48 protein-coding genes and 1 riboswitch (1 of these 49 only partly in view) are annotated in these 57,407 nt (G+C 63.5%); of the genes, 15 read left to right on the forward strand and 33 right to left on the reverse strand.

The features are described 5' to 3' along the window. A protein-coding gene (locus NKH19_RS04395; protein ID WP_352864775.1) for an SDR family oxidoreductase crosses the window boundary here: on the forward strand, window positions 1-449 show its end. Its footprint begins 511 nt before the window's first position; only the last 449 of its 960 coding nucleotides appear in the window; its start codon lies off the left edge, out of view; the stop codon is at window positions 447-449. Between the two features lie 67 nt (window positions 450-516). Here NKH19_RS04395 and NKH19_RS04400 read toward each other — a convergent pair whose 3' ends face one another. From NKH19_RS04400 to NKH19_RS04425, 6 genes are all read right to left on the reverse strand, one after another. Further along, on the reverse strand, window positions 517-675 hold the full coding sequence (locus tag NKH19_RS04400; protein WP_032908138.1) for a DUF3309 family protein: 159 nt from the start codon (window positions 673-675) through the stop codon (window positions 517-519). 96 nt (window positions 676-771) lie between these two features. Next, on the reverse strand, window positions 772-3,951 hold the full coding sequence (locus NKH19_RS04405) for an efflux RND transporter permease subunit (RefSeq protein ID WP_352864778.1): 3,180 nt from the start codon (window positions 3,949-3,951) through the stop codon (window positions 772-774). 76 nt (window positions 3,952-4,027) lie between these two features. Further along, complete coding sequence (locus NKH19_RS04410; protein WP_352864780.1) at window positions 4,028-5,203, reverse strand: efflux RND transporter periplasmic adaptor subunit; 1,176 nt, start codon at window positions 5,201-5,203, stop codon at window positions 4,028-4,030. A 155-nt stretch (window positions 5,204-5,358) separates the two neighbouring features. Continuing rightward, window positions 5,359-5,967 carry a hypothetical protein gene (locus NKH19_RS04415; RefSeq protein ID WP_352864783.1) on the reverse strand — a complete coding sequence of 203 codons (609 nt, stop codon included), beginning with the start codon at window positions 5,965-5,967 and terminating at the stop codon, window positions 5,359-5,361. Further along, a complete protein-coding gene (locus tag NKH19_RS04420) occupies window positions 5,964-8,237 on the reverse strand; it encodes a xanthine dehydrogenase family protein molybdopterin-binding subunit (RefSeq protein ID WP_352864786.1) in 2,274 nt (757 codons plus the stop codon). Before NKH19_RS04420 ends, NKH19_RS04415 begins: the two co-directional genes overlap by 4 nt. A 2-nt stretch (window positions 8,238-8,239) precedes the next feature. Continuing rightward, complete coding sequence (locus NKH19_RS04425; protein WP_352864788.1) at window positions 8,240-8,701, reverse strand: (2Fe-2S)-binding protein; 462 nt, start codon at window positions 8,699-8,701, stop codon at window positions 8,240-8,242. A gap of 115 nt (window positions 8,702-8,816) precedes the next feature. Between NKH19_RS04425 and NKH19_RS04430 the strand changes: the two genes are divergently transcribed. After that, complete coding sequence (locus NKH19_RS04430) at window positions 8,817-9,413, forward strand: helix-turn-helix domain-containing protein (protein ID WP_352864791.1); 597 nt, start codon at window positions 8,817-8,819, stop codon at window positions 9,411-9,413. A gap of 33 nt (window positions 9,414-9,446) precedes the next feature. Here the strand turns inward: NKH19_RS04430 and NKH19_RS04435 are convergent, their stop codons facing one another. From NKH19_RS04435 to NKH19_RS04445, 3 genes are all read right to left on the reverse strand, one after another. Beyond that, window positions 9,447-10,577 carry a patatin-like phospholipase family protein gene (locus NKH19_RS04435; RefSeq protein WP_352864794.1) on the reverse strand — a complete coding sequence of 377 codons (1,131 nt, stop codon included), beginning with the start codon at window positions 10,575-10,577 and terminating at the stop codon, window positions 9,447-9,449. 49 nt (window positions 10,578-10,626) lie between these two features. Beyond that, window positions 10,627-11,409: a 3-hydroxybutyrate dehydrogenase gene (locus NKH19_RS04440; protein WP_502910879.1), complete on the reverse strand. Its 783-nt coding sequence runs from the start codon at window positions 11,407-11,409 to the stop codon at window positions 10,627-10,629. A gap of 216 nt (window positions 11,410-11,625) precedes the next feature. Then, on the reverse strand, window positions 11,626-12,714 hold the full coding sequence (locus NKH19_RS04445) for a citrate synthase/methylcitrate synthase (RefSeq protein WP_352864797.1): 1,089 nt from the start codon (window positions 12,712-12,714) through the stop codon (window positions 11,626-11,628). 92 nt (window positions 12,715-12,806) lie between these two features. Between NKH19_RS04445 and NKH19_RS04450 the strand changes: the two genes are divergently transcribed. Then, on the forward strand, window positions 12,807-13,946 hold the full coding sequence (locus NKH19_RS04450) for a citrate/2-methylcitrate synthase (protein WP_352864799.1): 1,140 nt from the start codon (window positions 12,807-12,809) through the stop codon (window positions 13,944-13,946). Between the two features lie 88 nt (window positions 13,947-14,034). Here NKH19_RS04450 and phaR read toward each other — a convergent pair whose 3' ends face one another. Then, complete coding sequence (phaR, locus tag NKH19_RS04455) at window positions 14,035-14,646, reverse strand: polyhydroxyalkanoate synthesis repressor PhaR (protein ID WP_352864801.1); 612 nt, start codon at window positions 14,644-14,646, stop codon at window positions 14,035-14,037. Between the two features lie 309 nt (window positions 14,647-14,955). On the opposite strand from phaR, the gene NKH19_RS04460 reads away from it, so the two are divergent. From NKH19_RS04460 to NKH19_RS04485, 6 genes are all read left to right on the forward strand, one after another. Next, entirely contained in the window at window positions 14,956-16,140 is a 1,185-nt protein-coding gene (locus NKH19_RS04460) for an acetyl-CoA C-acetyltransferase (RefSeq protein ID WP_352864803.1), read from the forward strand. 116 nt (window positions 16,141-16,256) lie between these two features. Next, a complete protein-coding gene (phbB, locus tag NKH19_RS04465) occupies window positions 16,257-16,982 on the forward strand; it encodes an acetoacetyl-CoA reductase (protein ID WP_352864805.1) in 726 nt (241 codons plus the stop codon). A 721-nt stretch (window positions 16,983-17,703) separates the two neighbouring features. Continuing rightward, a complete protein-coding gene (locus NKH19_RS04470; protein ID WP_352864807.1) occupies window positions 17,704-21,138 on the forward strand; it encodes a helicase-related protein in 3,435 nt (1,144 codons plus the stop codon). 15 nt (window positions 21,139-21,153) lie between these two features. Then, entirely contained in the window at window positions 21,154-21,540 is a 387-nt protein-coding gene (locus tag NKH19_RS04475) for an RNA-binding S4 domain-containing protein (RefSeq protein WP_352864810.1), read from the forward strand. Between the two features lie 234 nt (window positions 21,541-21,774). Further along, complete coding sequence (gene fdxA / locus NKH19_RS04480) at window positions 21,775-22,113, forward strand: ferredoxin FdxA (protein WP_352864812.1); 339 nt, start codon at window positions 21,775-21,777, stop codon at window positions 22,111-22,113. Between the two features lie 365 nt (window positions 22,114-22,478). Next, window positions 22,479-23,060 carry a CarD family transcriptional regulator gene (locus tag NKH19_RS04485; protein ID WP_013529179.1) on the forward strand — a complete coding sequence of 194 codons (582 nt, stop codon included), beginning with the start codon at window positions 22,479-22,481 and terminating at the stop codon, window positions 23,058-23,060. Between the two features lie 87 nt (window positions 23,061-23,147). Here NKH19_RS04485 and NKH19_RS04490 read toward each other — a convergent pair whose 3' ends face one another. From NKH19_RS04490 to NKH19_RS04500, 3 genes are all read right to left on the reverse strand, one after another. Beyond that, entirely contained in the window at window positions 23,148-23,921 is a 774-nt protein-coding gene (locus tag NKH19_RS04490; protein ID WP_352864815.1) for an amino acid ABC transporter ATP-binding protein, read from the reverse strand. Continuing rightward, the gene (locus NKH19_RS04495; RefSeq protein WP_352864818.1) at window positions 23,918-24,598 is read right to left on the reverse strand and encodes an amino acid ABC transporter permease; all 681 of its coding nucleotides are present in this window, start codon (window positions 24,596-24,598) and stop codon (window positions 23,918-23,920) included. Before NKH19_RS04495 ends, NKH19_RS04490 begins: the two co-directional genes overlap by 4 nt. A gap of 138 nt (window positions 24,599-24,736) precedes the next feature. Next, on the reverse strand, window positions 24,737-25,510 hold the full coding sequence (locus tag NKH19_RS04500; protein WP_352864821.1) for an amino acid ABC transporter substrate-binding protein: 774 nt from the start codon (window positions 25,508-25,510) through the stop codon (window positions 24,737-24,739). 324 nt (window positions 25,511-25,834) lie between these two features. Between NKH19_RS04500 and NKH19_RS04505 the strand changes: the two genes are divergently transcribed. After that, entirely contained in the window at window positions 25,835-26,698 is an 864-nt protein-coding gene (locus NKH19_RS04505) for an RNA polymerase factor sigma-32 (protein ID WP_352864824.1), read from the forward strand. A 40-nt stretch (window positions 26,699-26,738) separates the two neighbouring features. Here the strand turns inward: NKH19_RS04505 and NKH19_RS04510 are convergent, their stop codons facing one another. The 4 genes from NKH19_RS04510 to thiB form a co-directional block, all read right to left on the reverse strand. Further along, window positions 26,739-28,208 carry a M48 family metalloprotease gene (locus NKH19_RS04510; protein ID WP_352878381.1) on the reverse strand — a complete coding sequence of 490 codons (1,470 nt, stop codon included), beginning with the start codon at window positions 28,206-28,208 and terminating at the stop codon, window positions 26,739-26,741. Between the two features lie 260 nt (window positions 28,209-28,468). Continuing rightward, a complete protein-coding gene (thiQ, locus tag NKH19_RS04515) occupies window positions 28,469-29,245 on the reverse strand; it encodes a thiamine ABC transporter ATP-binding protein (RefSeq protein WP_352864830.1) in 777 nt (258 codons plus the stop codon). Continuing rightward, entirely contained in the window at window positions 29,238-30,857 is a 1,620-nt protein-coding gene (gene thiP / locus NKH19_RS04520; protein ID WP_352864832.1) for a thiamine/thiamine pyrophosphate ABC transporter permease, read from the reverse strand. The genes thiQ and thiP overlap by 8 nt, the downstream gene beginning before the upstream one ends. 240 nt (window positions 30,858-31,097) lie before the next feature. After that, window positions 31,098-32,096, reverse strand: coding sequence for a thiamine ABC transporter substrate binding subunit (gene thiB, locus NKH19_RS04525; RefSeq protein WP_352864834.1), 999 nt, complete (start codon window positions 32,094-32,096; stop codon window positions 31,098-31,100). 42 nt (window positions 32,097-32,138) lie between these two features. After that, a riboswitch (TPP riboswitch) is annotated at window positions 32,139-32,253 on the reverse strand. Between the two features lie 87 nt (window positions 32,254-32,340). Here thiB and NKH19_RS04530 point away from each other — a divergent pair. From NKH19_RS04530 to NKH19_RS04540, 3 genes are read left to right on the forward strand one after another with little or no spacing between them, the layout of a single operon-like run. Further along, on the forward strand, window positions 32,341-32,985 hold the full coding sequence (locus NKH19_RS04530; RefSeq protein ID WP_352864835.1) for a thiamine diphosphokinase: 645 nt from the start codon (window positions 32,341-32,343) through the stop codon (window positions 32,983-32,985). Window position 32,986: 1 nt separating this feature from the next. Beyond that, window positions 32,987-34,807 carry an ABC-F family ATP-binding cassette domain-containing protein gene (locus NKH19_RS04535; protein ID WP_352864837.1) on the forward strand — a complete coding sequence of 607 codons (1,821 nt, stop codon included), beginning with the start codon at window positions 32,987-32,989 and terminating at the stop codon, window positions 34,805-34,807. Window positions 34,808-34,862: 55 nt separating this feature from the next. Beyond that, the gene (locus NKH19_RS04540; protein WP_352864839.1) at window positions 34,863-35,105 is read left to right on the forward strand and encodes a type II toxin-antitoxin system CcdA family antitoxin; all 243 of its coding nucleotides are present in this window, start codon (window positions 34,863-34,865) and stop codon (window positions 35,103-35,105) included. 64 nt (window positions 35,106-35,169) lie between these two features. Here NKH19_RS04540 and NKH19_RS04545 read toward each other — a convergent pair whose 3' ends face one another. Both NKH19_RS04545 and NKH19_RS04550 read right to left on the reverse strand, forming a co-directional pair. Further along, window positions 35,170-36,819, reverse strand: coding sequence for a hypothetical protein (locus NKH19_RS04545; protein ID WP_352981885.1), 1,650 nt, complete (start codon window positions 36,817-36,819; stop codon window positions 35,170-35,172). Window positions 36,820-36,894: 75 nt separating this feature from the next. Next, window positions 36,895-38,193, reverse strand: a complete 1,299-nt coding sequence (locus NKH19_RS04550; RefSeq protein ID WP_352864843.1) for an adenylosuccinate synthase — start codon at window positions 38,191-38,193, stop codon at window positions 36,895-36,897. Between the two features lie 206 nt (window positions 38,194-38,399). On the opposite strand from NKH19_RS04550, the gene NKH19_RS04555 reads away from it, so the two are divergent. Continuing rightward, a complete protein-coding gene (locus tag NKH19_RS04555) occupies window positions 38,400-39,311 on the forward strand; it encodes a DMT family transporter (RefSeq protein ID WP_352864845.1) in 912 nt (303 codons plus the stop codon). Window positions 39,312-39,366: 55 nt separating this feature from the next. On the opposite strand, the gene serA is transcribed toward NKH19_RS04555, so the two are convergent. The 5 genes from serA to glmM form a co-directional block, all read right to left on the reverse strand. After that, window positions 39,367-40,968: a phosphoglycerate dehydrogenase gene (gene serA / locus NKH19_RS04560; protein WP_352864848.1), complete on the reverse strand. Its 1,602-nt coding sequence runs from the start codon at window positions 40,966-40,968 to the stop codon at window positions 39,367-39,369. Between the two features lie 59 nt (window positions 40,969-41,027). Further along, window positions 41,028-42,203, reverse strand: a complete 1,176-nt coding sequence (locus tag NKH19_RS04565) for a phosphoserine transaminase (protein WP_352864850.1) — start codon at window positions 42,201-42,203, stop codon at window positions 41,028-41,030. A gap of 200 nt (window positions 42,204-42,403) precedes the next feature. Further along, complete coding sequence (locus NKH19_RS04570) at window positions 42,404-43,168, reverse strand: outer membrane protein (protein ID WP_352864852.1); 765 nt, start codon at window positions 43,166-43,168, stop codon at window positions 42,404-42,406. Between the two features lie 208 nt (window positions 43,169-43,376). Further along, on the reverse strand, window positions 43,377-44,213 hold the full coding sequence (locus NKH19_RS04575; protein WP_352864854.1) for an outer membrane protein: 837 nt from the start codon (window positions 44,211-44,213) through the stop codon (window positions 43,377-43,379). Between the two features lie 254 nt (window positions 44,214-44,467). After that, the gene (glmM, locus tag NKH19_RS04580; RefSeq protein ID WP_352864855.1) at window positions 44,468-45,820 is read right to left on the reverse strand and encodes a phosphoglucosamine mutase; all 1,353 of its coding nucleotides are present in this window, start codon (window positions 45,818-45,820) and stop codon (window positions 44,468-44,470) included. Window positions 45,821-46,187: 367 nt separating this feature from the next. Here glmM and NKH19_RS04585 point away from each other — a divergent pair, with 367 nt between their 5' ends. Continuing rightward, window positions 46,188-47,081: a hypothetical protein gene (locus NKH19_RS04585; RefSeq protein ID WP_352864857.1), complete on the forward strand. Its 894-nt coding sequence runs from the start codon at window positions 46,188-46,190 to the stop codon at window positions 47,079-47,081. 453 nt (window positions 47,082-47,534) lie between these two features. Here NKH19_RS04585 and ftsH read toward each other — a convergent pair whose 3' ends face one another. From ftsH to tolQ, 9 genes are all read right to left on the reverse strand, one after another. Then, window positions 47,535-49,463, reverse strand: coding sequence for an ATP-dependent zinc metalloprotease FtsH (gene ftsH / locus NKH19_RS04590; protein WP_352864859.1), 1,929 nt, complete (start codon window positions 49,461-49,463; stop codon window positions 47,535-47,537). A 124-nt stretch (window positions 49,464-49,587) separates the two neighbouring features. Then, entirely contained in the window at window positions 49,588-50,961 is a 1,374-nt protein-coding gene (gene tilS / locus NKH19_RS04595; RefSeq protein WP_352864862.1) for a tRNA lysidine(34) synthetase TilS, read from the reverse strand. A 52-nt stretch (window positions 50,962-51,013) separates the two neighbouring features. Continuing rightward, a complete protein-coding gene (gene ybgF / locus NKH19_RS04600) occupies window positions 51,014-52,120 on the reverse strand; it encodes a tol-pal system protein YbgF (RefSeq protein ID WP_352864864.1) in 1,107 nt (368 codons plus the stop codon). A gap of 223 nt (window positions 52,121-52,343) precedes the next feature. Next, a complete protein-coding gene (gene pal, locus NKH19_RS04605; protein WP_056586484.1) occupies window positions 52,344-52,850 on the reverse strand; it encodes a peptidoglycan-associated lipoprotein Pal in 507 nt (168 codons plus the stop codon). Window positions 52,851-53,105: 255 nt separating this feature from the next. Continuing rightward, a complete protein-coding gene (locus NKH19_RS04610; RefSeq protein WP_352864867.1) occupies window positions 53,106-53,483 on the reverse strand; it encodes a four helix bundle protein in 378 nt (125 codons plus the stop codon). A 32-nt stretch (window positions 53,484-53,515) separates the two neighbouring features. After that, complete coding sequence (tolB, locus tag NKH19_RS04615; protein WP_352864870.1) at window positions 53,516-54,826, reverse strand: Tol-Pal system beta propeller repeat protein TolB; 1,311 nt, start codon at window positions 54,824-54,826, stop codon at window positions 53,516-53,518. Window positions 54,827-54,866: 40 nt separating this feature from the next. Further along, the gene (gene tolA, locus NKH19_RS04620) at window positions 54,867-56,024 is read right to left on the reverse strand and encodes a cell envelope integrity protein TolA (RefSeq protein WP_352864872.1); all 1,158 of its coding nucleotides are present in this window, start codon (window positions 56,022-56,024) and stop codon (window positions 54,867-54,869) included. An 8-nt stretch (window positions 56,025-56,032) separates the two neighbouring features. Continuing rightward, window positions 56,033-56,485, reverse strand: a complete 453-nt coding sequence (gene tolR / locus NKH19_RS04625) for a protein TolR (RefSeq protein WP_352864875.1) — start codon at window positions 56,483-56,485, stop codon at window positions 56,033-56,035. Window positions 56,486-56,495: 10 nt separating this feature from the next. Next, complete coding sequence (gene tolQ, locus NKH19_RS04630; protein ID WP_352864877.1) at window positions 56,496-57,206, reverse strand: protein TolQ; 711 nt, start codon at window positions 57,204-57,206, stop codon at window positions 56,496-56,498. Window positions 57,207-57,407 lie beyond the last annotated feature (201 nt).

Below are 57,407 nucleotides of genomic sequence, written 5' to 3' on the forward strand. Positions count from 1 at the left end.
TCGTCGCCGCCAAGATGGCCAAGGGCATCTACACCGCACCTGGTCCAGTCGATCTGGTGCATGAATGGGCCTACCTGCCGGACTTCGCCAAGGCCTTCGTCGGCCTGGCGGAAAACCTCGATAAGCTCGGCACCTATGAAGCTCTGAACCTTCCCGGCCATGCAATCACCGACCGGCAACTCAAGGCCGCGGCAGAGAAGGCACTCGGTCGCCCGCTCAAACTGACCTCCATGCCGTGGTGGGTGCTGCGCGCCGGCAGCCCGTTCGTGGCGATGTGGCGCGAGATCGTGTCGATGTCCTATCTGCGCTTCGAGCCGCATCAACTGGTTTCGACGCGGCTGGAAGGCATCATCGGTGCGATCCCCCACATGCCGCTGGATCAGGCGGTCACTGAAGCTCTTGAGGACATCGGCATCGCCACCGTGAATGGCGTTGCGAAAGCTGCCTGACAGGCCCGGCGGGCAGCCATGGCGGCCTGCCGATCTCTTTACATCGATAGGTCTCCTGGAAGGGCGGCTAGACCCGCCCCATCAACACCAGCACCAGGAGCACTACCAGCACCACCCCGACAATGCCCGACGGCCCATAGCCCCAGGAGCGCGAATGCGGCCAGGCTGGCACGGCGCCAATGAGGACGAGGACCAGAACGATGATGATAATGGTGGTGATCGGCATGGGAAACTCCCTGCACGGCATTGCTCTTGGAGAGAACAATGCGAAAGGCCGCCCGGTTGTTCCGGGCGGCCTTTGCCGGTCAAATCGGCATTGGGTCTATTCGGCGGCTTTTGGAAAGGCGATCTCCGGCTCCGCTCCGACATCCTGTCCCGGCGCATCGGTCGAAGAAATCTCGCCCTTGCCGCGCCGGAACAGCCGGCTGAACCAGCCGCGCCGCGTGCCGGGCTTGACCTTGGCGCGGGTGAACACCATCAACATCGACGGCGTCACCACCAGCGTCAGCACGGTGGCGAAGGACAGGCCGAAGACGATCGCCGACGACAGCGAAATCCACCATTGCGTCGACGGTGCGTTGATCGTCGTCTCGTGATGGAAGATTTCGAGGCCGAGGCCGAAGGCGATCGGCAGCACGCCGAGAATGGCCGACACCGCCGTCAGCACCACCGGGCGGGCGCGTTCGCGGCAGGTCTGCAGCACCGCCTCGACCTTGTCCCAACCCTCTTCGCGCAGCCTGTCATAGGTGTCGATCAGCACGATGTTGTTGTTCACCACCACGCCGGCCAGCGCGATGACGCCGATGCCCGACATGACGATGCCGAACGTCTCGCCTGTTATCAGCAGTCCGAGGAACACACCGATCGTCGCCATGACCACGCAGGACAGCACCAGCCAGACGCTGGTGAACTTGTTGAACTGCGCCAAAAGCACGAGGAAGATCAGGAAGATCGCCGCTCCGAAGGCCTTGCTGAGAAAGGCGCTGGCTTCGGCGCTGTCCTCGTTCGAGCCAGCCAGCTTCCAGCGGATGCCGCTGCCCAGATCCATATCGGAGACGGCCTTGCTGACCTGCTCCTGCACTGCCGCGACCTGGGCGCCGGCGGCAACGTTGGCCTGGACGACCACCGTACGGGCGCCGTCGATGCGGTTGAGGATACCGACCGTCGGTTCAGGCTTGCGCACGACAAAGTTCGAGATCGGTACCGAGCCTTGCGAGGTCTGCACCCGCAATTCGTCGAGCGTCGACAGCGTGCGCCGGTCTTCGGGCAGGCGAAGCCGGATGTCGACGGCGTCATCGGCGCCGGCCGGACGGTATTCCGAAAGTTTCAACCCGTTGGTCACCAGTTGCACCACGGTGCCGACCGAGGTCGGGCTGATGCCGTACTGCGCCGCCTTGGCGCGGTCGACCTCGAGCGCCCAGTCGACGCCGGGCGGAGGCAAACCATCGGAGATATCTATGACGCCAGGAACCTTGCCGATGCGCGCCGCGACCGCACGGGCTTTGTCGTCGAGCCCCTTGGGGTCGACGGCCGAAAGCCTGATCTGGATCGGCTTGCCGGTCGGTGGGCCGGCCTCCGGCACGCGCACCTCGACATCGACGCCGGGAATGCCGGCCATGACGCCGCGCAAATCGTCCAGGATATGGTTCGCCGACTTGCGCTCGCGCCAGTCGATGAACTCGTACTGGATGACGCCGACGACGTCTTCGGGAATGTCCTGGCCGCCGCCTTGCGTCTTGCCGACGCGGGTGTAGACCGACTTCACACCCGGCCAGCCGAGCAGCCTGTCTTCCGCGATCTTGGTCGCCGTATCCATTTCGGCCAGCGAAAGATTGCCGCGCGCGTGCACGTAAAGCAGGCCGTAATCCGGCTCGACATTCGGGAAGAACTCGACGCCGGCGCCGTATTTCGAATAGGCAAAACCGACGCCGAACAGCAGCGCGACGGTCAGCACCAGCACGGTGATCGGGAAGCGCACCGCTTGCTTGACGATCGCCATGTACCAGCCGTCGCGATTGTCATCCTCGTGATGCGGCGGCGCCTTGGCGAAGATCGCACCCAGCGTCGGCGCGAAGACCAGCGCGTAGAGCATCGAGGCCGACAGCGTGACGATCAGGGTGATCGGCATGTACTTCATGAAGTCGCCGATGATGCCGGGCCAGAACAGCAGCGGCGAGAAGGCGGCGATACGCGTCATCGTCGCCGCGATGACCGGACCGGCCATGCGCTTGGCGGCGAGCGCGAAGGCTTCCTCCTTCGGCATGCCTTCGCTCATCCGTCGCTCGGCGAACTCGGTGACGATGATGGCATCGTCGACCAGCATGCCGACGGCCAGGATGAGGCTGAACAGCACGATCATGTTGATCGTGTAGCCCATCATCGCCAGCAGCAGGATGCCGATCAGGAAGGACGACGGAATGGCCAGGCCAATGAGCAGCGAGGCACGGCCGGACAGCGCATAGAGGATGACGATGAACACCAGGATGACGGCGATCATGACGTGGTTCTGCAGATCGCCCAGCAACTGGTTGACAAAGACGGACTTGTCCTGCGTGTAGGTGACGTTCATGCCCGCGGGCATGGATTTGACGAACTCGTCGGACACCGTCCGCACCTTGGCGATGGTATCGATCAGGTTGGAGCCTATGCGCTTCTTGACTTCGATGGCGATGGCCGGCTTGCCGTTGAGGCGTGTCACCGTTTCCGCATCCTTGAAGGTCGAGCGAATCGTGGCGATGTCCTTGGCCTGCACCACGGCATTGGGGCCGGCGACCACCGGCAGTGCCGCCACATCCTCCGGCGTCTCGATCAGCGAAGGCACTTTGACGGCGTACTTGCCTTCCGAGCCTTCGATGTTGCCGGCGGCGACCAGACTGTTGGAGTTGCCGACCGCACCAATCAGCTGATCGAGCTGCAGCCCGTAGGAAGACAGCTTCATCGGGTCGATGACGACCTCGACCAGGTCGTCGCGCGCACCTTGCAGCGAGCCTTCGAGAACGCCGGGCACTTCTTCGATGCGGTCGCGCAGTTCGCGTGCCGCGGCGGTCAGCACGCGTTCGGGCAATTCGCCCGACAGCGTGACGACGAGCACCGGAAACTCGGAAATGTTGACTTCGTTGACTGTCGGTTCCTCGGCCGCCTGTGGCAGGTCGGCCTTGGCGTCCTGTACCTTGCTGCGCGTGTCCTGCAGCGCGGTGGCCAGATTGGTCTGCGGCTGGAATTCGACCAGCACGTAGCCGCCGCCCTGGAAGGCGGCCGAACGCATTTCCTTGAGGCCCTTCAAGCTTTTCAGCTTGCTTTCCATCGGCCGCAGCAGAAGCCGCTCCGAATCCTCAGGCGAAATGCCCTGATAGATCAGGCTGATATACATCATCGGAATCGGAACGTCGGGCTCCGCTTCCTTCGGCGTCGACTGATAGGCGACCGCCCCGGCAAGGATCAGGAAGACCAGGACCGAGATGGTCAGCCGGGCATTGTTGATTGCGAGTCTGACGATATCCATGGCTAACGCCTGTTTTTGAATTTCAGGAGCTGCGTCGCAGCCGATTGTCCCCGTCCAGGGCTAGTCCATCGCGATATTACTGCGTGCCGGCCGTTGCCTCGCCCAGCAGCTTCTTGATGGTCGCCTGGTCGGCCTCGACCGGATTGACCAGATCGCCTTCCTTCACCAGTTCCTGGCCGGCGACGATGATGCGCGCATCGGCCGGAATGCCGCCGAGCACGAGGCCGGTCGGCGTATCGTCGACGAGGTCGATCGGGAAGAACGCCACCTTGTTGTCCTTGCCGACGGCACGGATGCCGAGGTCGCCCTTGTCGCCCAGCGTCACCACCGAGCGCGGCAGCAGGACCGCGTCGGTCGGTTGTGCGTTGAGCGCGATTTCGGCCGTCATGCCAGCCGGCACGGAGCCGTCGCCGTTGGGGATCGCCACCTCGACGCGGAAGGTGCGGGTCGCCGACGATGCGTCGCGGCTGATGTAGCGCACGGTGCCTTCGACGGTCTGACCGCTGACCAGTCGCACATTGGCCTTGTCGCCCAGCTTGAGGTAGCCGAGGTCGCGCTCGCTGATTTCGCCGCGGGCAATCACCGGATCGAGCTTGAGGATGGTTGCCACCTCGCCGCCCTGCATGATGGAACTGCCGAGCTCCACCGGCACCCGGTCGATGACGCCGTCGAAAGGCGCTTTCACCTCATTGCGGTCGAGTTCGGCCTGTGCGGTTTCCAGCAGCGACTGCGCCGAGGTCAGGTTCGAGCGCGCGGTGTCGAGCTGCAGCTTCGGCAGATTGCCAGTCTTCATCAGCCGCAAACCCGCGTCCAATTCGGCCTGGCGCTGCACCACGAGCTGCCTGGCGTTGTCGACCATGGAGATCTTTTCTTCCGCCGCAAGCATCAGCACCAGATCGCCGGTCTTGACGTGCTGGCCCTGCTTGACCGGCAGCTTGTCGATGACGCCGGCGACGCGCGTCGCCAGCACCGCCCGCTTGTCGGCTTCGGTCAGCCCGGAAACGCGGATGGCGCGTGCATAGGTCTTGCGCGGCGGCGTCACCACCGCCACGGTGCGCAGCGGTGCCTTCGGCTCGGCTTCCGCCGCTCTGGGCTTGTTGGCGTCCGGCGCCTTGGCCTGCTCGACTTCGGCTGCCTTGGCCTTGTTGGCGGCCACGCTGCCGACGGACGAAAACTCGCCTGTCGCCATCCAGGCCGCGAAACCAATGAGCACAACAATGGCTGCAAGCTTGTGAAACCTGATTCTCGGCATCTTCGTTGTTTTCCACTGCGGGTTCGGCCGGCGTCCTCATAACGCGGGCGCGTCGCCGATATGGGTGCGCGCCAAGCCGTGTTCAATTTGCCGTGATCGGCGAAGCGTGCTTCTACATCAAAGTTGTACCGCAATATAGTCCGAAAGTTGCAAGATCATTGCGCCACCGGACAAGATGCGCCCGCCGCTATCCAGTTTTCGATCGCCTCGTATGTCTCTTCCGCCGAGCCTGGCGCCGACTCGCGATCTCCACCGGGGGCCCAGCCCCAGGCAACCAATTTGTCGTCGCGCACATGCAGCGCCACAGCCTGCAGGCTGCGCCCGCCATTGCGGGCGGGATCCTTGATCTGCGTGCAGATTTCCGGCGAGGACTTTCCGAACCAGGCCATCTCGGTCGGTGCCAGATGCCAGTTCTCGGCCCCGGGCGGCCCATGCAAAATACTGGAATTGCTGGAGAAATGGCATGTCGTGCAACGCAAGCCCGGATTGCCGAAGCCAGACCCGTCGGCACCGCGCTGGACATTGAAGGCGTGAACGCGCGTGCCGCCATAATGCGCGCCGGACCAGCGCGGCCGGTCGTCCGCGACATGACAGCCGGCGCAGCGTGGATGCGAGAACACCGCATAGACCTTGTCCCATTCGGCCAGGCTTTTTGCGGCGTCGGCCAACGCCGGCGCCGGCGTCTGGCTCTCTTGCGCGATCGCGAACGGCACCGCCAGGACAAGCATGGCAGCAGGCGTCAGCATGATGAGGAGCTTCTTCATGCGAAGGCCACCGTTTTCGACAGCGGCAGCGTGCGGATGCGTTTGCCGGTCAACGCGAAGATGGCGTTGGCCAAAGCTGGTGCCGCCGGCGGTGTGCCGACCTCGCCGACGCCACCCATCTTGTGAAAGTTTTCCAGGATGGCGACTTCGAAGACCGGGCATTGGAAGATCCGCATGGCATCGAAATCGTGGAAGTTCGACTGTTCGACCATGCCGTCGGCGAAGGTGATCTCCTGGCCCATCGCTGCCGAAAGACCGTAGATGGCGGCGGAAATCAGCTGCGCCTCGATGATGCCAGGATCGAGCGCGGTGCCGACATCGGCGGCGATCCACACCTTCTCGATACGGATGCCGGCTGGCGTATCCGCCACCTGGACGATCTCGCCGACCCAGCTGCCGAAGGACAGCGTGAAGGCCATGCCCTTGGCCTTGCCGGCTGGTAGCGCTTCGCCCCATTTCGCCATCGCGGCGACTTTCTCCACCACCTTCACCGCCGAGGGATAGGCAGCCATCAGTCTCTTGCGCATCTCGACCGGATCGACTTTCCCAGCAGCGGCGATCTCGTCCATGAACCCCTCATGGAAGAAACCGTTGACCGAACTGCCGACCGAGCGCCAGGAACCGACAGGGATGGAGACGGGCGCCGCGATACCGCTGACCCGGTAATTCGGGATGCTGTAGGGCTGGTCATAGGCGCCATCGACAATGGTCTTGTCGGGACCGAGCGGCGATATCGAGGGGAACAGCCGACGCAGCGTGCCGGCAATCACCGATGGCGAGGCCATCCTCATGTCGACGGCGACCGGCGTGCCATCGTCGCCGAGCCGCGCCTGGAACTTGCCGATAGCGGCCGGTCGATAGGCGTCGTGGCGCATGTCTTCTTCACGTGTCCAGGTCACCTTGACTGGACGCCCGCCCGCTTCCTTGGCCATCAGCGCCGCATAGAGCGCATAGTCCATCTCGATGCGCCGGCCGAAGCCGCCGCCGAGGAAGGTGGTGTGCACGGTGACCTTGTCCTGCTCGATGCCGAGTTGATTGGCGCAAAGCTGCCGCACCAGGGTCGGCGCCTGATTGCCGCACCAGATGGCGAGGGCACCATCCTTGAGCTGCGCCGTCGCGTTCATCGGCTCCATCGTCGCGTGCGCCAGATAGGGCACGGCATAGTCGGCCTCGACGATCCTTTCGCGCGGCGCATCGGCAAAGGCGCTGTCGACATCGCCATTGTCGCGCATCACCGAACCCTTGGTGCCAAGCGCCTGCTTCAGCACATCGGATACGGCGGCGCTGCTGATCGGATATTCGGGATCTGACCACTCGGCGTCGATCGCCTCGGCAGCCTTGAACGCCGTCCATGTGTTGTCGGCGATGATGCCGAAGCCATGGCCGTAATTCGTCTCGAGCGGCACGATCTTGATCACGCCGGGCATTTTCTCGGCCCTGGAGAGGTCCGCCTTGACCGACCTCGACCAGAAGCGCGGGCTCATCTTGACCGTGCCGTAGAGCATGTCGGGCAGCCGGATATCGATGCCGAAGATCGGCGCCCCGGTGACCTTGGCCAGCATGTCGATGCGCTTCTGCGGTTTTCCCAGCAGTTTCCAGTCGGCCCGGTCCTTGAGTTTGACTTCGGCCGGCGGCGCCATCGCGGCGGCCGCCGCGGCGACCGCGCCATAGGTCAGAGACTTGCCGGACGCCTTGTGCAGGATCGAACCGTCGGCCGTTTCCAGATCGGCGGCGGCGACACCCAGTTTTTGCGCCGCGGCAGCGATCAGCATCTGCCGGGCGGCGGCACCCGCTTGCCGCATCTTGTCAAAGCCATCCCGTGTCGAAGACGAACCACCCGTGCCCTGCAGGGCAAGGAACTTGCCGACCACGCCGAGGCCCGAGCGCACCGCTTGCGCGGTCATGCTTTCGTCGAAGAAGGCGAACGGGCCGCCCTCTTCGAGGATCGCGGCGTTGTAATAGGCATGGGAGGCCGGCCCGTGTTCGACCTTGACCCGATCGAGGCCGACATCGAGTTCTTCGGCGACCATGACGGCAAGCGTCGTCGAAATGCCTTGCCCCATCTCGGCGCGCGGCGCCACGATGGTGATGGTGTTGTCGGCGCCGATCTTCACATAGGGGTTGAAGGTCGCCTCGCCCTTGCCGAGATCGGCCTCGAGCGGGTTCGCAAAAGGCTTGCGATAATAGTAGTAACCGACGGCAACGCCGCCCGCGACAGCGACCGCGCCCATCAGGAACGTGCGGCGGGCGATCTTTCCGACACTGGCCATGGTCAGAGCCCCGCCGTCTTGAGCGCCGCGGCCTTCTTGATGGCCGAGCGGATCCTCGGATAGGTGCCGCAGCGGCAGAGATTGCCGCCCATGGCGTTGTCGATGTCGGCGTCGCTCGGGTCGGCGACCTCGTCAAGCAGCGCCACCGCGCTCATGATCTGGCCGGCCTGACAATAGCCGCATTGCGCGACCTGTTCCTCCAGCCATGCCTGCTGCACCGGATGCAGTCTGCCCGCCGTGCCGATGCCTTCAATGGTGGTGACAGCGCCGCTGACCTGGCCAACCGGAAGCGAACAGGAACGCACCGGCTGACCGCCGACATGAACCGTGCAGGCGCCGCAGGCGGCAATGCCGCAGCCGAATTTGGGTCCGGTCTTGCCGATGAGATCGCGCAGCGCCCATAGCAGCGGCATGTCCGGATCGGCGTTGATATCGAATGATTGTCCGTCGACGGTGAGGCGCATGGGGATACCCTTTGTTGTCGTCCACTGCCCAAGGGCGAAGCGTCCGCTTCGTCCGATACAGATTGACAAATTACGTCATTTTGTCAATAAAGATCTCGCAGGATAGAATTGCTCCATGAATCAGATCGAAAACATCGCCACCGCCGACCCCAAACGCGTCCGTATCCTGGATGGGGCGATGAAGATGTTTTTGGCTTATGGCTTCTCCCGCACCACCATGGACGACATCGCCCGCGCCGCCGACATGTCGCGGCCGGCGCTCTATCTCCTGTTCAAGAACAAGACCGACATTTTCCGCGCCATCGCCATGATGATCCTGTCGCGCTCGGTCGAGGCGGCAAAGCTGGCTCTGGCCGGCGACGGCGCTTTCACCGAGCGCATGATGCGAGCCATCGACGAGGCATTCATCTCGATGATGGGCGCCGTCGTTGCCTCGCCGCACGGCGCAGAACTGCTGGACATGAAATCGAACCTTGGCGATCTGGTGGGCTGCTGGCGCGGCGGGCTTGGCAAACATATCGCCGCCGCGATCGAGGGCGAAGCAGCCGGGAACGGCGTCGATCTGGCGGCCAGGGGCCTGTCGACGCAACTGCTTGCCGACATGCTGCTCGACGGGCTGGAAGGCATGAAGGCGCGGATCAGCGATCCCCAGGGACAGCGGCAAGCGGCCGCCGCCCTGATCAGGGTGATCGAACTCACTCTGAAAGCATGATCGCGAGCCAATCGATGAACATCGATTGGCCGTTCACGCCCGACGGCGAACCACCTCCGGATTTTTGCGCGCAGCAAGGAATTCCTTGACCCGCCGGCCAGGTGCGGGACCGCGCACCGGCTTGAAGCCGTCATCGAGTTCGCCCGAGAGATCGAGTGTCGGGTGCTTGCCGACGGCGTCGTAATTCTCTTCCAGCCAATCGGTCGCGGCGGTGCGGCCGAGATCGCGCAGATAGGTCAGGAACGCCCATTCGGCATTGACCTTCGATGATGCCGACAGGTCCTTGAACGCCTCGTCGGCATCGATACGGTGCATGCGGATGTCGCGGTATTCGCCATGCGGCAGACGGCCGGCGGCGATCAGTTCCTTGACGAAGGCAATCGAACGGAATTCGCGCAACAGCCCGGCGTTGAAGGTGATCTCGTCGATGCGGTTCTGGATCTCATTGGCGCTCCTTGGTGTTCCCTCCCGCACCACCGGATTGATCTGCACCAGCAGCACGTCCTCGGTCGCCGCCGTCTTGAAGAACGGATAGAGCGCCGGATTGCCGCCATAGCCGCCGTCCCAATAGGGCACGCCCTTGATCTCGACGGCGCGGAACAGTTGGGGCAGGCAGGCCGAAGCCATCACCGTGTCGAGGTCGATCTCGCCGTCGGAAAAGACGCGCAGCTGTCCGGTTTCGACATTGGTCGCCGAAATGAACAGCTCCATCGACTTGCAGGCGCGGACATTCCTAAAATCGATCTCCCGCGCGACGACGTCGCGCAGAGGATTGAGGCCCAGCGGGTTGGCGGCATAGGGCGAGAACACCCGCGACATGGTGTCGAAAAAGACATAGCCCGGCGTGTTCTCGATCGACCAATTGCCCCAGGCGACATCCCACGGCATGCGCTGCACCGGGCTGAACCGGCCCTTCGCCGCCACCGCGCGCCAGAAATCATCGAGCTTCTGGCGTGCGCCATCGACCCCGCCACGGACAAAACCGTCGGCCAGCGCCACCGCGTTCATGGCGCCGGCACTGGTACCTGACACCGCTGATATCTCCAGCCTGCCGTCCTCCAGCAGCCGGTCGAGCACACCCCAGGAAAAGGCCCCGTGCGAGCCGCCGCCCTGAAGTGCGATATTGATCTTCTTCGTCTCCTCCGCCTTGCCGTTTTTGGTCATGGCGTCGTCCTCGGTCTGTCCCGTTTGGTAGATGCGAAAATTCTGGGCCTCACGCGGCGGTCCAGCCGCCGTCGACCGACAGATGCGTGCCGTTAACCTGCGCCGCCGCGTCCGAACACAGGAACACCGCCGCTGCCGCGATCTGCTCGACCGTGACGAATTCCTTCGTCGGCTGCTTGTCCAGCATGACCTCGCGGATGACGGTCGCGCGGTCCATCTCGTGAGCTTTCATCTGGTCGGGGATCTGCGCCTCGACCAGCGGCGTCAGCACGTAGCCGGGGCAGATGGCATTGCAGGTGATCTTGTCACGCGCCAGTTCGAGCGCGACCGTCTTGGTCAGCCCTAATATGCCGTGCTTGGCCGCGACATAGGCCGATTTGAATGGCGACGCGACCAGCCCATGCGCCGAGGCGATGTTGACGATCCGGCCGCCGCCGGCCTTTTTCATCAGCGGAATCGCTGCCGCGATGGTGTGGAACGCCGAAGACAGGTTGATGGCGATAATCGCGTCCCATTTCTCGATTGGAAAGTCTTCCACCGGCGCGACATGCTGGATGCCGGCATTGTTGATCAGAATATCGACCGACCCGAACGTTTCTGCAGCCTTTGAGACCAGCGCCCGGCATTCTGCCGGTTTCGACATGTCGGCCTTGATGTAGGCAGTCTTCACGCCGTGCTGTTTGGCGATCGCATCGGCGATGGCGTGGTCGGCTGCCGTGTCGGAGAAGGAATTGACGACGACGTCATGGCCTTCGGCCGCCAGCGCCTGGGCGATGGCCAGGCCAATGCCGGATGTGGAGCCGGTGACAACTGCGGTTTTCCTGGTGGCCAAGGGCGGAATCCTCTGGTTGCGGCAAAAGCAGGTCTATGTTGCAGTGCAGCATATATGCTCGATGCGACGCAATAACAGCGGCCAGAATTTTCGGCGAGATGAAATTTTCGTCATGAGCGGCGGCACAGCCGCTCACCACGACAACATCGACCGGACCGCCCCGCCCATCGGCGGGCGCAACCTTCCTGCAAAAATCCTGCAGAGCCCAAAAAAGCTTCAGGCAACCAGGTCAGGCACCGGCCCGACATAACGCGACTGCGGCCGGATCAGCCGACCGGTCGTCTGCTGCTCGCGCGCATGCGCGATCCAGCCAGCGACACGCCCGGCGGCAAAGATATTGCTGAAGGCTTGGCTGGGAAAGCCCGCCGCTTCCAGCAGCAGGGCGGTGTAGAACTCGACATTGGTCTGCAGCGAGCGCGACGGCTTGGCAACCCGCAGCACGTCGAGCGCCGCTTGCTCCACCGTCTCCGCGAAGGCCAGCCGGCGGCCGGCTTCGCCCTCGTTGCCGAGTTGCCGCACCACCGCCTTCAGCACATCGGCACGTGGATCGCGCACGCGGTAGATGCGATGCCCGAAGCCCATGATGCGCTTGCCATGCGCGATCTCTGCGCGCAGCCAGCCGGCCGCGTCGCCATGCGCCTGGATTGCATCCAGCATCTCGATGACAGGGCCAGGCGCGCCGCCGTGCAGCGGCCCCTTGAGCGCGCCGAGCCCGGCCAGCACGGACGATGTCAGGCCGGCCTGCGTGGACGCGACCACGCGTGTTGCAAAGGTCGATGCATTGAGACCGTGGTCGCAGACCGTCACCAGATAGGTGTCGAGCGCCTTCGGCAGCCCTGGTGAGGCGACGTTGCCGCTCAGCATCCGCAACATGTCGGCGGCGTGATCGGCCCGGCTGTCCGGCGCGATCGGCTCTTCGCCGCGCCGGAGGCGCAGCAAGGCCGGCGTCAGCACCGCTGGCGCCGCGATCAGCAGCAAGGCGTCCGTCAGCGTGTCGCCGTCCGGCAGCAGCGCCATGCCGGCGCGCATGGCGCTGTAGACATCGAGCGATGCCAGCAAGGGCAGCGAGGGCAAAACCAGCTCGAACACGTCCGCACGCGCCCGGCCCAGAGCCCGCGTCAGTTCCGCATCATCGGGAAGATCGTCGAAAAAGCCGTCCAGCAACAGCCGAACCACCTGGGCATAATTCCAACGGCCGGCCAATTCCGGCAGCGAATGACCACGGATCGTCAGACGGCCGCCAAGACCATCCACATCGGAGAGCACTGTTTCCGCCGCCACAACGTCATCGAGCCCATTCGCCATAGCCTGTCTCCTTGAAGCATTTCGCGATTGGAGATAAGGCTGGGCAACACCGCCATCAATCTTGATCAATAGAATCAATATGAGAGTTCGATATGTCCGAGTGGCTGTCGCGAGAGGAAGCGCTTGAGCGTCTCCAGGTGCGGGCGCAGACGCTGTACGCCTATGTCAGCCGTGGGCGCATCGGCATGCGGCCCGACCGCGCCGATCCGCGCCGCAGCCAGTATCGTGCCGACGACATAGCGGCGCTGGCAACGCGGAGGGCACGTGGAAGAAGTCCCTCGGCAATCGCCGAAAGTTCGATCGCCTGGGGCGAGCCGTCGATCGCTACGGCGATTTCGACCGTCTCGCACGGTCGCCTTGTCTATCGTGGCCAGGACGCCGCCGCGCTTTCCGAGAATGCCACGCTGGAAGAAACAGCCGCGGTGCTCTGGGCTCTGCCCAAACCGGTGGCTTTCGAAGCGCCGTTGCTGGAGGAGCCCTATCAAGCTGGCCGGGCCGCGGCCTTTGCGCGACTTGCGGTGCTTGCCGGCCAAGGGCGCCCGTCGCTCGGGCGCAGCGCCGCGTCGCTGCATGCCGATGCCGCGCACGTGGTCGGCGTGCTGGCCAGTGCCTTGGGCACGTCGGCGGGATTAGAGCCAATCCATCAACGGCTGGCACAGCGCTGGTCGGTGGATGGTGGCGGGGCGGATGCGATCCGCCGAGCGCTTGTCTTGCTTGCCGATCACGAACTGAACGCGTCGACCTTCGCCGCCCGCGTCGCGGCCTCGACCGGCGCGCCGCTGGCCGCCTGCCTGCTCGCTGGGCTTGCGACCCTGTCAGGCCCTCGCCATGGCGGCGCCGGCGAGGCGGTGATGCAACTGGCCGAGGATGCGGCACGGCATGGCGCCGATGCGACGATCCGGCGCTGGCTCAGCCATGACCGACCGTTGCCGGGGTTCGGTCACCAGCTTTATCCCGACGGCGATCCACGGGCGGAGGCGCTGCTGTCGGTGATCGAGGTCGACGGCACACTATCGTCGCTGCGCGACGCTGCCCTTGCCGCGACCGGCGCGCTTCCCAACATAGACTTTGGGCTGGCCGCGCTGACGCGCAACCTTGGCTTGCCGCGCGATGCACCGTTCCGCTTGTTCGCGCTCGCACGCAGCGTCGGCTGGGCCGCGCACACGGTCGAACAGATAACAAGCGGAGGCCTTATCAGGCCGCGCGGCCGTTATGTGGGAGTGCTGCCATAGGGCCGAAAAGGGGTACCGGTCTTCGGAAAAGATGGAACGGGCAGCGACCCGATGCGCCGCAGCTATCGGATCTTTCGATCCGAACGCGTCAAGACATCGTGTCGAGCTTGCGCTGCATGGCCGCGATCTGGTCCTTCAACTCCTGCAGGTCGTCGGGCTTGTCAGGCGTTTCCTTCCTGGCCGGCTCGGGCGTCGGTGCAGCCCCTGGCGCGGTGCCCGCGGGCGGAAACGGCGTGAACAGCCGCATCGCATTCTGGAACATTTCCATGTTGCGGCGCGTCTGCTCCTCCAGTGCCTTGATCGGCGTGGTGATTTTCATCATGTCCAGCGGCGACTTGCCGAGCGCACCCTTCATCTGCTCGCGAAAGCGTTCCTGCTCCTTGGAGAAGGCGAGCATCGACTGCTCGAGGAAGCTCGGCACGATCATCTGCATCTGGTCGCCGTAATAGGCGATCAGCTGGCGCAGGAACGGGATCGGCAGCATGTTCTGCCCATCCTTGTTCTCCAGCTCGAAGATGATCTGGGTCAGCACCGGATGCGTGATGTCGTCACCGGTCTTGGCGTCCTGGACGGTGAACTCCTCGCCCTTCTTGACCATCTCGGCGAGGTCCTCGAGCGTCACATAGGTGCTGGTACCGGTGTTGTAGAGGCGGCGATTGGCATATTTCTTGATGATGATCGGATCGTCTTTAGCGGCCATCTACATCCTCCCGGGGACACCGGCGCGCCTCTGAGTAAGCCGCCGATAGCGATTGTGCCTTTTTTTTGAGGATATGCGCAAAAGCCTCACAATTCCAAGCAGTTTGTGCAGTGCGGGATCATTAAATGCTGCATAGCGGGCAAAAAATATGCTGCGCAGCAATGAGGGAACTGCCGCCCCGGCGAGGCACGACCCGCTTGTGGCGCATGGGCGCCATGCCCATTTCCGGTTTGACTTGGATCATGGAAAGGGCAAGAAAAGTCGCCAACAACGCCCAAAAAAACGACAGCTCGAAGTCCGGAGAAGAAAATGACCTCTGCCAATTCCATCGTTGTCGCCAGCGCCGCACGCACGCCGGTCGGCTCCTTCAACGGCGCCTTCGCCGCCACCCCGGCACATGAGCTCGGTGCCGTCGTCATCAGGGAATTGCTGTCGCGCGCCGGTGTCGAACCAGGCGAGGTCGACGAGGTCATCCTCGGTCAGGTGCTGACCGCGGCGCAGGGTCAGAACCCGGCCCGCCAGGCATCGATCAATGCCGGCCTGCCCAAGGAAACCACCGCCTGGGGCCTGAATCAGGTTTGCGGCTCGGGTCTGCGCGCCATTGCGCTCGGCATGCAGCAGATCGCCACCGGCGACGCTAAGGTGATCATCGCGGGCGGCCAGGAATCGATGTCGCTTTCGACGCATGCCCAGCACCTGCGCGCAGGCGTCAAGATGGGCGACTTCAAGCTGATCGACACTATGATCAAGGACGGACTGTGGGATGCCTTCAACGGCTATCACATGGGCAACACCGCCGAAAACGTCGCGCGCCAGTTCCAGATCACCCGCGACGACCAGGACCAGTTCGCGCTGGCCTCGCAGAACAAGGCCGAGGCCGCGCAGAAGGCCGGCAAATTCAAGGACGAGATCGTCGCCGTCACTATCAAGGGCAAGAAGGGCGACACCATTGTCGACCAGGACGAATACATCCGCCACGGTGCCACGATCGACGCCATGACCAAGCTGAGGCCGGCTTTCGACAAGGACGGCACGGTGACCGCCGCCAACGCCTCCGGCATCAATGACGGCGCCGCGGGTGCTGTGCTGATGAGCGAAGCGGAAGCGGTGAGACGTGGCATCACCCCGCTGGCGCGTATCGTGTCCTGGGCAACCGCCGGCGTCGACCCGCAGATCATGGGCACCGGACCTATTCCTGCCTCGCGCAAGGCATTGGAAAAGGCTGGCTGGTCGGTCGGCGACCTCGACCTGATCGAGGCCAATGAAGCCTTTGCGGCGCAAGCCTGCGCCGTCAACAAGGACATGGGCTGGGATCCCTCGATCGTCAACGTCAATGGCGGCGCCATCGCCATCGGCCACCCGATCGGCGCATCTGGCGCCCGCATCTTCAACACGCTGGTCTTCGAGATGCGCCGCCGTGGCGCCAAGAAGGGCCTCGCTACGCTCTGCATCGGCGGCGGCATGGGCGTCGCCATGTGCGTGGAGGCAATCTGAAGAAAAGCAAATAGCGAGTAGCGAATAGGGAAGAATGGCGTCAGCGCGACGGGACATCAAATCCCTACTCGCTATTAGCCACTCGCTATTCGCTCCCGACCAAAGGGAGGAACATTATGACCAAGGTAGCAATCGTCACGGGCGGATCGCGCGGTATCGGCGCGGCGATCTCGATCGCATTGAAGACCGCCGGCTATTCGGTTGCCGCGAACTACGCCGGCAATGACGACGCGGCGGCGAAATTCAAGGCCGAAACCGGTATCCCGGTCTACAAATGGTCGGTCGCCGACTATGATGCCTGCACCACCGGCATCAAACAGGTCGAGGCCGATCTCGGCCCGGTCTCGGTGCTGGTCAACAATGCCGGCATCACCCGAGACGCCATGTTCCACAAGATCACGCGCGAACAGTGGAAAGAGGTCATCGACACCAACCTGTCCGGCGTCTTCAACATGACGCATCCGCTGTGGAGCGGCATGCGCGACCGCAAGTTCGGCCGCGTCATCACGATCTCCTCGATCAACGGCCAGAAGGGCCAGGCCGGCCAGGTCAACTATTCCGCCGCCAAGGCCGGCGACATCGGTTTCAGCAAAGCTCTGGCTCAAGAGGGGGCGCGCGCGGGCATCACCGTCAACGTCATCTGCCCCGGCTACATCGCCACCGAGATGGTCAAGGCTATCGACGAGAAGGTGCTCAACGAGCGGATCATCCCGCAGATCCCCGTCGGCCGCCTCGGCGAGCCCGAAGAAATCGCGCGCTGCGTCGTTTTCCTCGCTTCCGAGGATGCCGGCTTCATCACCGGCTCGACCATCACGGCCAATGGCGGCCAGTATTTCGTCTGATGACGGGCGGTGCGGGCGGACAGACCGACGGGCCAGCCCGCCGGCCCGTTTTTTCGTTGCCGGGCCTGATCCTTTCGACATGCCCTCGTCGGGTGCTGACCCAATCCGGTACGCAGAGGTTAATAGCGGCTGGCCGCCCTGTGCGAAACCGGTTCCCAAGCCTGTGGATTCTCGGTGGATAAGCTGTTCACAACACAAGATATTGGGGTGAACAAACCAAGAATATTCCGGCATCCTGATTCGTCGCCGATTCGTTCCGGCTTTGACCGGAACGTTAACGGCGACAGCTGGAATCGCCTGCCAATTCCTTAACGCGGATTAGGAAAGATCAACAATTTCATAAGCTTGAGCGAGGCATACCAAGCCATCATGATCGTTTCTCGGCAAAGGTTAACAGCAACGCCCCCTTGCACCCTCTTAGCATAAAACGGGCCAGTTCAGCGATTCAGCATGTGGTGCGACTCCTGGTCGCAAAATCCACATGTAGCCGTGAACAAAAGCTGAATCTGGCCGAGTCACTGATTCGTCGCCGATTCGTTCCAGACTCGTTCTATCCGTTAATCCGCGGCCGATTGAGAGCTTGACAAAAACACCTTCTGGCCGGCGGTGGAACATTCCGCTTTCGCTTCGCGCCCGAAATCCCTATGTGTCGCCTGTCATACGCGCCACGTGAGGCACGCTCCCGACAACCAGAGGCCAGAAAGCCTTATTCCCAGGGTCGATGAACATCCAGCCGAAACACACTGAGCCGCTAATCCTGTCTGGCCGCGACGTGACCGCCGTGCTTGGGCCCACCAACACCGGCAAGACCCATCTCGCCATCGAGCGCATGGTGGCTCATGAGAGTGGCATCATCGGCCTGCCGCTCAGGCTGCTGGCGCGCGAGGTCTATGCCCGCGTCTGCGAAAAGGTTGGCGCTCACAAGGTCGCGCTGATCACCGGCGAGGAAAAGATCCAGCCGGCGGGCGCGAAATATTCGGTCTGCACCGTCGAGGCCATGCCGCGCGAGACCGATGCCGCCTTCGTCGCCATCGACGAGGTGCAGCTTGCCGGCGACCTCGAGCGCGGACACATCTTCACCGACCGTATCCTGCATCTGCGCGGCCGCCAGGAAACGTTGCTGCTCGGTGCCGCCACCATGCACGGCATTTTGCAGCGCCTGCTGAGAGGCGTCTCTGTGGTGACGCGGCCGAGGCTGTCGCATCTTGCCTATGCCGGCCCCAAGAAACTGACACGGCTGCCGCGGCGCACTGCGATCGTCGCCTTCTCGGCCGACGAGGTCTACGCCATAGCCGAACTGATCCGCCGCCAACAGGGCGGTGCCGCCGTCGTGCTCGGCGCGCTAAGCCCGCGCACCCGCAACGCCCAAGTGGCATTGTTTCAGTCCGGCGATGTCGACTATCTCATCGCCACCGACGCCATCGGCATGGGCCTCAACCTCGATCTCGATCACGTCGCCTTCGCCCAGAACCGGAAGTTCGATGGTTATCAGTATCGCAACCTGACGGCGGCCGAGCTTGGCCAGATCGCCGGCCGCGCCGGTCGGCACCTGCGCGACGGCACCTTTGGCGTCACCGGCCAGGTCGACCCGCTGGATGAGGAACTGGTCAAGAAGATCGAAGGCCATGATTTCGATCCGGCGAAGGTGCTGCAATGGCGCACCGCGCGTTTCGACTTCGCCAGCCTCGATGCGCTGAAGCGCTCGATCGAAACCAATGCCCCGGTCGAAGGGCTGACGCGCGCGCTGCCCGCGGTCGACGCGCAGGCGCTTGAATATCTGTCCCGCGATGAAGACATCCGCGCTCTTGCCAGCAATGCCAAACGCGTTGCGCTGCTGTGGGAAGCCTGCGCACTGCCCGATTACCGCAGGATCGCGCCGGCCCAACATGCAGACCTCGTTGCTTCGATCTACACCGACCTTGCACGGCATGGCCATGTCGACGAGAATTACATGGCCGAGCAGGTGCGCCGCGCCGACACCACCGAGGGCGACATCGACACGCTGTCGCATCGCATTGCCCAGATCCGCACCTGGACATTCGTGTCGAACCGGCCCGGTTGGCTGGCCGATCAGGCACACTGGCAGGAAAAGACGCGCGAAATCGAAGACAGATTGTCGGATGCGCTGCATGAGCGGTTGACGAAACGCTTCGTAGACCGCAGGACTTCCGTCCTCATGCGGCGCCTTAGAGAAAATACCATGCCTGAAGCCGAAATTAGTCCTACCGGAACCGTCCTTGTCGAAGGCCACCATGTCGGCGAGTTGCAAGGGTTCCGCTTCACCGCTGATCAAACCGCCGGCGGTGAAGACGCCAAGGCGGTGCGCACCGCCGCCCAGAAGGCGCTGGCCGCCGAGTTCGAGGCGCGCGCCGAACGCTTCGGCGCCTCGGCCAATGGCGACATCGCGCTTGGCTCGGATGGCACGCTGCGCTGGATCGGCGCGCCGATCGGCACACTGGTCGCGGGCGAAGACGCGCTGAAGCCGCGCCTGGTGCTGCTGGCCGACGAACAGCTGACCGGCCCGGCGCGCGACAAGGTCGCCGCGCGTGCCGAGCGGTTCGTCAATTTCCAGATCGAGTCGCTGCTGAAGCCGCTGGTCGACCTGAAGAATGCCGACCAGATTTCTGGCATCGGCCGTGGCATCGCCTTCCAACTGGTCGAGAATTTCGGCCTCATCAACCGCCGCGACATCGCCGAGGAGATGAAGTCGCTCGACCAGGAAGGTCGCGCCGCGCTTCGCCGGCTCGGCGTGCGCTTCGGCGCCTACCATGTTTTCGTGCCGGCGCTGATCAAGCCGGCACCCGCCGGGCTTGTGACGCTGCTGTGGGCGCTGAAGAATGACGGCAAGGACAAGCCCGGCTTTGGCGACGTGGTTCACGCCCTCGCCTCCGGCCGCACCTCCGTGGTCATCGACCCAGCCTTCGACAAGACCTTCTACAAGCTGGCGGGCTACCGCAATCTCGGCCGCCGCGCCGTGCGTATCGACATCCTGGAACGGCTGGCCGACCTGATCCGTCCCGCGACCAACTGGAAGCCCGGCCTCGGCCAGCGTCCGGACGGGGCCTATGATGGCCAGTCCTTCATGGTGACGCCGCCGATGATGTCGATCCTCGGCGCCACCGCCGACGACATGGAAGAAATCCTCAAGGGTCTCGGCTACCGTGCCGAGCCGAAGCCGCCGGCTGAAGTGAAGGCGCGGCTCGAGGCACAGGACATTGCCGCACGCGAGGCCGCGGCGGCGAAGCTTGCAGCTGAAGAGACAGCGCGCGCGGAGCAGGCCAAGACGGCGGAAGCAGCGGCAACCGATGCGGCCGCGGAAGCAGCGGTCGGAGGTTCGGAGCCGGCATCGGACGCAGTGGCCGCTTCGGAAACCGCGGCCGAAAGTCCCGCCGAAATCGTCGCGGACGCCGCGGCGGAACCTGCCGTGCCCGAGGTGGCAGAACAGGCGGATACTCCGGCCGAAACCGAGCAGGACGAAGCGCCGGTAGCCGAGATTGTTGCAGGGAACGCCGAACCCGCGCCGGCTGAGCCGCGGGCAGAGGCTGAAACTCCCGAGATTGAAGCCGCGCCGGCAGAAGAAGCCGCACCGGCCGAGCTGGCGTCGGATGCCGCGCTCGTAACGGACGCCGCGCCAGACGAACCTGCCGCGACGGCAGAAGCAGCGGTCGGCGAACCTGTGCCGGAAGCCGAAGCGCCAAAACCCATCCTGTTGTGGCGTCAGGGTCGTTTCGAACAGCGCCCGCGCAACCGCGACGACAACCGCAGGAACAATCGCCCACGCAACGGACAAGCGCGCGGCCGAAGCGATGCGCCCGCGGATGCCGCCGGCGCATCGGCTACGGCTGCACCCGGAGAACGTCCGGCCCATGAGGGCCGGCGCGACGGTGCCGGCAAGCCGCGCTTCGATCGCTCGAAGTTCAAGCCCAAGCCGCAGGCCGAAGGCGAACAGCGGCGTGACGGCCGGCCGCAAGGCGAGCGCCCCGACCGCCGCGAAGGCCGTCCCGACTGGAAGGGCGGCAGGCCGGATGGCAAGGGTGGTCCGCAAGGCGGCAAGCCCGCTTTCCAGCCGAAGCCGCGCGAGGAGCGCCCGGTGCGCTTCGATCCGGACTCGCCCTTTGCCAAGCTCGCCGCTTTGCGCGACCAGCTGAAGAAGTAGCCTCGGCTCGCCTCGATGGTCGTCGAAGGCCGCCAACGCATCGACAAATGGCTGTTCTTCTCGCGCGCGGTGAAATCACGCTCGCTGGCGGCGAAACTGGTGGTCGCCGGCCGGGTTCGCATCAATCGCGACAAAGCAGCGCAGGCCTCCGATCTGGTCAAGCCCGGCGACGTGCTGACCATCACGCTCGAGCGGCGCATCTTCGTCTGGAAGGTGCTCGGCGCCGGGGTGCGGCGTGGCCCGGCCGAGGAGGCACGCACGCTGTACGAGGATATCTCGCCGCCGCCCGCGCCAAAGGGCGAAGCCCCTGCCGATGCGATACCGGCGCTGCGCGAGGCCGGCAGCGGCCGCCCGACCAAGAAGGAACGCCGCCAGACCGACCGCTTGCTTGGTGAAGACTGATGCCTGTCGCACCTAACACGCGCGGCTGTTTTGGGACAACGACACGCTTGAGGCAAAACTGAACCCAGCAAACAAGACGCTCTACGGGACATGACCGACTTCCGCCGGGCCCGCCGTCTGGAATTCCATTCCGGAAACACCGGCACCGGCCGCAATGGCTGCCCTTGCAAGCGGCCGATAAAGGCGTTACCTGACGGAAAAAGCCCAACAAAATGGGACTCCCGGAGCCGACCGATGACCTATGTCGTGACCGACAATTGCATCAAATGCAAATACATGGACTGCATCGAGGTCTGTCCGGTCGACTGTTTCTACGAAGGCGAGAACATGCTCGTCATCCATCCCGACGAGTGCATCGACTGCGGCGTTTGCGAGCCGGAATGCCCGGCCGACGCGATCAAGCCCGACACCGAGCCGGGGCTCGACAAATGGCTGCGGATCAACACCGAATACGCCGATAAATGGCCCAACATCACCGCAAAGAAGGAGCCTCCGGCAGACGCCAAATCCTTCGACGGCGAGGCCGGCAAGTTCGAGAAATACTTCTCGGCCGAGCCCGGCGAAGGCGATTGACAACACGGCCGCAAAGGCCGGTACTGCGCAGGGTAAGAAGCACGTCACAATAACCGCCTTGACAGGCGGCGCTGACCTGTGGCCTTCGCTTATGCAGCAAAACCTTGATTCTTCCGACTTTTTGTGTTACATCAACCAAACATGCCGGTGACACAACGTCGATTTATGGCGCAGACGCCCCAAATCACTGAAAGGTGAAAATCCCATTCGGACCAGAGCGATCTGGGCCAGGCGGCCGCAATATTGCGTTTGCCGGTCCGGTTTTTCCGATGGGTCATCTGTTGTGCGGCAAACGATCGGCTCCCCCGATCGCGCGAGTTCGGGCCGGCAGGACGCCGGTACCACAACAAGGAGTTCAGGGCGTAATGGCTACGATCACCCCGCAGAAGAAGTCCACCGCTGCGCGTCACGGTTTCAAGACCGGCGAGTACATCGTCTATCCGGCGCACGGGGTCGGCCAGATCGTGTCGATCGACGAGCAGGAAGTTGCTGGACATAAGCTGGAACTATTCGTCATCGACTTCTCGAAGGACAAGATGCGCCTGAAGGTGCCGGTCGCCAAGGCGACCTCCATCGGTATGCGCAAGCTGTCGGAAGAGGATTATGTCGAGCGCGCGCTGAAGGTCGTGCAGGGCCGCGCCCGCGTCAAGCGCACCATGTGGTCGCGCCGCGCCCAGGAATATGATGCGAAGATCAATTCCGGCGACCTGATCTCGATCTCGGAAGTTGTGCGCGACCTCTATCGCGCCGACAACCAGCCGGAGCAGTCCTATTCCGAACGCCAGCTCTACGAGGCGGCGCTCGACCGCATGGCCCGCGAGATCGCGGCCGTCAACCGCATGTCGGAAACCGAAGCCGTGCGCCTGATCGAGGTCAACCTCAACAAGGGCCCTAAGCGTGGCGCCAAGGCCGACAATGAGGAAGCCGAGCAGGAAGAAGCTGCCTGAGCTTTTCCGCCTTTAAATTCATGAAAAACCCGGCCTTGCGCCGGGTTTTTTGCTTTTGGGAGGATAAGGCTGAAGCGAGGACCGCGCTTACGGCTCGCCGCCAGCTTCCTTCATCGCCTCCTGCTTCAGCGTCGCAATGAACCGCTTGGTCCGCTGGTGCTCCGGATTGCCGAACAGCACCTCCGCCGGCCCCTTCTCGACAATGACGCCGGCATCGAGGAACACCACTTCCTGGGCGATCTTGGAGGCGAGGCGCAGGTCATGCGTCGCCATCACCATGGTCGTGCCTTCGCTGGCGAGCTTGCCGAGCACGTCGACCACCTCTTGCGCCAGTTCCGGGTCAAGCGCCGAGGTCGGCTCGTCGCAGAGCAGCACTTTCGGCGACGGCGCCAAGGCACGAGCGATCGCCACGCGCTGCTGCTGGCCGCCCGACAGTGTCGCCGGCCAGGCATCCGCCTTGTGCACCATCCCTACTTTTTCCAGCAGGGCGAGCGCCCGCTGGCGTGCCCTCTCCGGCGGCCATTTCAGCACCGTCACCAGCCCTTCCATGACATTTTCGATCGCGGTGCGATGCGGAAACAGCTGGAAGTTCTGGAACACCATGCCGGTCTGCAGCCGCAGGCGCTGGATATCCCTGGACGGAACCCTGCCGCCGGGGTGGAATTCCAGCGCCTCGTCACCGATGCGCACCGTGCCCGAGGTCGGGATCTCCAAGAGGTTGATGCAGCGCAGAAGAGTGCTTTTTCCCCCGCCCGACGGCCCGACCAGCGCCGTGACGCTGCCTTCGGCAATGGTGACCGTCACGCCCTTCAGCACAAGATTGTCGCCGAAGCGTTTCTCGATGTTGGTGAGGCCGATCATGAGCGCGCCTCCAGGAAGCCGCCATAGCGGTTGAGCCGGGTTTCCAGCCGCGTCTGCAAGGCTGACAGCACCGAACTCATCGCCAGATAGAGGATCGCCGCCTCGACATAGAGGATCAGCGGCTCATAGGTGGTGGCGACGATGCGCTGCGCCGCCTGGAACATTTCCGGCACGGTTATCGCGGCCGCCAGCGACGTATCCTTGACCAGCGAGATGAAAGTATTGGAGAGCGGCGGCACCGCGACGCGGCCCGCTTGTGGGAGAATCGTGCGCCGCATCGCCTGGCTCCAAGTCATGCCGATCGAATGGGCTGCCTCCCACTGGCCCTTCGGCACCGAGCCTATCGCAGCGCGGATGATTTCCGACGTGTAGGCGCCGATGTTGAGCGTGAAGCCGATCAACGCCGCCGTGAAGGCGTCGAGCAGGATGCCGACCGACGGCAGGCCGTAGAAGATCAGGAACAGCTGAACCAGGAGCGGCGTGCCGCGAAAAATCCAGACATAGAAGCGCACCAGCGCGACCAGGGGCTTCGGTCCAAACAGCCGGGCGAGCGCGGCACCCAGGCCGACCGTCAAGCCGAGAGCGAAGGACAACAGCGTCAGCGGCACGGTGAAGATCAGCGCCGCCCACAACAGCGAAGACAGCGACTCCAGCATCAGTTGCAGCCAGTGCGTCACGTAAGATTCTCCAATGGTCGAGGCGGCTCATCGAGGCGTGAATGCGTCGGACATATCACGACAAAAGCGGCGGCCGGTCAAAGACGGTCCGCCGCTTGATATGTCTGGTGGGCCGGGAGACCGGCCCGCCTCACAGGATTACTTCGAAACGTCCTGGCCGAAATAGGTGTCTGCGATCTTCTGATAGGTGCCGTCGGCCTTTATGTCGGCCAGTGCCTTGTTGATCGCCGCAACAAGTTCCGGATCGCCCTTGCGCACGATGACGCCGGAATAGTCGGCGTTTTCTTCTTGCGCGGCAATCTTTACATTGGCGTCGGGCTTGTGCTTCTTGAAGTCGAGGAACGACAGGCTGTCATTGATGGTGGCGTCGGCACGGCCGGTCAAAAGCAGCTGGATCGACTGGTCGAAGCCATCGGTGCCGACCAATTCGGCGCCGTTCGCCTCGGCCAGCTTGCCGAAATTCGAGGTCAGCGACTGCGCCGACTTCTTGCCCTTGAGATCGGCGAACGTCTTGATGTCGGTATTGTCGCCGCGCACGATCAGCACCGCCTTGGAGGCGATGTAGGGATCGGAGAAATCGTACTTGGCCTTGCGGGCGTCGGTGATGCCGACTTCGTTGATCACAGCGTCATAGCGATTGGCGTCGAGGCCGGCGATCAGCCCGTCCCACTTGCCTTCGAGGAACTCCACCTCGACACCGAGCTTGTCGCCGATCGCCTTGGCGATCTCGACATCGAAGCCGACCAGCGCGCCGGAAGTGTCATGATAGGTGAATGGCGCATAGGTGCCTTCCGTACCGACCTTGATCACCCCGGCATGCTTGATCTGGTCGAGATTGGCGCCGGCATGGCCCGCGGTGACGGCCAGAGCCTGCAGCGTTCCGGCGACGATGAGCGACTTGAGCCATTTCATTTTTCTGTGATCCCGTCCTTGGCCTGATATCCGGCACGTTGTGAGAGCTGGAAACTGACAGATGCAACCGGAAAAAATAAGGAACATGATTTCAAAAATGGCACATTTCTGAAATCAGATTCTCGAAATGGCGTTTCTTGGCGGCACTCGAAGTCGTTACCCGCCCGTGCGGACATGGTTCGAGCAACACGATCCGCCTGGCAACAACCAGGGAACCATTCCCGCACACCGCACGTTCTGGCTGTTCTAGGGCACGACGCCGCCATTTCAACCCGGGCGCCAGCCGAGTTTGCAAAGTCATCCGCATCGCCCAGGGAGCGCCTCATGATGGAAGACACGGCAGGACGGATCATGGTCCGCGCGGCAATGAAGGCTCCCTACCTCGAACGTGACGAAGAGCACCGGCTGGCATTGCTCTGGAAAGAGGACAACGACCAGAACGCGTTGCACAGCATCACCGTCGCCCATATGCGGCTGGTCATTTCCATGGCTTCCAAATTCCGCCACTACGGCCTGCCGCTCGGCGATCTGATCCAGGAGGGCCACGTCGGCCTGCTTGAAGCCGCTGCCCGCTTCGAGCCGGAGCGCGAGGTGCGGTTTTCGACCTATGCGACGTGGTGGATCCGCGCCTCGATGCAGGACTACATCCTGCGCAACTGGTCGATCGTGCGCGGCGGCACCAGTTCGGCGCAGAAGGCGCTGTTCTTCAACCTGCGGCGTCTGCGCGCGCGACTGGCGAATGGCACCGAGCCGCTGTCCAACGCAACGCTTTACCGCGAAGTGTCGGAGGCACTCGGCGTCTCCGAAGCCGATGTGGCGATGATGGATTCGCGGCTGTCGGCGCCCGACTCCTCGCTCAACATGCCGGTTGCCGACGATGCGGGTTCGACCGAGCGCATGGATTTCCTGGTCTCGGACGATCCGCTGCCCGACGAGATCGTCGGCGACAAGATCGATGTCGCGCGCCGCTCGCTCTGGCTTAGGGAGGCGCTACGCGCGCTCAACGCGCGGGAGCTCCGGATCATCGAGGAACGTCGGCTGAACGACGAGGGCGCGACACTCGAAGCGCTCGGCGAAACCCTCGGCATCTCCAAGGAACGTGTCCGCCAGATCGAGGCCCGCGCCATGGAAAAGCTCAAGGTCGCGCTGGTGAAACAGAACCCGGAGTTCATGGCGACCGCCGCCTGATCCGCAACAGACGTCCAGCGGATGAATTTCCGGCTGGCTCTTACTTGTCGGTGACGATCTTGACCTTGTCGCCGGCGGAAACCGCGGCACCCGGCGACAGCGCATTTAGCACGCGGAACAGGTCGAGCTTGCGGTCGACGCCAACCATCTGGGCCGAAAGCGAACCCATCGTCTGGCCCGGTTGGACGGTGACGACGCGGATGTGCAGTGGCTTCAAAGCAGCCTTTTCGGCAGCACTGAGGATCCTGAACGAGCCGCTGACCGAACGCGCCACGGTGTCCAACGTGGTGCTGGCCGAAGGTGCCGCGGTCAGCAGCCTGTAGACCTGGCCACCGGCACGGATCACGGCAATGTCGAACTGCCAGCCTTCGGCGCCGGCATGCGCGGTCGCCGCCTCGTTGCCGTTGATCGTCTCCTGCCTCACGCTGCTGTCGTCGAGGCCGGCCACCCAGCCGCTGCGGATATAGTCGGTGAGCGCGCGGTTCTTGTCGATCGAGACGCCGTCGAAGCGGATCGCCATATCGCCGGGGCCGGTTGCGGTCACCGCGGCGGCCGAATTGTCGATGATGAAGCCCTGCGGCACCGAGAAGGATACGCCGAGGCCCGGATGCATGAAGGTTTCGCCGCGCACATAGCCTTCCTCGGGCGTGTCGCCATAGAGCAGGCCGTCTATGCCGGCGAGGAAGGAATCGCGATCGCGCGTACCGACGCCGGGCGCGCCGAATTGGCGGGCAAGGCGCTGCGCCAGATCGATGCGCTGCGGCGTGTTGGGGTGCGTGGCCAGGAAGTCGAGGCTGGCGTCGGTGGCGCCGCTGATCGAACGGAAGTCCGTATAGGCCGACATCGACTGCAGGAAGCGGCCGGCGGCGAAAGGATCGTAACCGGCTTCGCCGATCGATTTGATGCCGATGGCGTCGGCTTCCAGCTCCTGGTTGCGCGAGAACTGCGCCAGCCTCAGCTTGCCCCGAATCAGCGCCGCCTTGGCGGTCGGGCTGCCGCCGAGCACATCGGAAACCACCTTGGTCGCCAGGCCTTCCTCGGCCTCGAGTTGCTGGCGCTGCAGGCCGTGATTGGCGGTGACGTGGCCCATCTCATGCGCGATGACAGCGGCAAGCTCTGCCGAATCATTGGCCAGCGCCAGCAGGCCGCGGGTGATGTAGAGATAGCCGCCCGGCAGCGCGAAGGCGTTGACGTTGGGCGAATTCAGGATGGTGATGCGATAGGTCTGCGTCGGGTTGGCCGACACCACGGTCAAATTGCCGACCACCTTGGCGACCATGCGCTCAAGCTTGGGATCGGAATATTCACCGCCATAAGTCGCCAGAATGCGCGGGTGCTGCGCCTTGGCCAGTTCGGCGAGCTTGTTGTTGGCGCCGACATTGTCGACCGTGATCGGCTTGTCGGAAGGCTGGAAGCCGGACTCCTGTACTTCCGGCGGCATGAACATCTGGCAGCTCGCCAGCGCCACGGCAAAGCCGGCCAACGCAAGAAAACGCGCCAGCGGATTCATTCGTAGTCTATCAACGCCGATCGCCAGAACGGCTTCCTTTCGGGTCCCGGCGCATGACCACGAAAACCGGGGGCGATTTTCGGAACATGTCATGCGCTATCTCAAACGGCTGCAGCATCCGTTGCCCGTCCCTTAGGGCACGAGCGGCGGATGCTGCAGGCAAATCACGGCCTGTGCCGGACCAGTAGGGCGGACCTAGCCACACTCCTCCAGTCATGGCAAGCAAGCGCCACATCGCCTGGAGTCGGTTTGATCGTAAATTATGTCCGCTTCCGGGCAATATCTCGTGATACACCGCCACTCGCGCCCATATAGCGCCGGAACGCTTCCGGACCAGCCCCGGTGAAGAAATCATCCGCTTTGCCGACTGCCGCCACCAACCCGTTGTCGAGAAACACCATGTGTTCGCCGATACGGCGGGCGTCTTCAGGCTGGTGGGTGACAAACAGCACCGTCATGCTCCGCTCGGCATGAACGGCGGCGACCATATCCAGCATATCGTCGCGCAAAGCGGGCCCGAGCGAGGCGAAGGGTTCGTCGAGCAGCAGCACCGGCCGGTCGCGCACCAGAACGCGGGCCAATGCGACGCGCTGGCGCTCCCCGCCTGAAAGTTCGCGCGGCAGGCGCTTTTCCTTGCCCCCAAGGCCGGTTCGCGCAAGCGCCTCGGCGATCGCGGCGCGGTCCGTTTCGGTCAGCCGCAAGGCTGGCGAGCGGCCGAGCCCGACATTCTGCTCGACGGAAAGATGGGCGAAGAGGTTGTTCTCCTGGAACACCATCGATACCGGGCGCACCGAGGCCGGCTCGGCGCTGACATCAGCGCCGCCGATCAGCACGCGGCCCGACTGTGGCATCTCGAAGCCGGCGACCAGATTGAGCAGCGTCGACTTGCCCGACCCGCTCGGCCCCATGATCGCGGTGATCTTCGACGTGGCGAACTCGACATCGAAGACCAGCGGCGTCTCGCCGTAGCTGAACGCCACCTTGTCCAGCCGCACCGGCGCGCCTTTTTCAAGCCCGCTGGCCTTTCCATCAAGCATCCCGGACCCTCTCCCTTCCCAGCGAGTGCGCCGCCACGATCAGGGCGAGGCAGACGAGGCCGAGCAGCAGTGCCAGGCCGGCGGCATCCTCGGTGCGGTAGCTGCCCATGCGCGCCAGGAGAAGGTAGGGCAATGTCTGCACGGAATCACTGCCGAACAAGGCAATGACGCCGAGATCGCCGAGCGACAGGGCCATGGCGAAAGCGAAGGCGGTGGCGAGCGGCCGACGCAGCGACGGCCAGTCGACCAGCACCAACCGGTTCCAGCCCGCAATGCCGAGCTGTGCACAGAGCCGTTCGTGACGCTCGCTCGCCGCATCATAGGTGGGACGGACGGCCCGTAGGGCGAACGGCATCGCCATCACCGCGTTGACGGTGACGACCATGACCGGGGCGATGGCGAAGACATCGCCGACATGGCGCAGCAACAGGAACCAGCCGGCGCCGACGACGATGGGCGGCACGACCAGGACGAAGCCGGCGCCTGTATCGGTGGCATGCTCAAGCATTGTCCGGAGGCCAGCCCGGCGGTTCAACGCCAGCGCCCGGCGCGCCACGGTCAACGCCAGCGATAGCATCACCGAGAGCAGTGCGGACAGGAAGGCCAGCACCGCACTGGTCAGAGCCGCCTGCCGCACGGTGGCCTCGCCGGCCAGCCGGCCGAGATCGGCACCCAACCCGGCCGTCACCGTCGCCGCCATCGGCCCGACGACGAACAGCAGCGCCAAGACGATGACCATGGCGTTCAGCCAGGTCTCGCTCCTCTTGACCGAGAGATAGCGGCGTTGCGCAACCGGCAGGTTGGTGTCGCCGACCACATTGGCGCCCAGCCGCGTCAGGGCCAGCACCACGATAAAGGTCAGGGCGATCTGCAGCAGCGTCAGCGTCACCGCCCGCGCGGGATCGAAATCGAAGCGCAGCGCCTGGTAGATGCCGACCTCCAGCGTCGTCGCTGCTGGCCCGCCACCGAGCGTCAGCACAATGGTGAAGGATGTGATGCAAAGCATGAAGACTAGCCCGGCGACACCCGGCAATGCCGCACGCAGCGTTGGCCATTCGATCAGCCTGAACGCCGGCCGCGCTGCAATGCCGAGCTGGCTCGCCAGCCGCCATTGGTCGGCCGGTATGGTCTGCAGCGACTCGAGGAACAGCCTTGTCGCCAGCGGCAGGTTGAAGAAGACATGGGCGACGAGAATGCCCGACAGGCCGTAGATGCCCGACCAGCTTCCACCGCCGATCACCGTGAACACGCCGGCGAAATAGCCGGCGCGGCCATAAAGCGCCAGCACGCCGAGTGCCGCGACGATGGCCGGCAGCGCCAACGGTATGGCGAACAGTTGCAGGATGAAGGCGCGGCCGAAGAAGCGTGGATGCCGCGACATCGCCCGCGCGACAAACAGCGCCGGCCCGACGGAGAGGAGCGTCGACAATGCCGCTTGCCAGAGCGTGAAGCGCACGACGCGCAGCAGATAGGGATCGAAGGCTGCCCAGGCGCCCGAAAGATCGTGGCCGCCTTCGAAAAGCAGGCCGGCAAACGCGCCGCCGATGAGCAGCGCGATTGCGGCGAGCGCGAGGATGCCGGCGCTGATGCGGGGGTCAGACGCGCGTTGCACGCTGGACCACCTGACTTGAGGTTCTTAGCGAAGGCCGCGTTCCTTCGCGCCCCCCTCTGTCCTGCCGGACATCTCCCCCACAAGGGGGGAGATTGGCAGTTTCCGCGCCTCGCTCATTCCAGCAACGTTGGCGATTGGCGAAATCGCCGACGACAGCCAATCTCCCCCCGTGTGGGGGAGATGTCCGGCAGGACAGAGGGGGGCGCCGTAGGACACTCATCTTTCGATCATAGGACCAAATTACTTGCTCATCACCGCCAGCCACTCATCCACCCAGGCCTTGCGGTTGGCGGCGACCTCTTCGGGGCTGAACAGCAAGGTCTTGGTCGGCTTGACCAGCTTGTCGAAGGCCGGGTTGAGCGGCTTGTCGGTCTTCCCTGCCGGGAACATCCAGTTGGTCTCGGGGATGGCATCCTGGAACTTCGGTCCGGTCATGAAGGCCATGAACTTTTCGGCCAGCGGGTTCTTGGCCCCTGTCGTGGTGATGCCCGCCACCTCGATCTGCAGGTACTCGCCCTCCTCGAAGGAGGCCGCCTGGTAGCGCTCGGTGTTTTCCGCCACCATGTGGTAGGCCGGCGACGTCGTGTAGGACAGCACCATCGGCGCCTCGCCCTTGGTGAACAGGCCGTAGGCCTCGCTCCAGCCCGGCGTCACGGTCAGCACTTTCGCCTTCAGCTTGGCCCAGGCCTCCGGCGCCTTGTCGCCATAGACAGACTTGACCCACAACAGCAGGCCGAGGCCCGGCGTCGAGGTGCGCGGATCCTGGATGACGATCTTGTCGTCGGCGCTGCCTTCTACCAGTTCTTTCAGGCTCTTCGGCGGGCTCTTCAGCTTCTCCGTGTCGTAGACGACAGCGAAGTAGCCGTAGTCAAAGGGGACAAAAGTGTCGTCGCTCCAGCCGCCCGGCACAGTGGCATCCGCCACCGCGCCATGCGGCGCGAACAGGCCGGTGGCCTTGGCATCGGCGGTAAGGTTTGTGTCGAGGCCAAGCACGATATCGGCCTTCGTCGATGCGCCTTCCAGCTTGACGCGGTTGAGCAGCGCGACGCCATCGGCAACCGAGACGAACTCCACATCGCAGCCGCATTCGGCCTCGAATTCCTTCTTCACCACGGGACCCGGACCCCAGTCGGCGGTGAAACTCTCATATGTGTAGACGGTGAGTTTGTCTTTGGCCAAGGCCGGCCCGGACAAGACCACGGTCATGGCTGAGACAAGAGCGTATAAAAGCGTGCGCATCGGCGCCTCCTTCGTTCGAATTGAAGGAATTGAGGCGTCGGACTGTCCGAAACGTCTAATCCCTCCGCCGGTACAAACCGGATCAGGTTCAGCGGGTTGGCGAGACTGCCTCTCAGCCGGTCCGCGAAGATCGCGTTCGGCACCCCGTTAGAGCGTTTCGACACATAGGCCCGGCCGATCCCTCACGCAAGTGGGAGTTTGCCGCCTTCCGTTTCCGGTGCCAGGCTGGTAAGGGCCACACGATATGAGCACATTCACCATCCTGCTTGGCGGCGACCTCATCCGCACGCCACGGCTCGACCGCCAGGTCGAAGGCTCCCGCGTGATTGCCGCCGACGCCGGCATCGGCCATGCGCGGCTGCTCGGCCTAGTCCCGGAACTGTGGGTGGGGGATTTCGATTCCGTGCCGGCCAACCTGCCGGAAAATCTCGCCACTGTCCCCCGCCGGACCTTCTCGGCGGAAAAGGACCAAACCGATGGCGAACTGGCCATCGCAGCCGCACTGGAGCTCGGCGCGACCAGCCTGGTGCTCGCCGGCGCCTTCGGCGGCAAGCGCGCCGACCACGCTTTCCTGCATCTTGCGCTTGCCCTGCGCCTTGCCGAGGCCGGAACGGAGGTGCTGCTGACCAGCGGCGCCCAGGAGGGCGTTCCCCTGCTCCACGGCAGGGCCGGTTTCGACTATGCCGACGGCACGCTGTTTTCGGTGCTCGGCTTTTCCGAACTCGCCGGCCTGACCGTCAATGGCGCCAAATGGCCACTGAATCACGTCAAGGTGGCGTTCGGTTCGTCGCTGACCATTTCCAATGAGGTCAAGGGCCGCCTCGAAATCGCGCTCGGCCACGGCCGCGCGATGCTGCTCGCTCATCCTTTTCCCTTACCTGAAAGCTGACATGGCCCCGCCCCTTCTCAACCTCGACGGGATAAAACTGACCTTCGGTGGCACGCCGCTACTCGATGGCGCCGCCTTGACCGCTTCTGCCGGCGACAAGATCGCGCTGGTCGGCCGCAACGGGTCGGGCAAGTCGACGCTGCTGAAGATCGCCGCCGGCCTGATCGAGCCGCAGGACGGCGAGGTGTTCCGCCAGCCTTCGGCGACCGTCCGCTATTTGCCGCAGATGCCCGACATGGAGGGTTTTGCCAGTGTCCGCGCCTATGTCGAGGCCGGACTCGGACCCGCCGACGACCCGTACCGCGCCAGCTATCTGATGGAGCATCTCGGCCTCTCGGGTGAGGAGCGGCCGAACGACCTGTCCGGCGGCGAGGCAAGGCGCGCGGCCCTTGCCCGCGTCATGGCGCCCGAACCCGACATCCTGCTGCTCGACGAGCCGACCAATCATCTCGACCTCTCGGTGATCGAATGGCTGGAAGAGGAGCTCGTCCGCACCTCATCGGCACTGATCGTCATCTCGCACGACCGCCGCTTTCTCGAGCGTGTATCGCGCGCCACCGTCTGGCTCGATCGCGGCCAGACGCGCAGGCTGGACAAGGGTTTTGGCCATTTCGAGGAATGGCGCGACCTGGTGCTGGAAGAGGAAGAACGCGAGCAGCACAAGCTTGGCCGCCAGATCGTGCGCGAGGAGCACTGGCTGCGCTACGGCGTGACGGCGCGGCGCAAGCGCAACATGCGCCGGCTGGGCGAGTTGCAAACCATGCGCCAGCGTTTTCGCGGACATCGCGGCGCCGAAGGCTCGGCCACCATGGTGGCGAGCGACGCCGCCGAATCCGGCAAGCTGGTGATCGAGGCCAAGAACATCGAGAAGAGTTTCGGCGATCTCACCGTGGTCAAGGGGTTTTCGACCCGCATCCAGCGCGGCGATCGGGTCGGTCTGGTCGGGCCGAACGGCGCCGGCAAGACGACGCTCTTGAAGATGCTGACCGGCGAGATGAAGCCCGACGCCGGTTCGGTGCGGCTCGGCACCAATCTGGAGATCGCCACGCTCGACCAGAAGCGCGAGGCCGTCGACCCGCAGGAGACACTGGCGCAGTATCTCACCGACGGGCGCGGCGAGAACCTGGTCATCAATGGCGAGCAGCGCCATGTCGTCTCCTACATGAAGGATTTCCTGTTCAAGCCGGAACAGGCGCGCACGCCGGTGCGCGAGCTGTCCGGCGGCGAGCGAGCGCGGCTCTTGCTGGCGCGCGTGCTGGCCCGACCGGCAAACCTGCTGGTGCTCGATGAGCCGACCAACGATCTCGACATGGAGACGCTGGAACTGCTGCAAGAACTGGTCGCCGGGTTTGCCGGAACGGTCATCCTGGTCAGCCACGACCGCGATTTCCTCGACCGCACCGTGACCAGCCTGATCGCGCCGGATGGTGACGGCCGCTGGATCGAATATGCCGGCGGTTATTCCGACATGCTGGCGCAACGCGGCGGCACCAGGCTCGACGACCGTAAGGCGCGCGCGAAAGCCGAAAATGGCGAAGCGCCGGCACCGGGCAGGAGCGAGGCAGCCGCGCCAAAGGGGCCGCCGAAGAAACTGTCGTTCAAGCAGAAGTTCGCGCTGGAATCGCTGCCCAAGAAAATCGAAGCGGTGATGGCGTCGATCTCGAGGCTTGAGAACAACATCGCCGATCCGGCCTATTACGAGCGCGATCCGGCCTCGTTCCAGAAAACCATCGCCGCCCTCGACAAGGAGCGCGCGACGCTAGCGGCCCTCGAGGAGGAATGGCTGGAGCTGGAGATGCTGCGCGAGGAAATGGAGGGGTAGTGGTGTGTGCAAGTTTTATGCATCTATATTGGACGCATAAAAGGAGGCGAACTCCATGCTTCAGCCAAAGCCGAAACCTCAGCGAAAATCAGTGAGCATATCCATCAGCTCACAGTTGATCGAAGACGCCAAAGCGTTGGACGTCAACCTCTCCGGCGCCGCAGAGGTGAGTATCGCCAAAGCGATTGCTGCGGAAAAGACGCATCAATGGCAAGAAGAAAACAAGGAAGCCATCGAAAGCTCCAATGCTTATGTCAGGCGCAACGGACTTCCGTTGGCCAAACATCGGCTGTTTTGACGCGGCGCTACCGACCCTATCCAGACTCCTGACAGACTTTTGAGAGGCGCCAACGGCGCCCTTCTCAGCCCGCCGTCTTCGCCTGCCAGGCCTTGATCGCTTCGTCGAAGACCTTCTCGCCGGGAATGCCTTTTTCCATGGTCAGCAATGCCCGCCGCCCGGTCTTGTAGACGACCGGCACGTCGATCCAGTCCTGGCCGCGCAGCAAGATCATGTTGGCGTCTTCGTCGGCCTTGGTGTCGTTCAGCGCGACCAGGAAGAAGCCGTCGGCGATCTTGGCCGGAATACCGATCAGCGGGCTGCCGGCATCCTGTTCCGAACCCTTCATGGCGACGCGCAGAATGTTGTCGACGCCGCCGCCTTCAAAGCCGTCCGGCGTCAGGAAGATCATCTCGATGATATGGCTGGCCGGCAGCGTCTGGTCGGTGTTGCGGCGGATGGTCATGCGCAACTGGATGTCCTTGCCGGGAATGGTCGCCTCGGCGCGGATCGCCGGCTCCGGCGGCAGGTCGCCACCGGGCGATTCCTGTACCAGCGACCAGACGATGTTGCCCGGCTCCGCCGAGCCCTGGGCGGTGCTGGTGCGCTCCTCGTAGAAGATCGCCTTCTGGCCGACCGGCAGCGCGGTTTCCGCGGGCGCGGTGGCCGGGGCCGCCGGCGCGGCACCCGCCGGTGCTGGCGGAGTGGCGGCGGCATTGGCCGGCGCCGCCGGGGCTCCGTTGGCAGGCGGCGTTGCGGGGGCGGCACCTGCCGCCGGAGGCGTAGCCGCGGGAGGAGTGCCGGCGGTCGGTGCGGAAATCGGCGGCGCGTTGGTCGCCGAGGGCGGCGTGGTCAGCGCGGCGACCGATTCGCCTTCGCCGATGCCGCTTTGTCCGCCGGCCGGGCCGGGGTCGACTTCACTGCCTTGCGGCGTCAGCCGCTGGGTGAATTTCGTGCTTTCGGCTTCCGTGCCGCCAGCTGCGGGCGCCGGCGGCGGCGCAGCGGCATCGGTTGCTGGCTTGGCAGGTGCCGGCTTCACGGGTTCGGTCTTTGTCGCGACCTTGGTGCCGTCGAGCCCGAGCATCTTGTCGAAGGCGTCCTTGTTCAGCCAGATGCCGTAGCCGCCACCGGCGATGACCAGAAGCGCGACGACGGCGGCGATCAGCCCGCCATAGCTGCGCTTGCGCTCCGCCGGGTGCCGGCGCTGGAAAGTGTCCGACACCGGCTCTTCGTTGCTGGAAAAGACATCGACACCGTCGTCCGCCTCCTCGGCGTCCATCGCTGCAAGAGGCGTGTCGGCGCGAGCCGGCTGGGCAGGCGCCGGCGTTGGCCTTTGCCAGCTTGGCTCGACCTTGGCGGCAGGTGTGGGCGCGGATTGATAAGGTTCAGGCTTGGCCGCGGGCGGTGCCGGCCAGGCCGGTTCCGCCTTCGCCGGTTGCCGTGTGTGGCTCGGCTGGTTCTTGTTGCGATCGATCGAGGAAAAGATGTTTTCCAGTTCCGCGAGCGGGTCGGTCTCCGGCTCGCTCCTGGCATAGTCCCGCTCGACACTCGCAATGGCATCTTCCAGACCACGTTTCTGCTTGGCGACATCCTCCGGCGAAAGCGGCGGATCGCGCTGGGCAATCTTCGCTGCGATCGTGGAGCGGGCCTTTTCGTAGACCTTCGCCCGCATCCCTGGCGACTGATCGCCGAGACCGTTTATCGCTTTCTTCAGAACAAAAACGAAATCTGCCATGCTTCAGTCGACCTGTATTTTGTTTCCGCGCCGGCCCCCGCAGATCAGCCGCGATGCCCGGAAAGGCTTCAGAAACTAGTCTTGAAACGGATCGGTCACAAGTATCGTGTCGTCCCGTTCCGGGCTGGTGGAAAGGAGCGCGACCGGGGCACCGATCAGCTCCTCGATGTAGCGAACATATTTGACCGCCTGGGCCGGCAGATCGTTCCAGCTGCGCGCGCCGGCGGTGGTGCCTTTCCAGCCCTCCAGCGTCTCGTAGACCGGTTCGACACGCGCCTGCGCGCCCTGGCTGGCCGGCAGATAGTCGATCATCTCGCCGTCGAGGCGATAGCCGGTGCAGACCTTGATCTCGTCCAGCCCGTCGAGCACGTCGAGCTTGGTCAGCGCGATGCCCTTGATGCCGTTGACGGCGACGGCCTGGCGCACCAGCACGGCGTCGAACCAGCCGCAGCGGCGTTTGCGGCCGGTGACGACGCCGAATTCATGTCCGCGCGTGCCGAGGAATTCGCCGATCTCGTTCTTCTGCTCGGTCGGGAACGGACCTTCGCCGACGCGCGTCGTGTAAGCCTTGGTGATGCCCAACACATAGCCGATGGCGCCCGGGCCGACACCGGAGCCGGCGGCCGCCTGCCCGGCGACCGTGTTCGACGAGGTGACGAACGGATAGGTGCCGTGGTCGATATCGAGCAGCGTGCCTTGCGCGCCCTCGAACAGGATGCGCTCGCCGGCCCGGCGCTTGTCGTCGAGGATTTTCCATACCCGGTCCATATAGGGCAAGATCTCGTGCGCGACCGAAGTCAGCTCCTGCATGATCGCATCATGTGTGACTTCCGCGTGGCCGAGCCCGCGACGCAGCGCATTGTGGTGCGTCAGCAGCCTATCGACCTTCAAGGGCAGCGTTTCCAAATCCGCCAAATCCATCACCCTGACCGCACGCCGGCCCACCTTGTCCTCGTAGGCGGGGCCGATGCCACGACGGGTCGTGCCAATCTTCGTTCCGGAATTGGAAGCTGCGTCCTCGCGGAATCCGTCCAGTTCCCGATGCAGGGACAGGATAAGCGCTGTGTTTTCGGCTATTTTCAGGCGATCCGGCGCCACTTCGACACCTTGAGCCTTGAGCTTGGCCACTTCGGCGACGAAAGCGTGCGGGTCGAAAACGACGCCATTGCCGATGATGGACAGCTTGCCCTGGCGCACGACGCCCGACGGAAGCAAAGACAATTTGTAGACCTTGCCATCGACGACCAGCGTATGGCCGGCATTGTGGCCGCCTTGGAAACGCACCACGACATCGGCGCGCTCCGACAGCCAGTCGACGATCTTGCCCTTGCCTTCATCGCCCCACTGCGAGCCGACGACCACCACATTGGCCATGTTTCTTTTCCCTTGAGACGCCGCCAAGCGGCTTGAATATGGTTCGAAACGACAGGCCTCTATAACGTCAAGACCTCACGAGTGCGACCTTTCTTTGCCGCCGAAAATGCCCTGAGGCACAACAATTTTCGGCTTTGACATCATTTACTTGGACGCACGGGGGCAATAGGCCGACAAACACCGCGGCCCGCGGCCGGAATCCCGCGATGCATCGAAGCGCCTACATAGTCCTGCTGCTCACCACCTTGCTGTGGGGCGGCAACTCGGTGGCCGGCAAGCTGGCGGTCGATCACGTCTCGCCAATGACGCTCGTCTTCCTGCGCTGGGTGCTGGCCGTGGCGATCATGCTGCCGATAGGCTGGAAGACGATACGCAAGGACTGGCCGGTCGTGCGCAAGCACTGGCTCATCCTCTCGGCCCTCGGTGCCAGCGGTTTCACCCTGTTCAACACCATCTTCTACACGGCGCTTAACTATACGACTGCGATCAACGTCTCGATCGAACAGGCGGCGATGCCGATCCTGATCATGACAGCCAATTTCGTCTTCTTCCGCCTGCGCGTGAACTGGGCGCAGATTGTCGGCGTCGTGCTGACCATCGCCGGCGTGATCCTGACCGCCTGCCACGGCGACCCGCGCCGGCTGTTGACGCTGGAGCTCAATTTCGGCGACGCCATAATGCTGGCCGCCGTGTTTCTCTACAGCGGCTATTCGGTCGGGCTGCGGCTGAAACCGATGATGCATTGGCAGAGCCTGATGCTCGCCCTGTCGGTCGCCGCTCTCGTTACCTCGGTGCCTTTCTTCCTGTGGGAGATCGCCGCCGGCACGGTCATCGTGCCCGACGCGCGCGGCTGGGCGGTCATCGTCTATACCGCGATCGGCGCCTCGGTCATCTCGCAGATCTTTTACATCAGGGGCAACGAGCTGATCGGCGCCAACCGCGCCGGCCTGTTCATCAATCTGGTGCCGATCTTCGGCACGCTGCTGTCGGTGCTGATCGTCGGCGAGACGTTCCAGCTCTACCAGGCACTGGCTTTGGTGCTCGTGCTGGGCGGCATCGGGCTTGCCGAATACAGTGGGCGCAAAGCGGCGAACCTGCCATCAGCCAGGACACGCTGAACACAAAAAGCGCGGACCAGGCCGCGCCCTTCGATCTTTCACAGCAACTCCTGGGTCACATCGCGTTGATGTCGAAATGCAGCCTCTTGGCCGAATCGATCGACTTGTGCGCCTTGACCTTTTCCAGCACGGCCTCCGGGAACGGCGCGTCGAGATAGAGCAGCGCGATGGCATCGCCGCCCGGCCGGTTGCGGCCAAGCTGGAAGTTGGCGATGTTGACGCCGTTCTCGCCGCAGACGGTGCCGAGCAGGCCGATGATGCCCGGCGCGTCGGCATTGGTCGTGTAGAGCATGTGCTGGCCGACCTCGGCATCGAGATTGATGCCCTTGATCTGGATGAAGCGCGGCTTGCCATCGGAGAAGCAGGTCCCGGCGATCGAGCGCGTCTTGTGCTCGGTCGTCACCGTCAGCTTGATGTAGCCGTCGAACACGCCCGACTTGTCGCGCTTGACCTCGGCAACGATGATGCCGCGCTCCTTCACCATGATCGGCGCCGACACCATGTTGACGTCGGAGACCTGCGGCCGGATCAGCCCGGCAAGCGCCGCACTGATCAGCGCGCGGGTATTCATTGTCGCCGTCGAGCCATCGAACAGGATCTCGACCTCCTTGATCGGGTCTTCTGTGACCTGGCCGACAAAGGCGCCGAGCACTTCTGCGAGCTTGACGAAGGGCTTCAGCCGCGGGGCTTCCTCGGCGGTGATCGACGGCATGTTGATGGCATTGGAGACGGCACCCTTGATCAGATAGTCGGCCATCTGTTCGGCGACCTGCAGCGCGACATTCTCTTGCGCTTCCGCCGTCGAGGCGCCGAGATGCGGCGTCGCCACCACATTCTCCATGCCGAACAACGCATTCTGCTCGGCCGGCTCGACCTCGAACACGTCGACGCCCGCGCCCGCCACCTTGCCGCTCTTCAGCGCCGCGACCAGATCGGCCTCGACGATCAGCCCGCCGCGGGCGCAGTTGATGATGCGCACACCATTCTTCATCTTGGCGATCGCCGCGGCGTCGATGATGTTGCGCGTCTTGTCGGTCAGCGGCGTGTGCAGCGTGATGAAGTCGGCGCGGGCGAAAAGCTCGTCCAGCTCGACCTTGTCGACGCCGAGTTCCTCGGCGCGTTTGTCCGATAGGAACGGGTCGAAAGCGATGACATGCATCTTCAACCCGACGCCGCGCGTCGCGACGATCGAGCCGATGTTGCCGCAGCCGATCACGCCCAGCGTCTTGCCGGTGATCTCGACGCCCATGAAGCGGTTCTTCTCCCATTTGCCGGCATGGGTCGAAGCGTTGGCTTCCGGGATCTGGCGGGCAAGCGCGAAGATCATCGCCACGGCATGTTCAGCTGTCGTGATCGAATTGCCGAAGGGGGTGTTCATCACGATGATGCCCTTGCGGCTCGCCGCCGGGATGTCGACATTGTCGACGCCGATGCCGGCGCGGCCGACAACTTTGAGTTTCGTGGCGGCGTTGATCAACTTTTCGGTGACCTTGGTCGCCGAGCGGATGGCGAGGCCATCATACTGGCCGATCACTTCGAGCAGCTTTTCCTTGTCCTTGCCGAGATCGGGCAGATAGTCGACCTCGACGCCACGATCCTTGAATATCTGCACGGCGGTGGGAGAAAGTTTGTCCGAGACGAGAACGCGGGGCGCCATAGCGGCCTCCTTGAAATGGATTGTTGGGGATGGGCGGCCGAAGGCCGCCACTGAAAATCTCAGGCCGCCGCTTTCAGCGACGCCTTCTGCGCAGCGAAGGCCCAGTCGAGCCAGGGCAGCAATGCTTCGAGATCCGACGTCTCGACGGTCGCGCCACACCAGATGCGCAGGCCGGGCGGTGCGTCGCGATAGGCGCCGATGTCGTAGGCGACACCTTCCTTGTCGAGCACCGACACCAGTCCCTTGGCGAAAGCCGCTTGCCCATCGGCATCGAGCGCGGACACATCCGGATCGGTGAAGGACAGGCACACGGACGTGTTCGACCGCGTCGCCGGCTGGACGGCGAGATGACCGAGCCATGAGGACTTGGCGACAAAGCGATCGAGGACGGCCGCATTGGCATCCGCCCTGGCGATCAGCCCTGCGAGGCCGCCGATCGACTTCGCCCAGTTGAGCGCATCGAGATAGTCCTCGACGCACAGCATCGACGGCGTGTTGATGGTCTCGCCCTTGAAGATGCCTTCGATCAACTTGCCGCCCGAGGTCAGGCGGAAGATTTTCGGCAGCGGCCATGAAGGCTTATAGATCTCCAGCCGCTCGACCGCGCGGGGTGACAGGATCAGCATGCCGTGCGCGCCCTCGCCGCCCAGCACCTTCTGCCAGGAGAAGGTGACGACATCGAGTTTTTCGAAATCGAGCCTCTGTGCGAAGGCGGCCGAAGTCGCGTCGCAGATGGTCAGGCCCTTGCGATCCGCGGGAATGAAATCGCCATTCGGCACGCGCACGCCGGACGTGGTGCCATTCCAGGTGAAGACCACATCGCGGTCGAAATCGATCTTTGTGAGGACGGGCAGTTCGCCGTAGCCGGCTTCGATCTTGCGCACATCGGCGAGCTTCAATTGCTTGACCACGTCGGTGACCCAGCCGGAGCCAAAGCTCTCCCAGGCGACCATGTCGACGCCGCGCTCGCCGAGCAGCGACCACAGCGCCATCTCGACCGCGCCGGTGTCCGACGCCGGTACGATGCCGATGCGGTAGTCCGCCGGGACCTGGAGAATTTCCCGCGTCAGCTCGATCGCCTGTTCGAGCTTGGCCTTGCCGATCCTGGCGCGGTGGGAACGGCCGAGCGCGGCATTGTTCAGCGCCTCGACCGACCAGCCGGGGCGCTTTGCGCAGGGACCTGAGGAAAAATTGGGGTTTGCCGGACGGAGTCCGGGCTTCGTATGCGTCGTCATCGTGGTCTATCCTTCCAGATAGTGGCCCCTCGTTGGGGAGGGGTGGCCCACGGACGGCGATATGCGTTCAGGCTTCGGGCGTCAAGAGGAAAGTTTTTGTCGCTGGCGGGATACTGGCGATCTGTGATCAGGATGGCGTGACTTCAAACGCAAACGGCGGACCCGAAGATCCGCCGTCCTGATCCTCGTGCTCGCGGCGCCTACCAGAGATCGTAGCGCAGCCCGAGCTTGACCTGGTGGTTGCTGATCCCCTTTTTGATCGGATAGGAGGTCAGGCTTTCGGCTGTCACATATTCGGCATCCGGGGCGGAGAAATACTGATAGCCCAGATCGACGGAAACGTTCTTCGTCACCTGATAGGCAAGGCCGGCATTCAGCGTATAGGCCAGGGAGTACTGGGTCTTGCTGTCATTCAGTACGAAATCATCGCTGGGATCGCTGTTGTCGGTGAAGTAGCTAGCCGAGAGGCTGCGCTTGCTGCGGACGACACCGATACCGGCGCCGAGATAAGGCGTGATCCCGACATAGGTGCCAAGATCGACATAGCCATTGAGCATGCCCGAGAAGGCGTAGTTCTTCAGGGACGCCGATGCCACGGTCGGCTCTGCCGCAGTCGCTGAATCGTCATAGCCGACGCCGATCTTGTTGCCGGGCAGATAGCCCAGATTGAGATCGGCGCGCAGATAGTCGTTGAAATGGTAGCCGAAGCCGATGCTGGCAAAGATGGGGTCTTCCTTGTCGCTGAAGCTTGCCGGCGTGAAGGCGAAATTGTCGTTCCTGAAGCTCTTCTGCGCCAGGTACGAGACATCGCCGCGCAGATACCAGCCGGAGCCGACCTCGACCGGCACATAATCGGGCGCCTGGTCGACATAGATCGGCGGGTCGTAGTCGGCGGCGTGCACGGGCGTCAGCGGCAAGAGGGCTAAGGCGCCAAGTGCCAGCGTCATACGCGAAATGATTTTCATGGTCCCCGACTCCCGAATTTGGCGCCGCCAGGAATAGCAACGGCAGCCATCGTTTCAGGAAGCATTGTTAACCATAGTGGTTAAGTGCCGGTTAAGGCTAACAGAGCGTTAGCGAATTCATTTCCGGCAGGGTCTCATCGGGGCGGTGCAAACGAAAACCGCCCGGCTGATGCCGGGCGGTTCGCGAGAATTTCAGGTAATGCTGGTGTTACTTGGTGTAGATCGGCTCGGGTTCGGGCTGGTAGGCCACGACCGGCGCGGCGCAACCGTTGTTGCCACCGAACTGATAGCGCAGGCCGCCGCGCACTTCGTGTGTGTTGATGCCGCGATCGAAGCCGGGTCCGGAGCTGCTGACATCCCATTCGAACATGCGGCCGCCCTGGATGTGGCTGAAGCGATAGCCCGCGTCGAGGATGATTTTGTCGGTCAGGCAGTAGGAAGCGCCGGCCATCAGAGCGTAGGCGAAGCGCCAGTTGGACGCTCCCGGGTTGGTCTCGGTGGTGTTCGGGTCGTAGACAGTATCCCACTTGACGCGCGCACCGCCGATGCCGGCGCCGACGTAGGGCGTGATGCCACTATAGGTGCCGAGATCGACATAGGCATTGGCAAGCAGCAGCAGGGCGCTCATTTTCGACACTTCGGTCGAAGTCCCGTTGATATCCGACGTGCCGCCGTTGAAGTTCGACTTGAACCAATAGTCGGCGGTCAGATCGGTGCGGAAGTAGTCGTTGATCTTGTAGCCGACGCCGGCGCCGAGCGAGAAGCCGCCCTTGAGCTTACCGAAATCGAAGCTTCTGGTGCCGGGCGTGACCGTACAGTTACAGGGATCAACGGTATAGGTCATATAGTCGATGCCGCGCAGGGTCGACTTGTGATAGTCGATGTCGCCGCGGATATACCAGCCGCCGACTTCGACCGGCTGCTCGTAGACGGCCGGAGGCGGAGCTTCCTCGACCACCGGTTCCGGCAGGTCGGCCGCGAACAGCGGTCCTGCCAGGCCTGCGAACAGTAAGGCGAGCAGGACCTTTCTGGCTGTATTGAACATGCTTGTCACCCCTGAGAAGTTCGGAACGGCTATCGTGTCCGAATGCAATTGCTTTTCAGTCGTGGATAATGAAGTGCAAAGGTTAAAGGGCGTTTAACCCTGTTGCTTAACCACGAATCCCGAAAGTTCGAGGCATGGTGGAGCGGCTTCAGGATGCCGGAATCGACTGCCGGACCGACCAAAAAAGCCCGCCGGAAGGGCGGGCTTGAGCTGGCGAAGATATGTGTGCGGCACCCTCGCGGGCGGGCTTGTGATTAAGCTGCGCTGCGCGTTTCGGAGATAACCTCAACGATCCCATTGACGATGGACTCGACCAGTTGCGGGTCGTCGCCCTCGGCCATGACGCGGATCAGCGGTTCCGTGCCGGAGGGCCGAATAACCAGCCGCCCGGCCTTGCCGAGGCGGTGGCGGGCGTCTTCGATGGCCGCCTTGACTGGCGCTTCCTCGAGCGGCTTGCCGCCGGAAATATGGACGTTCTTCAGGAGCTGTGGCACCGGTTCGAACTTCTTCGACAGTTCGCTGACCGGCCGCCCCTGCCGCTTGATGCAGGCCAGCACCTGCAGCGCCGAAACGAGGCCATCGCCGGTGGTCGAGAAGTCCGACAGCACGATATGGCCGGATTGTTCGCCGCCGACATTCAGCCCATGCGCGCGCATATGCTCGACGACATAACGGTCGCCGACCTTGGTGCGGTGCAATTGCAGCTTCATGTCGCCGAGGAAGCGCTCGAGGCCGAGATTGGACATGACCGTCGAAACGACGCCGCCGCCGGCGAGCCGCCCGCTCTGGTGCCAGGATTCGGCGATCAGCGCCATGATCTGGTCGCCATCGACGATCGCACCGTTCTCATCGACAATGACGACGCGATCGGCATCGCCATCGAGCGCGATACCGATGTCGGCGCGCACTTCGTGCACCTTCTTCTGCAGACCGGCGGGATGGGTCGAGCCGCATTCCTTGTTGATGTTGAAGCCGTTGGGCTCGACATTGATGGCGACGACTTCGGCGCCCAGTTCCCACAGCGCCTCGGGCGCCACCTTGTAGGCCGCGCCATTGGCGCAATCGACGACGATCCTCAAGCCCGAGAGTGACATCGAGCGCGGCAAGGTGCGCTTGGCGAATTCGATGTAGCGGTCATGCACGCCGTCGACGCGCTTGGCGCGGCCAAGCCCGTCGGAATCGGCGAGCGCCAGTTCGATATCCTTGTCGAGCATGCTCTCGATGCGCTCCTCGATCTCGTCGGAGAGCTTGTAGCCGTCGGGTCCGAACAGCTTGATGCCGTTGTCGTAATAGGGATTGTGCGAAGCCGAGATCATGACGCCGATATCGGCGCGCAGCGAACGCACCAGCATGGCGACCGCCGGAGTCGGGATCGGGCCGAGCAGGAACACGTCCATGCCGGCGGCACAAAGACCGGCGACCATGGCATTCTCGATCATATAGCCGGAAAGCCTGGTGTCCTTGCCGAGCACGACACGATGACGGTGGCTGCCGCGCTGGAAGGAGAGGCCGGCGGCCATGCCGACCCGCATCGCGATTTCCGCGGTCATCGGAAACTTGTTGGCGCGCCCGCGAATGCCGTCCGTGCCGAAATAATTCCCTGCCATGCTAGCCCAATTCCTTAACGTTCTTCCCCAGCACGTCATGCCACAATTGGCCGGGGCGCCTTGATCACATTGTGTGATTATATGTTACCAATCCTTAGAAAATCCTTGTTGTGCACTGCACACAACATGACTGCAACCTGGCATGCTGAGACTGCCATGCTGAATATACCAGTCATGCGAGACTTTCAGCGCGGATGCACCTGGAAAATCTTGCTTTGAAGCCGGCAACGAACAACGATTTCATCACCTTATCGGCAAAGCCCCAGCTTTCGCCGATATATACGCTACTTAGCATCTGGCGCAACCGGCCGTTGAGCGTTATTGATTCGTCGGGACGTATCATGGGCTGCCGCAACGGAGAAACGCTATGCTCATCCACCGACTTGCTACTTTGACCGGCCTCGCCGTCGCGACCTTGTTTCTGGCCGCGCCAGCCAACGCACTGACGATGGCCGAGTGCAGCACGAAATACAACGCCGCCAAGGATGCGGGGACACTCGCCGGGGCGACCTGGAACCAGTTCCGCAAGGCCCAGTGCGGCACCGACGCAGCGGCCAAGACCGACACCAAGGCAACCGACACCAAGGCAGCCGACACAAAGGCAGCCGACACAAAGGCAGCCGACACAAAGGCAACCGCCGACACCAAGAAGGCTGCCGAGACGAAGCCGGCCAAGGCGGCCGCTACGGCCGACGACAGCACGGCCAAGGGTCTGACGGCGAAGGAATGCAGCGCCAAGTACCAGGCGGCAAAGGCCGCCGGCACCCTGAACGGCATGAAGTGGAACGACTTCCGCAAGTCCGAATGCGCCGCCGGTGCATCCGCCGCTGCCGCCAAGCCGGCAACCACCAAGGCTGCCGCGGCTCCCGCCGACAGTGGCGGCAAGGGTCTGAGCATGGCCGAATGCAGCACCAAGTATCAGGCTGCCAAGACAGCCGACACGCTGAAAGGCATGAAGTGGAACGACTTCCGCAAGACCGAGTGCGGCGCCAGCGCGTCGGATGACGACACCGTACCAGCCGCCGACGAGGCGAGCTACACCAAGGAGCCGGCGAAACCGACCACGGTTGCACCCAAGGGCGTCACGTTCCCGTCAGCGATCTCGCCGAAATATTCCAGCGAGACCCCTGGCAAGGGCCGCATGCATACTTGCCTCGACCAGTACTATGCCCTCAAGGACGCCAATGCGCTTGGTGGCCTCAAGTGGATCCAGAAGGGCGGCGGCTTCTACAGCCTGTGCAACGCCAAGCTGAAGAGCTGAACGACAACAACATCTGACAAGAAAAAGCCCGCGAGCCCAAGGTTCGCGGGCTTTTTTCTTGTCAAATGCCGGGCGGGCCATTCGCGCTCGATGGCGCCGCCCATTGCCCTGCCGGGCATTCGTCGTTCGAAAAGCCAAGCAATTGGCTTTTCGTCCGCTTCGCGGACCACTCCCTCAACTCCCCGTATAGTGGCGGGGAGAAAGTAGCTGACCGCAACGCCGGCGCCATCCTGGCAACGCAGGTGATTGGCGAAATCGCCGGGAGGCGGCGCACTTCTCTCCGTCACTACACAGTCACTATACGGGGAGAAGATGCCGGCAGGCAGATGAGGGGCAGCGCCGGCTTCAACAATTGGCCCACCTTTAAGCTAGGCAGACGAGCGGCACAGCCTCCAAGCAAAAAAACGCCGCGGACCATGCCGCGGCGTTTCTAAAATCAATTTCTTGTCGAACTCAGCTCGATGGCTGCGGTTCCATGCCGCCTTCCGGCTCCGGTCCCTTCTTGCGCCGGCCGCCGGACTTCGGCACGGCCGAGCCCCGGCTTGGCGGCGTGTCGTCGCCGAGGTCGCGCGCGGGCTTGTGGCCGGCGATCAACTGCTTGATCTCCTCGCCGGACAGCGTCTCGTATTCCAGCAGGCCTTGCGCCAACGCGATCCATTCCTTCTTCTTCTTGGTCAGGATGGACTTCGCCGTCGAATAGGCCTCGTCGATCAGGCGGCGCACTTCGGCGTCGATGATCTGCGCGGTCTCTTCCGAGACGTTCTGCGTGCGCGCCACTGAATGGCCGAGGAACACTTCCTCCTGGTTGTCGCCGTAAGCGACATGGCCAAGCTTGTCGGAAAAACCCCAGCGCGTGACCATGGCGCGGGCCAGCTTGGTCGCCTGCTCGATGTCCGAGGAGGCGCCCGAGGTGATGTTTTCCTTACCGAACTTGAACTCCTCGGCGACACGGCCACCCATCATGATGGCGAGACGCGAGATCATGTATTTGTAGCTCATCGAATAGCGGTCGCCTTCCGGCAACTGCATGACCATGCCGAGCGCCCGGCCACGCGGGATGATGGTGGCCTTGTGCAGCGGGTCGGCCGACGGCACGTTGAGCGCGAGAATGGCATGACCGGCCTCATGGTAGGCGGTGAGCTCCTTCTCGGCCTGCGTCATGGCCGACGAACGACGCTCGGCGCCCATCATGATCTTGTCCTTGGCGTCCTCGAATTCGGCCATGGTGACGAGGCGCTTGTTGCGGCGTGCCGCCATCAGCGCGGACTCGTTGACGAGATTCATCAGGTCGGCACCGGAGAAGCCGGGCGTACCGCGCGCGATCACCTTGAGGTCGACATTGGGTGCCAGCGGCACGTTGCGCACATGCACCTTGAGGATCTTCTCGCGGCCGACGATGTCGGGGTTCGGCACCACGACCTGGCGGTCGAAGCGGCCTGGCCTGAGCAGTGCCGGATCGAGCACGTCGGGACGGTTGGTGGCGGCGATCAGGATGATGCTTTCGTTTGATTCGAAGCCATCCATTTCGACCAGCAGCTGGTTCAGCGTCTGCTCGCGTTCGTCATTGCCGCCGCCGAGGCCAGCGCCGCGATGGCGGCCGACGGCGTCGATTTCGTCGATGAAGATTATGCAGGGCGCATTCTTCTTGGCCTGGTCGAACATGTCGCGGACGCGGCTTGCACCGACGCCGACGAACATCTCGACGAAGTCCGAACCGGAAATTGTGAAGAACGGCACATTGGCTTCGCCGGCGACCGAACGGGCGAGCAGCGTCTTGCCGGTTCCCGGAGGACCGACAAGCAGCACACCGCGCGGAATCTTGCCGCCGAGCCGCTGGAACTTCTGCGGATCGCGCAGGAACTCGACGATCTCTTCCAGATCTTGCTTGGCTTCGTCGACGCCGGCGACATCCTGGAAGGTGACGCGGCCATGCGCTTCGGTGAGCAGCTTGGCCTTCGACTTGCCGAAGCCCATGGCGCGCCCGGAGCCGGACTGCATCTGGCGCATGAAGAATATCCAGACGCCGAGGATGAGGATCATCGGCAGCCATGAGATCAGATAGCCGAACAGCGAATTGGAGCCGTCACTCTCAGGCCGCGCATTGATGGTGACGTTCTTGTCCTGCAGCCGCGAGACCAGCGACGGATCGCCGGGCGAATAGGTCTGGAAGCCGCTGGCATTGTCGGTGTAGGTGCCGGTGATGCGGGCTCCGGCGATGGTCACCGTCTTGACCCGGCCCGCCGCGACGTCCTGCAGGAACTGCGAATACGGCACATCGCTGGAGGCCCCTCGCGTCTGCGGCGTCTGGAACAGATTGAACAGGGCGATGAGCAGGACCGCTATGATCGCCCAGAGCGCGAGGTTGCGATAGTTCGGATTCATCAATTGTCCCGTTGGCGTCCGCGGGGCGGACACGCGTCATGAGAGGAAACTTGCGCCTAACATAGGGAGAGCACCTCCCCTTGCCAAGCATAACAGCACGTCGGGGTTAAGCTTTCGCCCACCATCAACCGGCACTGTGGCCGCGGAAAGGCAAGGGCGGGACCGGGGCAGCGCCAATCAGCCTGGCGACGGCCCGCGCCGGCGCCAGGTCGAAGGACGGCAGAAAGCGGGCGAAGGGCGCAACGACCGGCCGCGCTTCAACCGTCGCGGACACGGTTCCATGCCCGGGCAATCCAAGGCATTCACCGGATCGCCACAATGCCGGCTCGGCGGCGAGTGCGGCGCGCATCAGGCTCGGCGGGATTTTTCCGTCGCCCATTGCCAGCCGCTTCGCCGCCGCCGTACCGAACGGGGCAATCAACAATGCGCCGCTGCTGTCGTTCAATGTGATGTGCCGGCGACCATCCCACAGGGTGCTGTCGGCGGCAGCTGCTGCGGGCAAGCCGCGCGCCTCGCGCCGCAGGAAGATGCCGGCGCGCCGGAAATCGACAACCGTCCGCGACAATGTGGCGCAAAGAAATCCGGCCTTGAGCCGGCCGAACAGCGCCTCGCCGCGGGCCTGATCCGGCAGGAAGGGGATCCCGCCGGTGGTGGCCAGCAGGATGCGCAACGCATAGACGGCTGCCCGATCGTCACCGGTGCTCAAAAAACCCGGATCGAGACGAACGAGCCCCGCCCCAGGCTGAGCCGCGAAACGGCGAATCAAGTCCGCGGCTGCGAGGCCAAGCTGCCGGCGCGCCTTGCCCTCGTGCGCGGCCAGCGCCAGCGCATCATCGATGCGCCGCACGCCGTCCCGGCCGGCGAGCATAGCGCGCATGCGCGGCCGCTCGAAAGCCTCGTCGACATTGGTCGGGTCGTCGGCCCAGTCGACATTTCGACGCCGCAGGACGTCGCGCAGTGTCGAGCGCCGCTCACCGAGGAGCGGCCGCACGATCCAGCTGCGCCAATCATACAAGGTAGCCGGCGCCATGCCGGCAAGTCCACGGCCCGCCATACCGGCAAACTCTCGGCCATCATCCCGTGCTTGCCGCATCAGCACCGTTTCCGCCTGGTCGTCGGCGGTATGGCCGGTCAGGATCAGGCCGATGCCTTCCGCTTGTGCTGCCTCGGCCAGCAGCCGGTAGCGCACTTCGCGCGCCGCTGCAGGCAGGCCGGTCGGCGGCTTGAGGCCCGACCACGTCATGATGCGGTGTGAAATTCCGTATGTCGCGCACAGCTTCGCCACCGCTTGCGCTTCCGCTGCCGAACCGGCTCGCAACCCGTGGTCGATCGTCACCGCCAGCAGCTTGGTTGCCGGCGCCGTGCGGTCGAGATGGTATTTTAGAAGAAGGAGCAGGGCGGTCGAGTCGCTGCCGCCGGACACGGCCGCAACAGCGCCGCTGGTAAAATCGATGTGCGAAAAAATTCTGGTCGAAAATTCAGGCTCGATGTCGAGCATCAATGCGTGTCGCCCAAAAGTGGCCCCGGGACAACGACATGCATCAGAAAGATCAGCACGCAGCCAGGGCCTTCTCCTGCTTGACGCGTTCCTTGAGCGCACTGGAAATATCAGGGTAGCGCTTGCCGACCTCGCTGAAGGTGGCGCAGGCAACGTCGTGCTGCTTGAGGCCGACCAGCGACACGCCGAGCTTCAGCAACATGTCGGGAGCCTTCTTGGCCTTGGGGTAGTCCTTGCTGGCGGCAAGGAAAGTCTCCGCGGCGTCGCGGTATTTCTGCTGGCCGAGCAGCGACTCGCCCAGCCAGTAATGCGCGTCCGCCGTCTTCGCATCCCTGGGGAAGCGGGCGATGTGGTCGCGAAAACCCTGTTCGGCGGTGCCGTAATCACCCGAGAGGATGAACTGATAGGAGTTGCGGTAGAGCTCCTCCGGATCGTTGGTGGCGGGCAACGCGGCGATCACCGTATCGGATTTGCCGGCCTTGGGAGGCGCGCCGGTGGCAGGCGCGGTTTCCTGCGCCGGCGTGGTCGACTGGGTGTTGCCGCCGGCATCGACGACATTGCCGTTCTTGTCGACGGTGATGGTTCCGAAGGTCTTTTCAGGCGCTCCCGTACCGGGAATCATCTTGCCGGGGTCGCCATCGGGCGATTCGACGATGACGTCCTCGACCGTCTTGCCGCCTGCTGACTGGTTGTTGCCGGGCGCGGCGCCGGCATCGGCCGGCGCCTGTGTTGCCGGGGCCGCTGCCACGTTGGTGTCGGTGCCGGTGGTGGCGTCTGATTTCTTCTGTGCCGGCGGCTGTGCTCCTTGCGTGCCGCCTTCAAGCTGCTGGAAGCGGAATTCGTTGTCTTCCTGCTGCTTGCGAATCTGCTCCTGCATCTGCAGGACCTGGAAATTGAGTTCCTCGATCTTGCCGTTCATCTGCCGCAACTGCTCTTCCAGGCTGGTGACGGCGGCAGGATCGGACTGCACCATCTGGACCTGATCCTGTTTTTTCTTTTGACCGAAAATGCTGGGCAATTCGATGCTGGGCAGATGGAAGGAAAAGCCGCTGTCGGTTGATTGCCCTGTGCCGCTAGCCCCCAAGCCGCTAGCCAGGGCGGTGACGCCTGATAGGAGCAGCAGCGCAAGCGTGCCGCTCAGAACCGATCTCAAATGCATGTGCCTCTCGCCGTGATTTCGTTAGCTTGTTCGCGCCTTCCAATCAGAATGGGACCAGCCAAGCGCCCTCGGCTCATAGCAGGAGCCGAGACTTCGGCCAAATTTTGTTTCGGGCATCCGGATATGAAAAAGGCGGCCCGGAGGCCGCCTTTCGCATAGGTATGTTGCATTTTTACCGCTGTACGCCGCGCATTTCTTGAGGCGCGACCGGCCGCGCGACGCCTCAGGAACCGGCGCCGCTGAGCGTGGTGACCGCACGGCGGTTCTGCGACCAGCAGGAGATGTCGTCGCACACCGCGACCGGACGTTCCTTGCCGTATGAGATGGTCTTGAGACGGCTGGCAGAAACACCCTTGGCCACGAGGAAGTCGCGGGTGGCGGCGGCGCGGCGGGCGCCGAGCGCCAGATTGTATTCACGCGTGCCGCGCTCGTCGGCATGGCCTTCGATGACGATGGCATACTGCTTGTACTGGTTCAGCCACTGTGCCTGACGAGCCAGCGTCGTCTGCGCATCGGCACGGATCGAGGTCGAATCCGTATCGAAGAAGATACGGTCGCCGATGTTGACGGTGAAGTCCTGCGCAGATCCGGGCGTTGCCGCGCCGGCGCCGTTGAGGCCAAGATCGGCCGCGTTGTTCGGCGTCTTCTTCGAGGCGCAACCGGCGATGGCGAGCATCGCCACCAGCGCGATCATGACCGGGTTTCTGGTAAGTGCTGCGATACGGCCCATGCCGCCTCTCCTTCGTATTTCGAGTGATCGTATTCGAGTGATTTCGTTGATCACCCAGTAACCACGTTTGGGTTAACCGGCATTCAAGAAACACGGTTAAATTTTGGTATAAGCTGCCCGTCCGCAGCTGTTTGGCCATGAGCCACAGTTGGCGCGGACCCTAGGCGGAAATGCGGCAAAAACGCGACGAGGTGATGGAAAAAGGGGAATTGAAGAGCTGAGGAATTGAAGAAATGAGGAACCCGATGGGACAATTCACTTCAGCTTTTCTCTCAGATTGATCAGCATGCCGTGGACATGCGCATATGCTTGCAGCCACTCGTCGCACTGCGCTCGGCTGATGTATTCCAGATCGAACGCGTAGGATATCCATGTCTCCACGTCGCTGCATGACCCCATCGCCATCGAAATGAAACGTGCGAATTCGGGTTTGGAGTGCGTCTGTTTGGCGAACCCTTCAGCCAGATTGGCGCAGATTCCCTTGCTGGAACGGCGCAACTGGTCAGCCAGTGCGTATTGCTCCATCTTCGGGAAAGCAAGCGTGGCCCTGTGCACCTCAAGAGAAATTGCATAAGCGCGTTTATATACCTCTAAATCCCTCGCGCGCTTGATATAACTTCCCGGTTTCTCCATCTCTTCAATTCTTCATTTCTCCAATTCGTCCCTTACTCCAGCAGCGGCGACCAGGCCGGGTCCGAAGCGAAATTCGCCGTCGGGATCGACTGCTCGTTACGCCCGGTAAGATCGACCGAAATCAGCTTTGGCCCACCGGCGGAGTCGCGGAAGAACATCAGCACGCGGCCGTTCGGCGCCCAGGTCGGCCCCTCCTGCTGGAAGCCTGAGGACAGGATGCGCTCGCCCGAGCCGTCGGTTTTCATGACGCCGATCTGGAATTCGCCGCCAGTCTGCTTGGTGAAGGCGATCAGGTCGCCGCGCGGTGACCACACCGGCGTCGAGTAGACACCGTCGCCGAAGGAGATGCGGGTCTGGCCCGAGCCGTCGGCGCCCATCACGTAGATCTGCGCACGGCCGCCGCGGTCGGAGGTGAACACCACCTTGCTGCCGTCGGGCGAATAGGACGGCGAGGTGTCGATGGCGGTCGAATTGGTCAGCCGCGTCGTTGAACGGCTGCGCAGATCCATGGCGAAGATGTTGGAATTGCCGTCGTCGCGCAGCAGGCTCATGATCACCTTCTGGCCGTCTGGCGAAAAGCGCGGCGCAAAGGTCATCCCGGGGAAATTTCCGACCAGTTCACGCTGGCCGGTCTCGATCTGCAGCAGGTAGACCCGCGGCTGACCGCTCTCATAGGACATGTAGGTGATTTCCTGCCGGTTCGGCGAGAAACGCGGCGTCAGCACGATCGACTTGCCATCCGAGAGATAGCGGATGTTGGCGCCGTCCTGGTCCATGATGGCGAGGCGCTTCTTGCGCGCGTTCTTGGCGCCGGATTCGTCGATGAAGACAACGCGGGTGTCGAAATAGCCTTTTTCGCCGGTCAGCCGCTCATAGATGGCGTCGGCGATGATGTGGGCGACACGCCGCTGATTGGCGTCGTTGGCGAAGAACTGCTCGCCGGACATCTGCTGGCCGGCAAACGTATCCCACAACCGGTACTGGGCGCGGATACGGCCGTCGGCTTCCTTGCTGACGCTGCCGGTGACCAAGGCCTGCGCGTTGATGACCTTCCAGTCGTCGAAGCGCGGCGCTGCATCCGGGTTGGTGATCTTCTCGATAAAGGCGCTCTTGTCGATTGGCGCGAACAGCCCCGAGCGCTTCAGGTCGGCGGTGACGATCTGCGAAATCTGCGCGCCAAGCGCGTCGCCGCCCTGGAAATCGGTGATGGCGATCGGCAGCGGCTCCACATTGCCCTTGTTGACGTTGAGCTCGACGAGCGCCAGCGCCGGCAACGTGCCGACAGCGGTCATGCCCATCGCCATTGCTGCGACCATCAGGAGCGGCTTGAGGATTGATTTCATGTCTTCTCGCTTCTCGTACTGATTTTCGGATACGCGGGCCCTAGAGGCCCAGCATCTCCCTTGGATCGAAGGTGACGCGGACGTCGGCCCAGATATCCTGCTTGCCCGCGGGAACCTGCAGGCCGGTGACATCGCATTTTTGCACCGCGCGAACGGCACTTTCGTCGAACTGACGGTTTCCGCTTGACTTTTCGACCGCCGGTCGCCCGTCCAGCTTGCCGGAGGCATCCAGGTTGAACCGCACCACGACGACGAAGTTCTCGGAACCTTCAAGGCCCGCGGGAAGGGTCCAGCAGCCGCCGAGCTGGCTTTCCAGGGCGCCCATTTCCGACCTGGAAAGCTTCTGGCCCTGATCCTTGTCGCCGCCGAGCGACGCCTGCTGGGTCGAGCGCTTGGCGCCGCCGCCCGAGGGCTTCTGCTTGTCGAGAAGAGCGGAAATCTCGTCGGCGTTGAATTGCTTGTCGTCGGACTTCGGCTTCGACGAGGCTTCCTTGACCGGCTTGTCGGCATCCTTGCGGTCCGGCGCCTTGGCGCTTTCGGCCTGTGCCGGCTGCGGCTTCGGCCGGGCTTCCGGCGCGGGTGCCGAGTCCGGCAGTTGTGTCGCTTCGGTGGGCGGCTCCTGCGCTATGGCTTCGGCGACGGCGTCAGGCTTGACCTCGGGCGTCGGATCTATTGCCGCGGTCTTGTCCTGCGGCGGCGGGGTCGGCGCCGGCTTGGCCGGTGTCGGCTTGGGGTCGACCTGCTTGACCGGCTCGGGCTTGACCTCTTCCTTGGGCGTCGGTGCCGGCGCCACTTCCGTTGCCGGCGTGGGCTTGGGCTTTTCCTGAGGCTTCGGCACGTCCTCGGGCTTCGGCTTTTCGATCGGTGTCGGCGCGGGCGGCGGAGCCGATGTCATGTCGACGGGCTTGGGCTTGGCTTCCGGCGTTATCGGCTTGTCGGTATCGACGCTGTTCTCGCCGACCTTCTGCGCATCCGGCACGATGTCCGGACGCTGCGTCGGCACAGGTGCAGGCTTTTCATGCATCACGGCCTTCTTGTCGCCCTGCAATGTCTGCGCGATGGCTTCCATCGGCACGATATCGACCGCTACCGACTCGACGTCGGAGGACGGAAGCGCGGCCGGCGCCGTCAGCGTGAACAGGCCGAAGGTCAGCGCCGCCGCATGCAAGATCACCGATGTGGTGAGGCCGGTCTTCATCTTCTTGTCTACTGATCCTGTTCCTGCAACGAAACGAGGCCGATATTCTTGTAACCGGCGGCCGAAATGCGGGCCATCACCTTCATCGCCGTGCCATAGTCGGTGGACTTGTCGCCACGGATGAAGATGCGCTCTTCATAACCGGTCTTCGAGATCGCCTGCAGCTTGGCCACCAGTTCCTCGATCGGGATCTCGGTTTCCTGCAGGTAGATCTGGCCGGTGGCGTTGATCGAGACGGTGATCGGCTGCGTGTCGGCATTCATCGCCTTGGCCTGCGTATCCGGCAGGTCGATCGGCACGCCGACCGTCAGCATCGGTGCGGCGACCATGAAGATGATCAGCAGCACAAGCATCACGTCGACCATCGGCGTGACGTTGATCTCCGACATTAGTGCATGGTGACGGCCGCGCCGCCTGTGGCCGCGCCCGCCGCGCCCTCCCATGCCCATGGACATACCCATCTGCTACTCCTCAGGCCTTGGGGGCCACTTTTTCATCGATTTGGCGCGAGAGTATGGCGGAGAACTCGTCGGAGAACCCTTCCATGCGCACCGCTATCTTGCTCGCGTCGGACGACAGCTTGTTGTAGGCGATGACGGCGGGGATGGCGGCGAGCAGGCCGATGGCCGTCGCCAGCAGCGCTTCGGCAATGCCGGGCGCAACCACCGCGAGACTGGTGTTCTTGGAACCGGCAATCGCCTGGAACGAGGTCATGATGCCGATGACGGTGCCGAACAGGCCGATGAAGGGTGCCGCCGAGCCGGTGGTGGCGAGGAAGCCGAGGCGGCCCTCCAGCTTTTCCATTTCGCGGGTCAGCGCTAGGTCCATCGCCTTGTCGATGCGGGTCTGCAGCCCGAGCGGCGACTTGGCGCCCTTCTCGAAGCTCTTCTTCCACTCGCGCATCGCGGCCACGAAAATGGCGCCCATGCCGGTGGTCTTGCGGTCGGCGAGCGTCCGGTAAAGCTCCTCCAGCGACTGCCCCGACCAGAACACCTGCTCGAACCGGTTGAGCGACATTCGCATGCGGGCATAGGAGACCAGCTTGTCGACGATGATCGCCCAGGTCCAGACCGAAGCGCAGAGCAAGCCGATCATGACCAGCTTGACCACCCAGCTGGCCTGACTGAACAGCGCCCAAACCGACAATTGCGCGCCCGGATCGGCGAGTGCGATATTTTCCATCGTTACGTCCTTAAGATTTTTCCGGGCGAAGCTGGCGGCTGGCCCCTGGCATCCCTTGTGGTCGGTCGCACGAAGCTACCGGAACAACCCCAAACTGTGCCGTTAGCGGCCTTTTCGGGGCAAATGTTGGTGAAAGGAAGGCGCACGATCACGCCAATCTTCACCAATCTCTTCATGAACCGTTATGGTTAAGGATGGGTT

It is taken from the genome of Mesorhizobium sp. M1338, assembly GCF_040318045.1.
Classification (GTDB): Bacteria; Pseudomonadota; Alphaproteobacteria; order Rhizobiales; family Rhizobiaceae; genus Mesorhizobium.

What these genes read in the sequence shown, in the direction of transcription:
- NKH19_RS04425 (WP_352864788.1), bottom strand. Translation starts at nt 8,701, where the DNA reads ATGCGCCTCACCGTCGACGGACAATCATTCGATATCAACGCCGATCCG.
- NKH19_RS04430 (WP_352864791.1), top strand. Translation starts at nt 8,817, where the DNA reads ATGAATCAGATCGAAAACATCGCCACCGCCGACCCCAAACGCGTCCGT.
- NKH19_RS04475 (WP_352864810.1), top strand. Translation starts at nt 21,154, where the DNA reads ATGGTCGTCGAAGGCCGCCAACGCATCGACAAATGGCTGTTCTTCTCG.
- NKH19_RS04530 (WP_352864835.1), top strand. Translation starts at nt 32,341, where the DNA reads ATGAGCACATTCACCATCCTGCTTGGCGGCGACCTCATCCGCACGCCA.
- NKH19_RS04420 (WP_352864786.1), bottom strand. Translation starts at nt 8,237, where the DNA reads ATGGCCAGTGTCGGAAAGATCGCCCGCCGCACGTTCCTGATGGGCGCG.
- NKH19_RS04565 (WP_352864850.1), bottom strand. Translation starts at nt 42,203, where the DNA reads ATGACGACGCATACGAAGCCCGGACTCCGTCCGGCAAACCCCAATTTT.
- NKH19_RS04450 (WP_352864799.1), top strand. Translation starts at nt 12,807, where the DNA reads ATGTCCGAGTGGCTGTCGCGAGAGGAAGCGCTTGAGCGTCTCCAGGTG.
- serA (WP_352864848.1), bottom strand. Translation starts at nt 40,968, where the DNA reads ATGGCGCCCCGCGTTCTCGTCTCGGACAAACTTTCTCCCACCGCCGTG.
- tolQ (WP_352864877.1), bottom strand. Translation starts at nt 57,206, where the DNA reads ATGGAAAATATCGCACTCGCCGATCCGGGCGCGCAATTGTCGGTTTGG.
- pal (WP_056586484.1), bottom strand. Translation starts at nt 52,850, where the DNA reads ATGGGCCGTATCGCAGCACTTACCAGAAACCCGGTCATGATCGCGCTG.
- NKH19_RS04540 (WP_352864839.1), top strand. Translation starts at nt 34,863, where the DNA reads ATGCTTCAGCCAAAGCCGAAACCTCAGCGAAAATCAGTGAGCATATCC.
- NKH19_RS04490 (WP_352864815.1), bottom strand. Translation starts at nt 23,921, where the DNA reads ATGATCGGCCTCACCAACATCGAGAAACGCTTCGGCGACAATCTTGTG.
- NKH19_RS04410 (WP_352864780.1), bottom strand. Translation starts at nt 5,203, where the DNA reads ATGCCGAGAATCAGGTTTCACAAGCTTGCAGCCATTGTTGTGCTCATT.
- thiQ (WP_352864830.1), bottom strand. Translation starts at nt 29,245, where the DNA reads ATGCTTGATGGAAAGGCCAGCGGGCTTGAAAAAGGCGCGCCGGTGCGG.
- NKH19_RS04510 (WP_352878381.1), bottom strand. Translation starts at nt 28,208, where the DNA reads ATGAATCCGCTGGCGCGTTTTCTTGCGTTGGCCGGCTTTGCCGTGGCG.
- NKH19_RS04460 (WP_352864803.1), top strand. Translation starts at nt 14,956, where the DNA reads ATGACCTCTGCCAATTCCATCGTTGTCGCCAGCGCCGCACGCACGCCG.
- fdxA (WP_352864812.1), top strand. Translation starts at nt 21,775, where the DNA reads ATGACCTATGTCGTGACCGACAATTGCATCAAATGCAAATACATGGAC.
- NKH19_RS04505 (WP_352864824.1), top strand. Translation starts at nt 25,835, where the DNA reads ATGATGGAAGACACGGCAGGACGGATCATGGTCCGCGCGGCAATGAAG.
- NKH19_RS04445 (WP_352864797.1), bottom strand. Translation starts at nt 12,714, where the DNA reads ATGGCGAATGGGCTCGATGACGTTGTGGCGGCGGAAACAGTGCTCTCC.
- NKH19_RS04535 (WP_352864837.1), top strand. Translation starts at nt 32,987, where the DNA reads ATGGCCCCGCCCCTTCTCAACCTCGACGGGATAAAACTGACCTTCGGT.
- NKH19_RS04485 (WP_013529179.1), top strand. Translation starts at nt 22,479, where the DNA reads ATGGCTACGATCACCCCGCAGAAGAAGTCCACCGCTGCGCGTCACGGT.
- NKH19_RS04415 (WP_352864783.1), bottom strand. Translation starts at nt 5,967, where the DNA reads ATGAAGAAGCTCCTCATCATGCTGACGCCTGCTGCCATGCTTGTCCTG.
- NKH19_RS04570 (WP_352864852.1), bottom strand. Translation starts at nt 43,168, where the DNA reads ATGAAAATCATTTCGCGTATGACGCTGGCACTTGGCGCCTTAGCCCTC.
- phbB (WP_352864805.1), top strand. Translation starts at nt 16,257, where the DNA reads ATGACCAAGGTAGCAATCGTCACGGGCGGATCGCGCGGTATCGGCGCG.
- NKH19_RS04610 (WP_352864867.1), bottom strand. Translation starts at nt 53,483, where the DNA reads ATGGAGAAACCGGGAAGTTATATCAAGCGCGCGAGGGATTTAGAGGTA.
- NKH19_RS04435 (WP_352864794.1), bottom strand. Translation starts at nt 10,577, where the DNA reads ATGACCAAAAACGGCAAGGCGGAGGAGACGAAGAAGATCAATATCGCA.
- NKH19_RS04470 (WP_352864807.1), top strand. Translation starts at nt 17,704, where the DNA reads ATGAACATCCAGCCGAAACACACTGAGCCGCTAATCCTGTCTGGCCGC.
- NKH19_RS04555 (WP_352864845.1), top strand. Translation starts at nt 38,400, where the DNA reads ATGCATCGAAGCGCCTACATAGTCCTGCTGCTCACCACCTTGCTGTGG.
- tolB (WP_352864870.1), bottom strand. Translation starts at nt 54,826, where the DNA reads ATGAAATCAATCCTCAAGCCGCTCCTGATGGTCGCAGCAATGGCGATG.
- NKH19_RS04405 (WP_352864778.1), bottom strand. Translation starts at nt 3,951, where the DNA reads ATGGATATCGTCAGACTCGCAATCAACAATGCCCGGCTGACCATCTCG.
- NKH19_RS04550 (WP_352864843.1), bottom strand. Translation starts at nt 38,193, where the DNA reads ATGGCCAATGTGGTGGTCGTCGGCTCGCAGTGGGGCGATGAAGGCAAG.
- thiB (WP_352864834.1), bottom strand. Translation starts at nt 32,096, where the DNA reads ATGCGCACGCTTTTATACGCTCTTGTCTCAGCCATGACCGTGGTCTTG.
- phaR (WP_352864801.1), bottom strand. Translation starts at nt 14,646, where the DNA reads ATGGCCGCTAAAGACGATCCGATCATCATCAAGAAATATGCCAATCGC.
- NKH19_RS04400 (WP_032908138.1), bottom strand. Translation starts at nt 675, where the DNA reads ATGCCGATCACCACCATTATCATCATCGTTCTGGTCCTCGTCCTCATT.
- tilS (WP_352864862.1), bottom strand. Translation starts at nt 50,961, where the DNA reads ATGCTCGACATCGAGCCTGAATTTTCGACCAGAATTTTTTCGCACATC.
- tolA (WP_352864872.1), bottom strand. Translation starts at nt 56,024, where the DNA reads ATGAAGACCGGCCTCACCACATCGGTGATCTTGCATGCGGCGGCGCTG.
- ftsH (WP_352864859.1), bottom strand. Translation starts at nt 49,463, where the DNA reads ATGAATCCGAACTATCGCAACCTCGCGCTCTGGGCGATCATAGCGGTC.
- NKH19_RS04545 (WP_352981885.1), bottom strand. Translation starts at nt 36,819, where the DNA reads ATGGCAGATTTCGTTTTTGTTCTGAAGAAAGCGATAAACGGTCTCGGC.
- tolR (WP_352864875.1), bottom strand. Translation starts at nt 56,485, where the DNA reads ATGGGTATGTCCATGGGCATGGGAGGGCGCGGCGGGCGCGGCCACAGG.
- ybgF (WP_352864864.1), bottom strand. Translation starts at nt 52,120, where the DNA reads ATGCATTTGAGATCGGTTCTGAGCGGCACGCTTGCGCTGCTGCTCCTA.
- glmM (WP_352864855.1), bottom strand. Translation starts at nt 45,820, where the DNA reads ATGGCAGGGAATTATTTCGGCACGGACGGCATTCGCGGGCGCGCCAAC.
- NKH19_RS04575 (WP_352864854.1), bottom strand. Translation starts at nt 44,213, where the DNA reads ATGTTCAATACAGCCAGAAAGGTCCTGCTCGCCTTACTGTTCGCAGGC.
- NKH19_RS04500 (WP_352864821.1), bottom strand. Translation starts at nt 25,510, where the DNA reads ATGAAATGGCTCAAGTCGCTCATCGTCGCCGGAACGCTGCAGGCTCTG.
- NKH19_RS04585 (WP_352864857.1), top strand. Translation starts at nt 46,188, where the DNA reads ATGCTCATCCACCGACTTGCTACTTTGACCGGCCTCGCCGTCGCGACC.